Source organism: Geodermatophilus amargosae, assembly GCF_900116515.1.
Classification (GTDB): domain Bacteria; phylum Actinomycetota; class Actinomycetes; order Mycobacteriales; family Geodermatophilaceae; genus Geodermatophilus; species Geodermatophilus amargosae.
Genome location: NZ_FPBA01000004.1, coordinates 284183 through 333351, shown reverse-complemented (window position 1 = coordinate 333351; position 49169 = coordinate 284183). Strand labels below are relative to the sequence as shown.

Sequence of the window (49169 nt, the reverse complement as noted above, 5' to 3'; positions counted from 1 at the left end):
AAGGCCCCCGCCCAGACCAGCGGGTTGATAGGCCGGAAGTGGAAGCACCGCAAGGTGTGGAGCTGACCGGTACTAACAGGCCGAGGGCTTGACCACACACCTCCAGCCTGCAGGTTGGTGTCTCGCGTCCACTGTGCGGTTCTGAACGCACCAACCCCCCCGCCATTGCGGGGCCCGGGGTTGTTCCGTTCACAGTGTTACGGCGGCCATGGCGAGAGGGAAACGCCCGGACCCATTCCGAACCCGGAAGCTAAGCCTCTCAGCGCCGATGGTACTGCCCTGGAGACGGGGTGGGAGAGTAGGACGCCGCCGGACAACCATCCAGGAACGGGGGTCGGAGCCATTGGCTCCGACCCCCGTTTCTGTGTGTCCGGCACCATTCCGGCGCTCACTCGAGCGCCCACTCCCGACCGAGGTACTGGCGACGACATGACTTCTCCCCGACGTGGCTCCACCGGGCGTGGCCGCCCCGACGGTCAGGACTCCCGCGGTGGAGCACGACCGCGGCGCGACGACCGGTCCGGCGGCTACGCCGGTCGCGGCGGGAGCGCCGACCGGCGGTCCGGTGCGAGTCGTGACCCCGGATCAGGCGCCGGTGCGGGGGCCGATCGTCAGCGCGGCGAGCGGAGTGGCCGTCCCGTCGCCGGGGACCGCCGCGGCGGTGAGCGGCAGGACCGTCGTCCCGGCGCCGAGCCCTCCGGGGGCTCCTGGCAGGACCGCCGTCCGGTGGCCGGTGGTCGGTCCGAGGGCAGCTGGCGCGACCGCCGTCCGGGTGCCGACCGCGGACAGAGCACGTGGCGGGACCGGCGGCCGGGTGCCGAGCGCCCTGAGGGCCCGTCGCGGGACCGGAGCACGGGCACCGAGCGTCCAGGGGGCGCCGGGCGCGACCGCCGTCCCGCGTCCGGGGACCGGGCAGGCAATGAGCGCCGCCCCGCCTCCGGGGATCGGGCGGGCAGCGACCGGCGTCCTGCTGCCGGGGACCGGGCGGGCAGCGACCGCCGGCCGGCCGGGAACGACCGGGCCGGCGGCTGGCTCGAGCGCCGTCCCGGGGGAGACCGGACGGACGGCGCCTGGCGCGACCGCCGGCCGGCGGAGGGCGACCGTCCCGAGGGCTCGTGGCGCGAGCGTCGATCCACGGGGGACCGTCCGGGCGGTGACCACGCCGGCAGCGGGCGGGGTGCGGGTCCGCAGAGCAGCAACCGGTCCTGGCAGGAGCGCCGTCCCGGTGCCCCTGCAGGGGACCGCGACCAGCCGGGCGGTCGTCCCGGTCGTCCTCCCGCACAGCGGCCGGGCGACCGCGGCCGCAGCACGGGCCGCCCGGCAGCCGCCGGCCGTCCCGACCGTGCAGGAGCCGGCAACTGGCGCGACCGTCGCCCGGGCGACGACCGCAGGGGCCGGCCCGCGGGCCCGCCCCGCGTCGACCGCACGCCCCCTGTTCCGCCGGGTCCCGAGCTCCCGGAGTGGGCCGACGCCCGCGAGCTGGACCCGGCCGTCCGTGCCTCCCTGCGCGGGCTCGACTCCCGGAACGCCGAGACCGTGGCCCGCCACCTGGTCGTCGCCGGCAACCTGGTCGACGAGGAGCCGGAGCTGGCCCTGGCGCACGCTCGGGCGGCACGCGACCGTGCGTCCCGGATCGCCGTGGTCCGCGAGGCGGTGGGTGTTGCCGCGTACCACGCCGGGGACTACGCCGAGGCCTCCCGTGAGTTGAGGGCCTACCGCCGCATGAGCGGTGACGAGAGCTACCGCGCCGTGCTGGCCGACTGCGAGCGCGCGCAGGGCCGCCCCGAGGTGGCGCTGCGGCTCGTCCGCGAGGCACTGGCGGAGCACCCCGACCGGGCCGAGACCGTGGAGCTGCAGCTGGTCGAGGCCGGCGTGCGGCAGGACCTGGGCGAGGGGCCGGCAGCCCGCCTGGTGCTCGAGGGCGCGCTCGGCGGACGGCCCTCGCCGACCGGGGTCGACCTGACCGACGAGAGCACCCGCCGGCTGGCGTCCGCTTACGCCGACCTGCTCATCGCGACCGACGACCCGTCCGCGGCGGCCTGGCTGGACGCCGTGGCCGCCGCCTCGCCGGAGGAGGACGACATCGCGTTCGGCGAGGAGGAGCTGCCGGTCCCGGACGAGGACACGTCCCCGGACACCGCCTCGGACGAGCTCCCCACCGGGCGCGCGGCCGCGGCGGACGTCGGCGAGGTCGACCACGAGGACGCGGGCGCCGACGGGACCGACACGGACGACGCCGAGGACGACGCCGAGGACGACGCCGAGGACGACGCCGACGCCGACGCGGAGTACGAGACCGGGTTCGACCTGGCCTTCGACGAGGACGTCGAGCGGGAGGTCGCCGAGCTGCTCGGTGAGGTCGAGCCGCCCACGGAGGACGAGCCCGAGCAGTGACCCCCGACGACTGCGCGGCCGCCGTCCACACCAGGGGCGGCGGTCCACAGCAGCGCTCGCCCGGCTCCCGGGGCGCCGTCGCTCGGTGAGGCTGCCGTCATGAGCGTGGCAGTGATCGACCGGAACGACGTGGTGCTCCGGGGCCGGGTCTCGGCCCCCGCGGAGCTGAGGTCCCTCCCGAGCGGGGACACCCTGGTGACCTTCCGCCTGGTGGTGCGCCGGCCCGAGCCCAGGGCGCGGGGCCGGTCGGTGGACGTGCTGACCTGCATCACCTACGACCGTGCCCTCCAGCGACGGATCGCGGCCTGGGAGCCCGGGGACGTCGTCGAGGTCGAGGGGGCGCTGCAGCGGCGGTTCTGGCGGACCCCCGGCGGGACGGCGTCGGTGTGCGAGATCAACTGCCGGCGTGGCCGCAAGGTGCCGCGCACCGGCGCCGGGGGGACGGTGAAGACGGCGTGACCGGCGGCGGACCGGGCGTGCGGGGCGGCTCAGCCCGCGTGCGGGCGGAGGACCAGCCCGGTCCGCGGTTTGGGGACGAACAGCGTCGACTTGCGGGGCATCCGGGCACCGGCCCGTGCGACCGCGGCGACGTCGGTGGGGGAGGGCGCCCGCAGCAGCAGGGTCACCCCGTTGCGCCGGGCGGCCAGGCCCAGGGCCTCGGGGACGTCGTGGGCGACGAGGACCGACGCCGGGTCGTCCGGCCGGCGCCACAGGTGCCCGATCAGGCCGGTGGTGGCCAGGACGACGTCCAGGCCGCGCCAGGCGGAGGGGGCCTCGGCCGGCACGGTCGCCCGGACCTCGGCCGACGGCTCCGACAGGCGCACGAGCCGGTGGCCGTCGCTGAGCAGGAAGAGTGCCTCCCGGCCGGCCTGCACGGAGCGGACGGCATCGGCGAGCGCGTCCGGGTCGGGACCGGCGGGGACCTCGGTGACGGTGAACCCACGGGCGGCGGACGCCGTGGCCGCCTCGAGGGAGAGGTCGGGCACCACCCGGTGGATCGCCTCGACCCGCAGCCCGCCGGAGCCCATGGGCGTGAGCAGCGCCAGCACCCGGCAGTCACCGTCGGGGTGGGTGCGGTGCAGTGCCCGCGCCGCGGCGAAGCGGTGGTGGCCGTCGGCGATGACCGCTCCGGTGCGGGCCAGGGCCTCGGGCAGGCGGCCGAGGACGTCCTCGTCGGCGATCCGCCAGAGGCGGTGGCGGACACCGTCGGTGTCGGTGAGCTCCATGGTGGCCGGGCCGGCCGATGCGGCGCGGGTCAAGGCGGCGACCTCCGGCTCCGGGTCGTGGGCGAGGACGATCGGCTCGAGGTCGGTGGCCGTGGCCTGCAGCAGCGCCCGCCGGCCCTCAACGGCCGCCGGGAAGGTGTCCTCGTGCGGCAGCACCGCCCGCCCGCCCGCGGCCGCCACGGCGACGGCGCCGAGCCACCCGACGGTGGCGGCTCCCTCGGCGGGCTGCATCTCGTACAGCCACAGGGCCGGGGCGCCGTCGCGGACGAGCACGCCGGCGTCCTCCCACCCGCGCAGCGTGCGCGCCGCACGGGCCGCGGTGTCCTCGCCGGCACCGACGGGGAGCCCAGCGGAGCCGGCGGTGCCCGGTCCGGACGTGCCGCCCGGCAGGATGAGGCGGACGATGTTGTGCGGATCGGCGGCGGCCAAGCGCTCACGGCCGTCCGGCGTCACCAGGTCGTAGGCTGGCGAGCTCACACGAGCCAGGTGACCGGGGTCGTGCCGCTGGTAGGTCAGCGCCCGGAAGGGCCGGACGTCCAGTCCCGTCGCGGTGAGGGGCGGGGTGTCCGCCGACGACGAGTGCACGACGGGATCGTAGGAGCCGCCGGCCGGGGGCTGCCGCGGCGGCCGGGTCCCGGGTGCCCGCCCGAGGGCGAGCACGGGATCCACACGAGCGGGAGGACGGCGGTGTCGACAGCAGGCTCACCCGAGGACGACCTGCCCGGGGAGGGGATCCCGGAGGGCGGGGTCTACGAGTGGTACCGGCGCGGACTGGACCTGCTGGCCAGCGGGGACCCCGCGGCCGCGGCGACCCTGCTGGCCCGGGCGGCGGAGGCCGAGCCGGGATCGCGCAGCGTCCTCGAGGCCCTCGCGCGCGCCCAGTACGACGCCGGGCGGTACCACGACGCCGTCGACAGCTTCGCCCGGCTCGCCGCGGTGAACCCCACCGACGACTACGCGCAGTTCGGCCTGGGCCTGGCCGCCAGCCGGGCCGGCGACCTCGGCCTGGCCGCCGAGCACCTCGCCCTGGCGGTGGCGATGCGCCCGGACTTGGCCCACTACGCCCGCGCGCTGAGGGGCGTCCGGGCCCGGCGGGCGTCGGGCCGGGGGCCCGCGTGACCGGCCCGGCCACGGCCGGCGACGGCACAGGCGCGGCCGGCGACGGCACGGCACGGCGGCCGGGCCTCGCGGCAGGGAGCGCCCGGCCGCCGGCCGAGGTCCACGACGTCGCGCTGCTCGACCTCGACGGCGTGGTCTACGTCGGTCCGGACGCGGTGCCCGGCGTCCCGGAGTCGCTCGCCGCGGCCCGGGAGCGCGGCATGCGGCTGGGCTTCGTCACCAACAACGCCGCCCGCCCGCCGGAAGAGGTGGCCGGGCACCTGACCGAGCTCGGCGTCCCGGCCACCCCCGACGAGATCATCACCAGCTCGCAGGCGGCCGCCTCGGTCGTCGCCGCGGTGCTCGGGGCGGGCGCGCGGGTGCTTCCCGTGGGGGGGCCCGGCGTCGCGGCGGCGCTGTGGGCGGCCGGCCTGACCGTGGTCGGGACGGCCGAGGACGACCCCGCCGCGGTGGTGCAGGGCTACGGCCGGGAGGTCGGCTACGCGCAGCTGGCCGAGGCCGTCGTCGCCGTCCGCAACGGCGCCCGGCACGTGGCCACCAACACCGACGCGACGATCCCCTCGCCGCGCGGCCCGCTCCCGGGCAACGGGGCGATGGTCCGCGTCGTCCGCGAGGTCACCGGCCGCGAGCCGCTGGTCACCGGCAAGCCGGACCCGGCGATGCACGCCGAGTGCGTCCGCCGGACGGGAGCCGAGCGCCCCCTGGTGGTCGGCGACCGGCTGGACACCGACATCGAGGGCGCCCACCGGTCCGGTGCCGCGAGCCTGCTGGTGTTCAGCGGGGTCACCGACCCGGCCCTGCTGCTGGCCGCCGGCCCGTTGCACCGGCCCGACCTGATCTCCGCAGACGCCGGCGGGCTGCTGGTGCCGCACCCACCGGTCACGGGCGGAGACGGGGAGGCCTGGCGCTGCGGACGCTGGGTGGTCACCGCCCGGGACGGCGGGCCGCTCGAGCTGCGGACCACCGGGGACGACAGGGACACCGGCGACGGTCTCGACGGGCTGCGTGCCCTGTGCCTGGCCGCCTGGGAGCGCGCTCCCGAGGGCGCACCGGCGCAGCTGCAGGCCGCCGACAGCGAGGCGCGCCGGGCGCTTGCCGAGTGGAGTCTGGCGGCCCGGTGAGGGCACCGGGCACCGGCTGCCCAGGCGGCCGCCGGGGCCGTCCGCGGTCCCTCGGTTCGGCCCTCGCCGTCGTCACCGGCCGGTACCCTCGCGAGCCGAGGGAGCAGCAGCCCGCAGCCCCGTACCCGCCGTCCGGCGGCCGTGTCCCGCACCCGTCCGAGAGGCCAGCGCCATGACCGAGCCGAGCCGGCCGCACCCGGTCCCGGGCCCGCCGCGGCCCGGTCCCGGCGGCGTCGCGGCGGGCCCGGCGCGGCCGGCCGTCCCCGTCGGCGATCCGGCTCCCGGCCAGGTCGTGGAGCGGTTCGCCGACCTCGCCCAGCGCCCGGTCGGCGAGCACGTCGCCGTCTTCGAGGCCGAGCACGACCGCCTCACGCGCGAGCTCGGCACGATCGACCAGCTCTGATGCCGCGCCGCAGCCGACTCGACGCCGAGCTGGTCCGCCGGGGCCTGGCCCGTTCCCGCGAGCACGCCGTCGAACTGATCAGCGAGGGGCGGGTCGCCGTCGCGGGGCGCGCGGCCACCAAGCCGGCCACCGGCGTCGAGGCCGGCACGCCGGTCGTGGTGCGCACCGACCCCGACGAGCACCGCTGGGTCTCGCGCGGCGCGCACAAGCTGCTCGGTGCCCTGGACGCCTTCTCCGTCCCCGTCGAGGGACGTCGCGCCCTGGACGCCGGTGCGTCGACCGGGGGCTTCACCGAGGTGCTCCTGACCCGCGGCGCGCGGGAGGTGGTCGCCGTCGACGTCGGCTACGGCGAGCTGGCGTGGTCGCTGCGCACCGACGAGCGCGTGCGGGTGCTGGAGCGCACCAACGTCCGCACCCTGACGCCGGAGCAGATCGGGGGCCCGGCTGACCTCGTGGTCGCCGACCTGTCGTTCATCTCGCTGCGGCTGGTGCTCCCGGCGCTGACCGCCTGCGCCACCGGGGGAGCCGACCTGCTCCCGATGGTGAAGCCGCAGTTCGAGGTCGGCCGCGACCGGCTGGGCTCCGGCGGCGTCGTCCGCGACCCCGCGGCCCGCGCGGGCGCCGTCCTCGAGGTCGCCACGGCCGCGGCCGACCTCGGCTGGGGCACCGCCGGTGTCGTCGCCAGCCCGCTGCCCGGTCCGGCCGGCAACGTCGAGTTCTTCCTGTGGCTGCGCCGCGACGCCGGCCCTCCGGACGAGGCGGACGTGCGTCGCGCCGTCGAGGAGGGGCCGCAGTGAACGGGCAGGCCCGGGGGACCGGCCGGGCACGGACGCCCGCGCCGGGGGACGCTGGGGACGAGGGGCGCCGGGGACGAGGGCCGGGAGATCACGACCAGGACCACCAGGGGCAGGACCAGCGCACCGCAGAGCGAGGAGGACCGATGAGCGAGGCCGGCCAGGGCGGTTGGCGTCCCGGAGGCGGTCGGCACGTGCTGCTCGCCGTGCACACCGGGCGGCAGGACATCACCGAGCTGGCCCGCAGCTCGGCCGCGCGGCTGGCGCGCGCCGGCATCACCGTGCGCGTGCTCGACGACGAGGCCGAGGCGCTCGGGATCGAGGGCGCCGAGGTGGTCCCCGCCGACGCCGAGGCCGCGCGCGGCGCCGAGATCGTCATGGTCTTCGGCGGTGACGGCACCTTCCTGCGCGCCGCCGAGCTGGCCCGCTACAGCCACGCCGCGCTCATGGGCGTCAACCTGGGCCGCGTCGGCTTCCTCGCCGAGACCGAGCCCGAGGCGGTCGAGGAGACGCTGACGGCCATCGAGCAGTGCGCCTACTCGGTAGAGAAGCGGTTGGCCATCGAGGTCGACGTGCTCGACGCCGCGGGCAACGTCGTCGGCGGGACGTGGGCGCTCAACGAGGTGTCGGTGGAGAAGGCGCAGCGCTCGCGGGTGCTCGACGTCGTCATCTCCATCGACAGCCGGCCGCTGACCAGCTTCGGCTGCGACGGCGTCCTGTTCGCCACGCCGACCGGGTCGACCGCCTACGCCTTCTCCGCCGGCGGCCCGGTGGTGTGGCCCGACGTGGAGGCGCTGCTGCTGGTCCCCACCAACGCGCACGCCCTGTTCGCCCGGCCCCTGGTCACCTCGCCGGACGCGGTGCTGTCGGTGGCCATCCCGCCCGACGGCAACCGCGCCCGCGTCTCGGCCGACGGCCGGCGCGCCCTCGACGTCCCCGACGGCGGCCGGGTCGACGTCCGGCGCGCCGCCCGCCCGGTGCGCATCGCCCGGGTGCACCCGGCCACCTTCGGCGACCGGCTCGTCGCCAAGTTCGGACTGCCGGTGCGCGGCTTCCGCGACGCCCGCCGGCACGACCCCGGCCACGAGTTGCCGCCCTCGCGCAACGTGCTCGCCCGCGACGTGGTGTCGCTGTCCAGCGGCACCGACAGCGGCAGCGACGGCGCGGCCCGGGAGGAGGTGCGCGGTGGCACCGCGGACCCCGACGCGTGAGCGCGCCGGCCGGGCCCGCGCCACGCCGGCCGCCGCACCGGCCGACGCGACGCCCGAGGTAGCCGAGGGCACCCGCGAGCCGGACCGGGCCGCAGCCCGCAACGGCCGGGGCCGGCTGACCGAGCTGCGCATCCGCGGTCTGGGCGCCATCGACGATGTGACCCTCGAGCTCGGCCGCGGCCTCACCGTGGTCACCGGCGAGACCGGCGCCGGCAAGACGATGGTCGTGACCGGCCTGACGCTGCTCTTCGGCGGCCGCGCCGACCCCGGCCGGGTGCGCGCCACCGGCCGCGCCGGCGTCGAGGGCCGCCTCGAGCTGCCGCCGGACTCCCCGGTGTGGACGCGTGCCGCCGACGCCGGCGCCGAGCCCGACGACGACGGCAGCCTCATCCTGGCGCGCACCGTCAGCGCCGAGGGCCGCTCGCGGGCGCACCTGGGCGGGCGCAGTGTGCCGGTGGGCGTCGTCGCCGAGCTGTCCGAGGGGCTGCTGGCCGTGCACGGGCAGAGCGACCAGCTGCGGCTGTCCCGCCCGGCCGAGCAGCGCTCCGCTCTCGACCGCTACGCCGGCGCCGCGCACCTGCAGCTGCTGGAGACCTACCGCGCCGCGTACGCCCGCTGGCGTGAGCTGGCCGCCGACCTCGACCGCCGCCGCGGCCAGGCCCGCGAGCTGGCCCAGGCCGCCGAGGTGCTGCGGCGCGGCCTGGAGGAGATCGAGGCGCTGGCGCCCGAGCCCGGCGAGGACGAGGCGCTCGACGCGCAGGCCAAGCGGCTCGGCGACGCCGACGCGCTGCGCGCCGCCGTCGACGAGGCCCGGATGGCGCTGGTCGGCGACGTCACCGGCGACCTCGGCGCCGAGGGGCTGCCGCAGGACGCCACCGCCGCGCTGGCCACCGCCGAGCGCGCGCTGGCCGGCACCGACGACCCCGCGCTGGTGCTGCTGGCCCGCGAACTCGCCGACGCCGTCGCCGTGGTGTCCGACGTCAGCGTGCAGCTGGCCGGCTACGTCGCCGACCTCGACGCCGACCCGGCCCGCCTCGCCGAGGTGCTCGACCGGCGCGCGGCGATCACCGCGCTGGTCCGCAAGTACGCCGACCCGGGGGAGGGGCTGGCCGGCGTCCTGGCGTGGGCCGAGGACGCGCGCGGCAAGCTGTCCGCGCTCGACGTCTCCGACGAGGCGCTCGAGGCGCTGGCGGCCGCCCGCGACACCGCCCGCGCCGAGGTCGACGACCTCGCCGCCCGGATCTCGGCCGCCCGCCGCGCGGCCGCCGACGGCTTCGCCGCCGAGGTGGGCGCGGAGCTCGCCGGCCTGGCGATGAAGAGCGCGCGGGTGTCCTTCTCGATCGACAGCCACCCCGACCAGCCGGGGCCGGACGGGATCGACGAGGTCGCACTGCTCATGGCCGCCCATCCCGGCGCGCCGCCGCGGCCGGTGCACCGCGGCGCCTCCGGCGGTGAGCTGTCCCGGGTGATGCTGGCGATCGAGGTGGTCTTCGCCGGCGCGGACCCGGTGCCGGTGATGGTCTTCGACGAGGTCGACGCCGGTGTCGGCGGGCAGGCCGCAGGGGAGATCGGGCGGCGGCTGGCCCGGCTCGCCCGCGACCACCAGGTCGTCGTCGTCACCCACCTCGCACAGGTGGCCGCGTTCGCCGACACCCATCTCGTGGTGGACAAGTCACCGGACACCGCGGCCGGCGTCACCGCCACCGACATCCGCGCCGTCGACGGCGAGGACCGGGTGCGGGAGCTCGCCCGCATGCTGTCGGGCCTCATGGACAGCGACACCGGGCAGGCGCACGCGCGCGAACTGCTCGCTGTGGCGGCCGCGGCGCGGGAGGGGTGAGCGAGCCGACCGATGGCACACGACCGGGTGGCGGTACACAGGAGTGTCGATCGCGTTACGGGGGTAGGTCGGTCCCGTGCGCGACGATGCCCCCGCCCCGACCGTCCCCGACCCGGCACCCGCCGTCCGGCTGTCCGGGGGAGCCCGGTGAGCTGCTTCAGCTCCGCCGACGAGTCGGCGCACTACGGGTTCTCCGTCTGCATGCTGCTGCAGCAGTACCGCGAGCAGCTGGGCTGGCAGGACGCCCCTGTGGTCGAGCTGGGGACCGGTGACGCCTCGGCGATCGCCGACGTGGTGGCCGGCCTGCCCGGGCTGCGCGTCCGCAGCTACGACATCAGCGCCGACTCGGTGGAGTCGGCGCAGGCCAACATCGCCGCCCGCGGGGTCGCCGACCGCTACACCGTCGAGCTCGGCGACTTCTTCGACCAGGCCGACGCCGCGGGCGGGGAGCCGGTGACCACGGCGATCTCCAACCCGCCCTACATCCCCGCGCCCGACCGGCACATCCTCATGCCCGAACTCTGGGGCGGCGAGCGCGGCAACGACCTCACGCTGCAGCTGCTCAAGGCCGGCTACGAGCACGTGATCACCGCGGTCGCCAGCTACGCCGACCCGGTCACCACCGTCAGCACCGCCGCCGACCTCGGCTACCGGGTGGTCAACTTCCTCGCCATGGGCCTGGACTACGGGCCCTACAGCAGCGAGCCGAAGGTCCGGGAGCAGATCCGGCAGATCGTCGCCGAGGGCCGCGGCTGGGCCGGCGACGACGAGTACATGGTCGCCGTCGCGCTGTTCACCCGGGACCCCGACATCTCCGGCGACCGCGCCGACCAGCTGCTCCGGGCCCTGCAGCTCCCCGCCTGAGCGACCGGGAACGGCCCTGCTGCAGGGTCCCGCGCCGGGCGGAGCGAGGTGTGGGGGGCAGCGGGGCTCTCCGTCAGCGACGCTTGGCGTACCCCGCCAGCCCGAACTGCAGCAGCGACAGGCCGCGCCGGCCGGCGGCCCGCAGCTCGTCGGCGAGGGCGGGCCCGGTGACGCCGGCCAGCACCCGGTCGCGGGCGAGCTCCAGCAGCCGGCCGTAGAGCGCGGTGACCGCCGCGGCGGTCAGGTCGGGCTCCACCGCACCGTCCCCGGCGCCGGTCTCCTCGCGGATCTGCGCCGCCAGCGCGGCGGTGATCTCGCCGAGGATCTCCCGCTCCCGGGCCTGCAGCGTGCGCGAGCCGCGCACCACCCGGGCCATCTCGGCCACCCCCTCGGCGGCCTCGGGCGACCCCAGCATCGTCATCGCGCGGACGAGGAAGGTGCCGGCCGCCGCGGCCACCGACTCCCCGGCGGGCCGGGTGGCGACGGCGTGCAGCAGCGCCGACCGCATCGGCGGATCGGCGGAGAGGACCAGCCCCTCCTTGACAGGGAAGTGGTTGAACACCGTCTTCTCCACCACGCCCGCCCGCTGCGCGATCTCCACGACGCTGACCGCGTCGAAGCCCCGCTCGGCGAACAGCTCGGCGGCGGCGTCGACGATGCGGTCACGCGTCTCCAGCCGCCGGCGCTCGCGGACGCCCGAGCCGCGCCGCTCCCGGCGACGGCCCTGCCGGTTCCCCTCGGCCGGCCGGCCGGGGTCGGCCGCGGCAGCCGACGGCGCTGCGGCCGGCGCCCCGGGCACCGCACGGATCACCGGAGCAGGCAGCGGTCCGGGCATCGGCGTGGGCGTGGGCGTGGGCGTGGGCATCGCCTCGGGCATCACCTCGGGGCCTTCGTCCGCGGCCCCGGGACGGGTCGCCGGGACGATGGCAGCAGGAGCCCCACGAGTCACATCGACGAACGCTAGACAGCGGAGCTGGGGACTGCGGCGGTGCTGGTGGGGCGCACGCGCCGGGCGTGTCGCGTTTCCCGTGGTGTCGGACACCCTGCGTGACCAGGTCGTCGCCGGAGCGCGTCGGTGGGCGGGCCCGGAGGGCCTGCGTGGGATTATGGCCGAATGCGCATCGGCACCCTGCGACGGAGCCGGGCCCAGGAGGCGGCACCGGGGGTGAGCGGCACCGTCCGGCTGGACCGTCGCACGAAGAACCTCACCAAGCGCCTGCGGCCCGGCGACGTCGCCGTCATCGACCACGTCGACATCGACCGCGTGAGCGCCGACTCGCTGGTCGCCGCGAAGGTCGGCGCCGTGGTGAACGCCGCGCCCAGCATCTCCGGCCGCTATCCCAACCTCGGCCCCGAGATCCTCACCGCCGCCGGCATCCCGCTGGTCGACGGCGTGGGCAAGGACGTGTTCGCGTCGCTCAAGGAGGGCGCGCAGGTCCGCGTCGAGGGCAACACGCTGTTCGGTCCCGACGGCTCCGCCGTCGCGCAGGGCACCGAGCAGACCCCCGACACCGTCGCCGCCGCGATGGCCGAGGCCAAGGCCGGGCTGTCCACGCAGTTGGAGGCCTTCGCCACCAACACGATGGAGTACATGAAGCGCGAGCGCGCGCTGCTGCTCGACGGCGTCGGCGTGCCGGACGTGAAGACGGCGATCGAGGGCCGCCACGTGCTCGTCGTCGTCCGCGGGTACGACTACAAGGAGGACCTGCAGGCGCTGCGGTCCTACATCCGCGACTACCGGCCGGTCCTCATCGGCGTCGACGGCGGCGCGGACGCGCTCATCGAGGCCGGCTACCAGCCGGACATGATCATCGGCGACATGGACTCGGTCAGCGACCACGTCCTGCGGAGCGGCGCCGAGGTCGTCGTGCACGCCTACGTCGACGGCCGCGCCCCCGGTCTCCAGCGGGTGCAGGACCTCGGCGTGGAGGCGATCACCTTCCCGGCGGCGGCCACCAGCGAGGACATCGCGATGCTGCTGGCCGACGAGAAGGGCGCCAAGCTCATCGTCGCCGTCGGCACGCACGCCACGCTCGTGGAGTTCCTCGACAAGGGCCGCGGCGGCATGGCCTCGACCTTCCTCACCCGCCTGCGGCTGGGCGGCAAGCTGGTCGACGCCAAGGGCGTGAGCCGGCTCTACCGCAGCCGCATCTCGACCGCCGCGCTCGTCGTGCTGGTGCTCGCGGCGCTGGTCGCCATCGTCGCCGCCGTGGCCGTCACCACCGCCGGGCGGATCTACCTCGACCTGCTGGTCGACCAGTGGGACAGCTTCGTGTTCTGGTTGGAGAACCTCGTCTCGTGATCGACTTCCGCTACCACCTGGTCTCCCTGATCGCGGTCTTCCTCGCGATCGCCCTGGGGCTGGTGATCGGCGCGACCCAGCTGTCGGGACCGCTGCTGGACAACCTGCAGGGGCAGGTCACAGCGCTCCAGGACGACAAGCGCGAGCTCGAGGACACCACCCAGACCCTGCAGGCGCAGGTCGACACCGACCAGGCCTTCGAGTCCGCCGTCGCCCCCGCCCTGGTGCAGGGTGCCCTGGCCGGCCGCAGCCTGCTGCTGGTGCTGGCCTCCGAGGACGTCACCACCGACATCGTCGAGGAGGTGACGGCGCTGGTCACCGAGGCCGGCGGCACGGTCAACGGGCAGATCTCCCTGGCGCCGGAGTACAGCGATCCGGCCAGCGAGCCCGGCCTGCAGAGCTACGTCACCGGCCCCGGCCGCCCCGCCGGCGTCGAGCTGCCCGAGACCGACGACACCGGCCAGCTGGTCGGTGCCCTGCTCGCCCAGGTGCTCATGGTGCCGGCGGGGGAGGGCGCACCGGCCCCCGACACCGCGGCCGTCTCCACCGTCCTGGCCGGGCTCCAGGCCCTCGACGTGCTGACCCAGGACTCCGCGGCGGTGACGCCGGCCGACTTCGCCGTCGTGCTCACCTCCGGCGCGCTGTCGGGCGACGACGCCGCCGACCGCAACGGCGCGCTGCTGGACCTGGCCACCGCCCTGGACGCCGCGGGATCGGGCGTCGTGGTGGCCGGCGACCCCGACTCCGCCGGTGAGAACGGCCTGGTCGGCGCGGTCCGTGCCGACCCGGAGGTCGCCACCGCCGTCTCCACCGTCGACAACGTGACCAGCCCGTCGGGTCAGATCAGCACCGTGCTGGCGCTGGGCAGCGAGCGCGAGGGCACCTCCGGCGCGTACGGCACCGGAGAGGACACCCAGCCGGTCCCGCCGGTGCCGGCCACCACCCCGTGACCGCGGACCACGTGACCGCGCGGCCGCTGCTCGTCCTCGCCGGGGCCACCGCCGCCCGCGCCGGCCTCGCCGCCGCGTCGGCGCTGGACGCCCGCCCGGCCGGGGCGCCGTGGCGGCGCACCAACTACGCCGGCCGTCCGGTGACGCTCCTCGGCGGCCCGGCGCTGGCCGCGGCCGCCACCGCCGGCGCCGTCCTCGGCGCGCCGGCCGGCACGCGGGGTGCGGCGGCGGTGTCCGGGGTGGTGTCCGGGCTGGTGGGCGGCTACGACGACCTCGCCGGCGCCCGCCCCGAGCAGGCGCGGGACAAGGGCCTGGCCGGGCACCTCGCCGCGCTGCGGGCCGGGCGGGTGTCGGCCGGTGCGGTGAAGGTCGCCGGCATCGGCGCGGCCGCCGCGGTCGCCGCCCTGCTGACGCGCCGGGACCGCGGGGTCGCCGACGCCGTCCTCACCACCGGCCTGGTGGCCGGCACCGCGAACCTGGTCAACCTGCTCGACCTGCGCCCCGGCCGCGCGGCGAAGGCCGCGGCCATCGCCGCCGCGGCGACCCTGCGCGGTCCCGCCGGCGACCTGCTGGCCGGGCCGCTCGGCGCGGTGCTGGCGGTGCTGCCCGCCGACCTCGGCGAGCGGGTCATGCTCGGCGACGCCGGGGCCAACTCCGTCGGCGCGCTGCTCGGCCTGCGGCTGGCCGCCGTCCCCTCGCGCCCGGCGCGCGCGGGCCTGCTGGCCGCGGTGACCGCGCTCACCCTGGCCAGTGAACGGGTCAGCTTCACCCGGGTCATCGAGGCCACGCCGGGCCTGCGGGAGCTCGACCGGCTCGGCCGCCGCCCGGCGTGACCTCCGCGGGGCCGACCGTGTCGGGGCGGCGGGTGGCGCAGGGCGTCGCCGGCGCCGCCGCGCTCATCGCCGTCCTCACCGTGCTGGCCCGGCTGGCCGGCTTCGGGCGCACGCTGGTCTTCACCAACGCCGTCGGCGCCGACAGCACCGGCGACACCTACACCGCGGCCAACACCGTCCCGAACATCGTCTTCGAGGTGGTCGCCGGCGGTGCGCTGGCCTCCCTCGTCGTCCCGATGCTGGCGGGAGGCATCGCCGCCGGCGACCGCGAGCAGGTGCGCCGGACCGCCTCGGCGCTGCTGGGCTGGACGCTGCTGGTCCTCGTGCCGCTCGCCGCGCTCCTGGCCGTCCTCGCGCACCCGATCGCCGCGCTGCTGCTCGGCGGCGGCACCGCCGCCGAGGTCGACCTCGCCGCCCGCTTCCTGCTCGTGTTCGCCCCGCAGGTGGTGCTCTACGGCCTCGCCGTCGTCGGGACCGGCGTGCTGCAGGCGCACCGCCGCTTCGCCGGCCCGGCGATCGCGCCGCTGCTGTCCAGCCTCGTCGTCGCGGCGGCCTACGCCGCCTTCGCCCGGCTGGGCGGCTCCCGGCAGGTCGGGGACCTGACGACGCCGGCCGAGCTGGTCCTCGGCGTCGGGACGACGCTCGGGGTGGTCGCGCTCGCGCTGGCCGTCCTCGTGCCGGTGCGGCGGCTGCGGCTGGGGCTGCGGCCGTCGCTGCGGTTCCCCGTGGGCGCCGCGCCGCAGGTGCGCCGGCTCGCCGTCGCCGGCGTGCTCACCCTCGCCGGGCAGCAGCTGGTGGCCGCGGTCGCCATCCGGCTGGCCGGCGCCGGTCCCGACGGCACCCAGGTCGCCTACACCGCCGGGCTCACCCTGTTCCTCGTGCCGTGGGCCGCGGTCGCGGTGCCGCTGGCCACGTCGGCCTACCCGCTGATGGCCGAGCGCGCCGCCGCCGGGGACCTGCCCGGCTACCGCCGCGCGCTGGCCCCGGTGACCACGCTCGTGCTGGTGGCCAGCGCGGTCGCCGCGGCGGTGCTGGCCGCCGTCTCCGGGCCCATGGCGCGGGTCTTCCTCGTCGGCGGAGACGCCGACCGCGTGGCCGCGGTGCGCGACACCGTCGTCGCCTTCGCGCCCGGCCTGGTCGGCTACGGCCTGGTCGCGGTGCTCACCCGCGCCCTCTACGCCCGGGGGCTGTGGCGCGCGCCCACCGCCTGCGTGCTCGGCGGCTGGCTGCTGGCCGTGGCCGCCGACGTGGTCCTGGCCGCCGCCCTGCCCGACACCGACCGGGCGCTGGCGCTGGCCGCCGGGCACAGCGCCGGCGTGACCGCCGCGGGCCTGGGGCTGCTCGTCGTCACCGCGCGGACGGCGGGGCCCGGCGGGCTCGCCGGGGTGGCCCGCTGCGGGCTGCCCGCACTGCTCGCCGGCGGCGCGGGCGCCGCGACCGGCCTCGCGCTGGCGCGGGCGCTGGGCGCCGACCCGGTGCCCGGCAGCTCGCTGGCCGGCGCGGTCGGTGCCGGGCTGCTCGTGGCGGCGGCGGTGACCGTGGTGGCGGCGGCGGTCATGATGGGGACGGCGCGCCGGCCCCTGCTCTCGGCGGTGCGCGCGCTGCGGACGCCGGGGGGGACGGAGGTGCACGGTGGCTGACCCGCGACCGCTCGGCGGCCGCCGGGTCGCCGAGGTGCTGGCGACCAGCACCGGCGGCGTCGGCACCCACCTGCGCTCGGTGCTGCCCGCGCTGGCCGAGGCGGGTGCGGAGGTCACCGTCTGCGGTCCCGCGGCCACCGACGCGCTGTTCGGCTTCTCGGCCGCCGCCACCTTCCGCCCGGTGGAGATCTCCGCCGGCCTGGACCCGGTCGCCGACGCCCGAGCGGTCCTCGCCCTGCGGCGGGCCGCCGCCGGGGCCGACCTCGTGCACGCCCACGGCCTGCGGGCCGGGCTGGTCGCGGCCGCCGCCGTGCGCAGCGGCGGCCGCCGGCCCCTGGTGGTCACCCTGCACAACGCGCTGCCCGAGCGCAGCGGCCCGCTGCGCCTGGTGCTGGCCTCCGCCGAGCGGGCCACCGTCCGCGCCGCCGACGTCGTGCTGGCCGCCTCCGGCGACCTCGCCGCCAACGCCCGCCGCCTCGGCGCCCGCGACGTCCGGGTAGCCCCGGTGTCGGCGCCCGCGCTGCCGCCGGCGCGGCGGTCGCGCGAGGAGGTCCGCGCCGGCCTCGGGCTCGCCGACGGCCGGCCGCTGGTGCTCGCCGTCGGCCGGCTGCACCCGCAGAAGGGCTACGACGTCCTGCTCGACGCCGCCGCCACGTGGGCCGCGGACCGGTGGGCGGGGGACGGCCGGCCGCCGCTGGTCGCCGTCGCCGGGGACGGGCCGCTCGAGGCGGAGCTGACCGCACGGATCGGCGCCCAGCGGCTGCCGGTCACGCTGCTCGGCCGCCGCGACGACGTCGCCGACCTGCTCGCCGCCGCCGACCTCGTCGTGCTGCCCTCGCGCTGGGAGGCGCGCTCGCTCACCGCCCAGGAGGCGCTGCGGGCCGGCACGCCGCTGGTGGCCACCCGCGCCGGCGGGCTGCCCGAGCTGCTCGGCGACGCCGCGCTGCTGGTGCCCCCGGGCGACGCCGCCGCACTGGCCGCCGCGGTCCGGGACCTGCTCGGCGACCCCGCCCGCGCCGCCTCCCTCGCGCAGGCCGGCCGGGAGCAGGCCGCGGGCTGGCCCGACGAGGCCGCCACCGCCCGCACGCTGGCCGCCGTCTACCGCGAGCTGCTGGGGCCACCGCGGTGAGGCGCGCCGCCGTCCTGCTCCTCGCCCTCCTGTCGCTGCTGGTCGCCGGGGCGCCCGCGGCGGCAGGAGCGGCGGAGGACGGCTGGCGCGCCGACCGGGTGCTCGTCGTCGGCGTCCCCGGCCTGGTCTGGGACGACGTCGACCCCGACCGCACCCCGGCGCTGTGGGAGCTGGCCGACACCTCCCCGGTCGGCACGGTGTCGGTGCGGGCGGCCCGCTCCACCACCTGCCTGCTCGACGGGTGGGCCACCCTCGGCGCGGGCAACCGGGCCCGCTTCCCGGCGCCGGACGAGCTGCTGCCCATGGTGCCGCTGCCCACCGTGCCGTTGCCCGGGGAGACGCCGGGCGCCGAGGGGGAGCCGGGGGCGGTCCCCCCGGAGGGGCCGACGCCGGCCGGGCCACCGGCCAGCCCGGAGCTGTCGCACTGCGGCCTGCAGGAGCGCCTGGCGCAGGTCGGGCTCGCCGACCCCCTCAGCGCGGTGCGCGCCGTGGCCGAGGACGGCGCCACCGCCCGGTTCGGTGCCGAGCCCGGCGCGCTGGGGGCCGCCGTGGGCTGCGCGACGGTGGTCGGCCGCGCAGCGGCGCTGGCGGTGGCCGCGCCCGGCGTGGGGCTCACCCGCGAGGACGGGCTCCCGGCCGACGGCGCCGCGCTCGCCGCGCTGCTCGAGCCCTGCCCGCTCACCCTCGTCTCCCTCGACGGCCTGGTCGACGCCGGCGTCCCGGCGCCCGAGGGCAGCGAGACCGGCACCGACCCGGGGAGCCGGGAGGCGGCGCTGACCGCCATCGACGCGCAGGTCGCGCAGCTGCGCGCCGCCGTCGCCGCGCTCCCGGGGGAGACGCTGCTGCTGGTGCAGGGGATCTCGGAGGTCAACGACGGGCGCCCGCAGCTGCACGTCGGCATCGCGTCCGGCCCCGGGTTCACCGACGCCGGCTGGCTGTCGTCGGCCAGCACGGGCCGGGCGCCGTTCACCCAGCTCATCGACGTCGCCCCGACCGTGCTGCGCGCCCTCGGGCTGGAGCAGCCGGCCTCGGTCAACGGCCAGCCGCTCACCGTCTCCGAGGGCCGCCCGGGCACCGCCGGGGCGGTCGCGGAGCTGGACCGGGCGAACACCGCCGCGGTCACCCACCACCGCAGCACCGGCACGTTCTTCCTGGGCCTGGTCGTGGTGCAGGCCGCCGTCGTCGTCCTGGGGATCCTCGTGCTCGGCCTGACCGGCGGCGCGCGGGTGCGGCCCTCGCGGGCGCGCTGGCGGCCGGTGCTGCGGCTCGCGGCGCTGGCGGCCGCGGCGCTGCCGGTGGCCACCTACCTCGCCGGCCTGGTGCCCTGGGAGCGCGCCGGGTCGCCGCGGTGGGCGCTGGCCGGGTCGCTGCTCCTGGCCGTCGCGGTGGTGGTGGCGGTCGCCGTCCTGGGGCCGTGGTCACGATGGGCGGGGCGGCGTCGTCGCCTCGGGCCGCCCCTGGCCGTCCTCGCCGTCACCGTGGCCACCCTGGTCGGCGACGTGCTCACCGGCTCCCCGCTCGAGCTCGACGGACTGCTCGGCTACGACGCCATCGTCGCGGGGCGGTTCACCGGCTACGGCAACCTCAGCTCCGGCCTGCTCTCGTCGGCCGCGCTGGTGGGCACCGCCGTGGTCGCCACCCTGGCCGGCCGGCGGGCGGCGCGCGGCCGGGACGACGGCGGGCGGCGGGCGCGGCGGGTCACCGGCGCCGTCGTGCTGGGCGCCGGGCTGGTCACCGTGGCCGTCGTCGGCGCGCCGGGCCTGGGCCGGGACTTCGGCGGCGTCCTCGCCGTGCTGCCCGGCTTCCTGCTGCTGGCGATGCTGCTCACCGGCGTGCGCGTGACGGTCGTGCGGCTGGCCGCGGTGCTGGCCGCCGGGGTGGTCGCCGTCGGGGCGCTGGCGTTCCTCGACTGGCTGCGGCCGGCCGCCGAGCGCAGCCACCTGGGCCGGTTCGTCGAGCAGCTGCTCACCGGCGAGGCGTGGACGGTGGTCAGCCGCAAGGCCTCGGCCAACCTCGGCATCCTGTTCGGCTCCGCGCTGGCCTGGATGCTCCCCGTCGCGCTGGTCGCCGCCGTCTGGCTCGTGCGGCGGCACCGTCCGCGCGGGCCCGGCCTGCTGCGCGGCGGCGGCTCGGGACTGCGCCCGGCCGACGCCGCGGTGCTGCGCGCCGGCCTGGTCGCCGCGGCCCTGAGCCTGGCCCTGGGCGCCGCGGTCAACGACTCCGGTGTGGCGCTCCCGGCGACCGCCGCGGCGCTGCTGGTGCCCCTGCTGGTGGACCTGGCCACCACCGCCCGGCGGGGGCGCGCGGAGCCTCCCGGCGGCGCCCAGGGGGAGGGGGACGACCGTGTTACGGTGGGTTCCCGTGGGTCGACCTGGAACTCCTGACCAGTCCGCATCGCGTCGCCTCCTCCACAACTCCCAGCCGACGAAGTTCGTCTTCGTCACCGGCGGGGTCGTGTCTTCTCTCGGCAAGGGCCTGACGGCCAGCTCGCTCGGCGCGCTGCTGTCCTCCCGTGGGCTGCGGGTCACCATGCAGAAGCTGGACCCGTACCTGAACGTCGACCCGGGGACGATGAACCCGTTCCAGCACGGCGAGGTGTTCGTGACCGAGGACGGCGCGGAGACCGACCTCGACGTCGGGCACTACGAGCGCTTCCTCGACACCGACCTGGGCGCCCGGTCGAACGTCACCACCGGGCAGGTCTACTCCGACGTGATCGCCAAGGAGCGGCGCGGGGAGTACCTGGGTGACACCGTCCAGGTCATCCCGCACATCACCAACGAGATCAAGGCGCGGATCATGGCCGCGGCCGAGTCGCCGGCCGGGTCGCCGGCCGACGGCGAGGACGGCCTGGACGACGGTGTGGACGTCGTCATCACCGAGATCGGCGGCACCGTCGGCGACATCGAGTCGCTGCCCTTCCTCGAGGCCGCCCGGCAGGTGCGCCACGAGATCGGCCGCGACAACTGCTTCTTCCTGCACATCTCGCTGGTGCCCTACATCGCGCCGTCGGGGGAGCTGAAGACCAAGCCGACGCAGCACTCGGTGGCCGCGCTGCGCAACATCGGCATCCAGCCCGACGCGCTGGTCTGCCGCGCCGACCGCGACATCGCCACGAGCCTCAAGCGCAAGATCAGCCTGATGTGCGACGTCGACGCCGAGGGCGTCATCGCCTGCCCCGACGCGCCGTCGATCTACGACATCCCCAAGGTGCTGCACCGCGAGGGCCTCGACGCCTACGTCGTCCGCCGGCTGGGCCTGCCCTTCCGCGACGTCGACTGGACCGTGTGGGGCGACCTGCTCGAGCGGGTGCACCGGCCCAAGCAGACGGTGACGATCGCGCTGGTCGGCAAGTACGTCGACCTGCCCGACGCCTACCTCTCGGTCACCGAGGCGCTGCGCGCCGGTGGCTTCGCCCACCGCAGCCGCGTGCAGATCCGCTGGGTGCCCTCCGACGACTGCCAGACCCCCGAGGGGGCGGCCGCCGCGCTCGGCGACGTCGACGGCGTGTGCATCCCCGGCGGGTTCGGCGTGCGCGGCATCGAGGGCAAGCTCGGCGCCATCCGCTACAGCCGCACCAACGGCATCCCGACCCTCGGGCTGTGCCTGGGCCTGCAGTGCATGGTCATCGAGTACGCCCGCGACGTCGCCGGGATCGAGCAGGCCAACTCCGCCGAGTTCGACCCCGACACCCCCGACCCGGTGATCGCCACCATGGCCAGCCAGGTCGACGTCCTCGCCGGCGAGCGCGGCCTCGGCGGCACCATGCGGCTGGGCAGCTACCCGGCGCACCTCCAGAAGGGCTCGCAGGCCGCCGCGGCGTACGGCTCGACCGAGGTCACCGAGCGGCACCGGCACCGCTACGAGGTGGCCAACGCCTACCGCGACCGGCTCGGCGAGGCCGGCCTGGTGTTCAGCGGCACCTCGCCCGACGGCCTGCTGGTCGAGTTCGCCGAGCTGCCGCGCGAGGTGCACCCGTTCTTCGTCGGCACCCAGGCCCACCCGGAGCTCAAGAGCCGGCCCACCCGCCCGCACCCGCTGTTCGCCGCCTTCGTCTGCGCCGCCATCGACCGCGCCGAGTCCGCGCGCCTGCCGGTGCCGATGGACGACGCGGAGAAGGTGGGGATCTGAGGTGACCGAGCCGGCCGCCGAGGGCGACTACCGGGTTCTCGGCACCGAGACGGTCTACGACGGCCGGGTCATCACGCTGGTCAAGGACACCGTGGCGATGCCCGGCGGCGGCGACAGCGTGCGCGAGGTGGTCCGCCACCCGGGCGCCGTCGCGGTCGTGGCGCTGACCGACGACGGCGAGGTCGTGCTGCTGCGGCAGTACCGGCACCCGGTCGGCGGCTACCTGTGGGAGCTGCCCGCCGGCCTGCGCGACTCCGACGGCGAGCCGCCGCTGGAGACCGCGAAGCGGGAGCTGGCCGAGGAGGTCCGCATGGCCGCCGAGCGGTGGTCGCTGCTCACCACCACGTTCAGCACGCCGGGCTTCTGCGACGAGCTGGTGCTGGTCTACCTCGCCGAGGGGCTGTCCGACGTCGACCGGCCCGAGGGCTTCACCGTGGAGCACGAGGAGCTCGACATGACCGTCGAGCTGGTGCCGCTGGCCGAGGCGGTGCAGCGGGTGTTCGACGGGGGGATCCGCAACTCCGCCGCCGTCATCGGCCTGCTCGCCGCCGCGCAGCACCGCGCCGCCGGGACCACCCTGCGCCCCGTCGACGCCACGTAGGCACCGCGTCCCACGGCGAGATCGCCGATCCCGGCGGGGACCGCGTCACCCGATGACGACGGCGGGGGACCAGCCGACCTGCTCGTACACGGTCACCTGGCTGTCGGCGTCGAGGACGAGCTCCTCCAGCCAGAACACGTAGGCCACGCCGCTGGTGAGCCCGCCGATGCTCGCGGTCACCTCGCCGCAGTCGTCGCGCCGGCCGACGGTCACCTGCGGCGGCGCCGGCTGCTCGCCGGACACCAGCTGCTGGCTGACCGCGGTCACCCGGTAGCCCTGGACGACCTCGCGGCCGTCGGCCTGCCAGCGCACCGTCGCCGACCCCGCGCCGGGCACGACACCGGGCGGGACCTGGCGGAGGCTGCCGTACCCGCCGCACTGCCCGGGCGGCGGCGTGGTCTCCAGCGGCACGCCGTACGGGACCATCGGCGTCGGGAGGTCGACCTCCAGTCGCCGCGGGACGGGCAGCGCGAGCACCGGGGTGTCGACGATCCGGTCCGGGACGGCGGTGACCGGCTGCGGGGCGTCGACTCCCCGGGCCGGTTCCGGGCCGTCGGCGGTGCCGGCGTTGCGGAACGGCGCCCAGGAGGCGGTCACCTGCGCGGCGAGGTCGGTGGCCGGCGCCGACAGCGCCACCAGCCCGACCGCCGCCACGGCGGCCACGCGCGTGGTGACCCCGCCGGCCGACGGACGCGGGCGACCCCGCCGCCGCGGCCGCGTGCGTCCCGTCCGTCCCACGCCCACCTCCCGGATCAGTCGGGGGCATCGGCACCGGCGGGGGCGGACTCAACCCGAGCGCGGCGGCGCGCACGCCCCTGACGCCGCGGCGTCGGGCGCGGGCAGCCGCATCCCCAGCCGGCCGGCCTCCAGCGCGGCCAGCGCCCGCACAGCCGCCGGGTCGCCGGCCCGCCACGCCGCGCCGGTCCCCGGCGGCAGCGCGGCGAGGCGGGGGAGCGGGGCGGTGGCGACGGCGCGCGCGGCCAGCAGGTCCAGGTCGGGCTCGGCGCGCCCGGCCAGCCGGGACACCGCGCTCGCCTCGCGCACCCACCCCACCCGCCAGGGCAGCCAGCGCACGAGCAGCCAGCCCACGGGCAGCACCACGAGGACGACGGCGAGGACCGTGGCCAGCGTGCCGACGGCGTCCTGCGCGGCCTGCCCCGCCCCGCTCACCGACCCCGCGGCGTCGCTCAGCGCACCGAACGGCGCGGACAGCTCGTCGCCGACCACCGGCACGTCCTCCGCGGCCGACGCCGCCGAGCCCATGCTGTCGGCCACCGACGAGCCCAGGTCCTCCACCGCCTGCCCCGGCTCGGCCAGCACGAGCACCGCGTCGTGCACGACCCGCGCGACGACGACCCACAGCACCGCCCACGCCAGCAGGCCGACGTCGGCGAGCACCTGACCCAGACGGCGGTCGGGTCGGGTGGCGTACAGGCGCATCAGCGGGTCCTCCCGGAGAGCTCGGCGACCCCGCCATCGTCGGCGCTGCGCGCGGCGGCGGCAGCCCGGGCGCCGTGGCACCTGTCCTAGGGTCGCCGGGTGAGCTCCCTCACCCGGGAGCCGCAGGACAGGTGCGGGCCGACGACCTCGGCCCGGCCGGGACGGGAGTCGCCATGCACGTCGGGGTGCCGCGCGAGGTCAAGAACAGGGAGTACCGGGTGGCGTTGACCCCGGCCGGGGTCACGGAGCTGACCCGGGCGGGGCACACGGTGCTCGTCGAGCGGGGCGCGGGGGAGGGCAGCTCGATCCCCGACACCGACTTCACCGCCGCGGGCGCCCGGATCGTCGGCAGCGCCGACGACGTCTGGGCCGACGCCGACCTGCTGCTCAAGGTCAAGGAGCCGGTCGAGGAGGAGTACGGCCGGCTGCGCGCCGGGCAGACGCTGTTCACCTACCTGCACCTGGCCGCCTCGCGGGCCTGCACCGAGGCGCTGGTCTCCTCCGGCACCACCGCGATCGCCTACGAGACCGTGCAGACGGCGAACGGCGCCCTGCCGCTGCTCGCGCCGATGAGCGAGGTCGCCGGGCGGATGGCGCCGCAGGTCGGGGCGCACAGCCTCGAGCGCGCGCACGGCGGCCGCGGCGTGCTCCTCGGCGGGGTGTCGGGCGTCTACGCGGCCAAGGTCGTCGTCATCGGGGCCGGGGTGTCGGGCATGAACGCCGCCACCATCGCCCTCGGCATGCAGGCCGAGGTCGTCGTCCTCGACCGCGACGTCGACAAGCTGCGCGCCGCCGACAGGGTCTACCGCGGGCACCTGCAGACGGTGGCCTCCAACGCCTACGAGGTCGAGCGGGCCGTCCTCGACGCCGACCTGGTCATCGGCGCGGTGCTCGTGCCCGGCGCCAAGGCGCCCACGCTGGTGAGCAACGAACTGGTGTCGCGGATGAAGCCGGGCTCGGTGCTCGTCGACATCGCCGTCGACCAGGGCGGCTGCTTCGAGGACAGCCGGCCCACGACACACGACGAGCCGACCTTCCGCGTGCACGGGTCGGTGTTCTACTGCGTGGCGAACATGCCCGGTGCGGTCCCGAACACCTCCACGCACGCGCTGACCAACGTGACGCTGCCCTACGTCATGGCGCTGGCCGAGCGGGGGACGCGGGCCGCGGTCGCCGCCGACCCGGCGCTGGCGCACGGCGTCAACGTCGTCGCCGGGCAGGTGGTGCTGCCGGAGGTGGCCGAGGCGCACGGCATGGGCGCCGTCGGCCTGGAGAAGGTGGAGGGAGACCTGCCCTGACCGTGACCCTGACCGGGACCGTGCCCGGGACGCTCCCGGGCACCTCCGCCCCCGGTCCCGACGTCGAGCGGGTGGTGGGCGGCTACCTCGACCACCTCGCCGTCGAGCGGGGCCTGGCCGCCAACACCATCACCTCCTACCGGCGCGACCTGCGCCGCTACACGCGGTTCCTCGCCGACGCCGGGGTCCGCGGGCTGGGCGAGGTCGCCGAGAGCGACGTCACCGGCTTCCTCGCCGCGCTCCGGCAGGGCGACGACGAGCACCCGCCGCTGTCGGCGACGTCGGCGGCGCGCGCCGTGGTCGCCGTCCGCGGGCTGCACCGCTTCGCGCTGCTCGACGGCCTGGTCCCCGGCGACGTGGCCGCCGAGGTCCGCCCGCCTGCGCCGGCCCGGCGGCTGCCCAAGGCGATCCCGGTGGAGGCCGTCGTCGCGCTGATCGAGGCCGCGGGCTCGCTCGAGGGCCCGCGCGGGCTGCGCGACCGGGCGCTGCTCGAGGTCCTCTACGGCACCGGCGCGCGGATCTCCGAGGCCGTCGGCCTCGCCGTCGACGACCTCGACCGCGGGCAGGCCGTGGTGCGGCTGGCTGGCAAGGGCGGCAAGGAGCGGATCGTCCCGGTGGGCAGCTACGCCCTGCGCGCCGTCGAGGACTACCTGGTGCGCGCCCGCCCGGCACTGGCCATGGCGGGGACGAGGGCGGGGAGGGGCGGCGTCCGCGGCGGGCGGCTGTTCCTCAACGCCCGCGGCGGCCCGCTGTCGCGGCAGAGTGCCTGGACGATCCTGCAGACGGCGGGCGAGCGCGCGGGCGGGGCCGCCGGGCTGTCGGTCGACCACGTCTCCCCGCACACGCTGCGGCACTCCTTCGCCACCCACCTGCTCGACGGCGGCGCGGACGTCCGCGTGGTGCAGGAACTGCTCGGCCACGCGTCGGTGACGACCACGCAGGTCTACACGCTGGTGACGGTGGACAAGCTGCGCGAGGTGTACGCCAGCAGCCACCCACGGGCACTGTCCTGACGACCGGACGGCCATTCGTCTGGCATCTCTTGCCCACGGTTACCGGCGACGAGCGACATCCCGACGGCAACATCCGCCAGCAACGGCGTGTCCCGTGGATCGCCGCCAGGGATCTCCCTACCGTTCCGGAGGACCCGAGCGGACCGGGCCGGCCGACCGCGGCCGGCACCGCCGGGGAGCACGGAGGAGTGGCGACTCATGGCGAACCGAGGGGACGTGGCCGGTCAGGCTCTCGCACTCCCGGCCGACGGCGGGGAGATGGGGGCGGCCGCCTCACGGCTGGACCCGGCCCGCGCGCGGCAGCGCAAGCTGCCGGAGCCGCCGCCGCTCACGGAGCACGGCCCGGCGCGCGTCATCGCGATGTGCAACCAGAAGGGCGGCGTCGGCAAGACGACGTCGACGATCAACCTGGGCGCCGCCCTGGTCGAGTACGGCCGCCGCGTGCTGCTGGTCGACCTCGACCCGCAGGGCGCGCTGTCGGTCGGCCTGGGCGTGCCCGCCCAGCAGCTCGACCGCACCGTCTACAACGCCCTCATGGAGCGGCGGACGACGCTGGCCGACGTCCGTGTCGCCACCGACGTCCCGGGCCTGGACCTGGTGCCGAGCAACATCGACCTGTCGGCGGCCGAGGTGCAGCTGGTCAGCGAGGTCGCCCGCGAGCAGACCCTGCTGCGCGCGCTGGACTCCGTGCGCGACGAGTACGACTACGTCCTCATCGACTGCCAGCCCTCGCTGGGTCTGCTCACGGTCAACGCCCTGACCGCGGCGCACGGCGTGGTCATCCCGCTGGAGTGCGAGTTCTTCTCGCTGCGCGGCGTGGCGCTGCTGGTCGACACGATCGACAAGGTCAAGGAGCGGCTCAACCCCGAGCTGGAGATCTCCGGGATCCTCGCGACGATGTACGACACCCGGACCGTGCACTGCCGGGAGGTGTTCAGCCGGGTGGTCGAGGCGTTCGGCGATACCGTGTTCCGGACGGTCATCCAGCGCACCGTGCGCTTCCCGGAGACCACCGTCGCCGGCCAGCCCATCACCACCTGGGCGCCAACCTCCTCGGGTGCGGCCGCCTACCGCGACCTGGCCAAGGAGGTGATCGCCCTGTGACCCGGCGTCCCGTGCTCCCGGGTGCCGCCGAGCTGTTCCGGCGCACCGACAACCCGCAGGCGGAGGTGACCGAGCTGCCGAGCCTGGCCTCGGCGGTGAGCTCCCCGGCGCTGCGCGGCCGCCGTGCCGCCGAGCCCGCCCCGGCGGACGACGCGCCCGCACCGCTCACGCTCGTGCCGGGCGGCGCCCCGGCCGACCCGCTGGCCGCCTACCGCGGGCCGGCCCCGGCCCCCGCTGCGGTCCCCGCCGCGCCCGGTGCCCGCACCCGCGGCAAGGCCGCCCGCGCGGCCGGCGACAACCGCACCCGGCACGACGAGAAGATCACCGTCTACATCTCCGCCGACGACCTGCTGGCGCTGGAGAGCGCCCGGCTGTCGCTGCGGGCCCAGCACGGCGTGGCCGCCGACCGCGGCCGCATCGTCCGCGAGGCGATCTCGGTGCTGCTGGCCGACCTGGCCGAGCAGGGCGAGGACTCGGTCCTCGTCCGGCGTCTCCGGGGCTGAACGTCAGAGGCACCGCCTACCCTTGCGTTCCGTGAGTGGAAGTACGCAGGCGGTGGCGGAGCGCGGGGCTGAGCCCGCGCGCTTCACCGTCCGGCTCACCAACTTCGAGGGTCCGTTCGACCTGCTGCTGCAGCTGATCAGCCGGCACCAGCTCGACGTCACCGAGATCGCCCTGTCGGTGGTCACCGACGAGTTCATCGCCCACCTGCGGGCGCTCGGCGACGAGCTCGACCTCGACCAGGCCAGCGAGTTCCTCGTCGTCGCCTCCACGCTGCTCGACCTCAAGGCCGCCCGGCTGCTGCCCGCCGCCGACATCGAGGACGAGGACGACCTCGAGCTGCTCGAGGCCCGTGACCTGCTCTTCGCCCGGCTCCTGCAGTACCGCGCCTACAAGCAGGCCGCGGCCTTCCTGCGCGAGCGCGAGACGGTCGCTGCCGGGCGCCACGCCCGCGAGGCGCCGCTGGAGCCGCGCTTCGCCGAGCTGCTGCCCGAGGTGCTCCTCGGCATCACGCCCGAGCGGTTCGCCGCGCTGGCCGCGCAGGCGCTCACGCCGAAGGAGCCGCCGACCGTCGGCGTCGCGCACCTGCACGCACCGCCGGTGAGCGTCGCCGAGCAGCTGCTCGCCGTCCGCACCGCCCTGGTCGGCGCCGGGACGCTCACCTTCCGGTCCCTGACCGGCGACTGCACGACGACGATGGAGGTCGTCGCGCGCTTCCTCGCGCTGCTCGAGCTCTACCGCCAGCAGCGGGTCACCTTCACCCAGCCCACCCCGCTGGGGGAGCTGCACGTCCGCTGGACCGGCCCCGCCACCGCGGAGCCCGCCGACGAGCCGGACGACGAGCCCGACGACGGTGTCCCCGACGACGGTGTCCCCGACGACGGTGTCTCCGACGACGTGGCCACGGCGGACCTGCCGTGACGGAGCCGGAGGAGCCCCGTCCCGCCGGGCGGAGCCCCATCTCGTGGGAGGCGCTGGCCGCCGAGCTGGAGGCGACCCGCGAGGAGGAGGCCGGCCGCCCGGACGCCGCCGACCCGGCGGTGTGGGACGCCGTCGCCGCCGAGCTGGCCGCCCGGGTGGCCGAGCGCCCGGTGGCGGCCGCCGCCGACGTCCCCCCGGTCCCCGCCGAGTCCGGGCCGCTGCCGCTGCCGATCCCCGGCCTCGAGCTGCCCGAGCCGGAGCCCGAGCCCGAGCCGGAGGCCGACCTCGACCCGGTGGAGCTGCGCGGCGGGCTGGAGGCGCTGCTGTTCGTCGCCGACGGGCCGGTCGACGAGGCCCCGCTGGCCGCCGCGCTGCGCTGCCCGGTGGCCCGGGTGCGGACCGCGCTGGCCGACCTCGCCGCCGAGCACGACGCCCGCCGGTCGGGCATCACGCTGCGCCGGGTGGGGGAGGGCTGGCGGTTCTACACCCGCGAGGAGTTCGCCCCGGTCGTCGAGCGGCACCTGGCCGAGGGCCAGCGCACCCGGCTCACCCAGGCGGCCCTGGAGACCCTCGCCGTCATCGCCTACCGGCAGCCGGTGACCCGCGCGCGGGTGTCGGCGATCCGCGGGGTCGGCGTCGACGGCGTCATGCGCACGCTGCTGACCCGCGGGCTGGTCGTCGAGGTCGGCACCGACCCCGACAGCGGCGGCGGCCTCTACGGGACGACGCCGCTGTTCCTGGAGCGGCTCGGGCTCACGGACCTCGACGAGCTGCCGCCGCTGGCACCGCTGCTGCCGGACCCGGTCGCGCTCGCCCGCGAGGAGGCCGCCGACCGCCCGGACGGGTGAGCGCCGGTGTCCGGGACCGCGGCGCCGTTACGTTGCCCGGCATGACCCCGCGCGCCCTCGCCACCCCGCTCGTCGTCGCCGCGCTGCTGCTGGCCGGCTGCTCGTCGGAGGACGACCAGCGCGAGGAGGCCTTCTGCGAGGAGGTGCCCGACCTGCTGTCGGACATCACCGACGACGTCAACGCCGTCTACTCCGACCCGCAGTCGGCGCCGCAGGTGCTCGACGAGGCGGTCGGCCGGCTCGAGGCCGTGGACCCGCCGGAGGGGGTGGCGGACCAGTGGGGCGACCTGGTGACGTCCTGGCGGGCGCTGGCCGACCTGATCGACCAGGCCGACCTGACCGACCCCGCGGCCAACGCCGACCTCGCGCCGCAGCTGCAGGAGCTGCAGGGCGACCTGGTCTCCTCGGGCGAGGCCGTGGACGAGTACGGCAAGGCCAACTGCTGACCGCCCTCCCGCGCCGGCCGGTCCCCGCCGTGGGATGGGAGGGCCGCGGGGGTGGGAGACTGGAGGGGATGGACACCGCACCGCATCCCGACGAGCTCCCCGCCACCGACGAGCCGGGCGGCCGCCCCGGCGGGGAGGGCTGGTCGGAGGACATGGAGCTCGCGCCGGTCCACCCCGGCGACCGCGAGCCGGCTCCCGCGTCCGCCGACCGCCAGGGGGAGCGGCTGCAGAAGGTGCTCGCCCGCGCCGGTGTCGGCTCCCGCCGCGTCTGCGAGGAGATGATCGACCGCGGCCGGATCAGCGTGAACGGCGCGGTCGTGACCGTGCAGGGCATGCGCGTCGACCCCGCCACCGACAAGATCGCCGTCGACGGCAGCCGGCTCGAGCTGCGCGACGACCGGGTCACCTACGCGCTGAACAAGCCGTCGGGCGTCATCACCGCGATGAGCGACGACCGCGCCCGCCCGACCGTCGGTGACATGGTCGGCGACCTCGCGCCCGGGCTGGTGCACGTCGGCCGGCTCGACCAGGACACCGAGGGCCTGCTGCTCGTCACCAACGACGGTGAGCTGGCGCACCGCCTCGCCCACCCGTCCTACGGGGTGAAGAAGACCTACCTCGCGCAGGTGTCCGGCTCGGTCTCGCGCGACCTGCACCGCCGGCTGCGCGCCGGGGTCGAGCTCGACGACGGCCCGGTGAAGGTGGACTCCTTCCGCCTCGTCGACACCCACGCCGGCCAGTCGGTGGTGGAGGTCGTCCTGCACGAGGGACGCAAGCGCGTCGTCCGGCGGCTGCTGGCCGAGGTGGGGCTGCCGGTGTCGCGGCTGACCCGCACCGCGGTCGGCCCGGTCTCGCTGCAGCGGATGCGCAGCGGCGCGATCCGGCGGCTCACCCGCCAGGAGGTCGGTGCCCTGGAGGAGCTCGTCGGCCTCTGAGCCACCCGCGTCCCTCCCGGGCGGCTCGACGGCCGGCTCCGGCGAGTAGCCGCCTCAGTGCGCTCCCAGCCACCGGGCGGGGTCGTCGACGACGTCGGCGAGCGCGCGCAGCGCCGCCCCCGTCGCACCGGCCGCCGGCGCGCCGGGCGCGGCCTCGACCCGGGGCCGGCGCCAGCGGGCCGACAGCACGCGCCGGCCCAGGTGCTCCTCCAGCGCCGGGCGCAGCAGGCCGGCGAGCTCCCCGAGGTGGCCGCCGAGGACCACGACCGGCACGTCGAGCACGTTGAGCACGCCGGCCAGCGCCACGCCCAGCGCCCGCGCCGCGCCGGCCACCGCGGCCCGTGCGGCCGGGTCGCCGCCGGCCGCGCGCCGGGCGAGCTCGGCGGGGGCGGTGCCTCGGGGCAGGCCGGCGGCGGCGAGCAGGGCGTCGCGCCCGGCGTACTGCTCCAGGCAGCCGGTGGAACCGCAGCGGCAGGGCGGCCCGTCGGGGTCGACGCACACGTGGCCCATCTCGCCGGCCCACCCCGAGCTGCCGCACATGACCCGGCCGTCCAGCACCGTGGCGCCGCCGATCCCGATCTGGCCCGACAGGTAGACGAAGTCGCGGTGCGGGCCGGGGCGGCCGGGCGCGGTCTCGGCCACGGTGCGCGCGGCGAGGTCCGCCTCGTTGCCGGGCACCGGGTCCAGCCCGCCGGGCAGCCGGGGCGTGAGCAGGTCGGCCGGGCAGACGTCGGACCAGCCGAGGTTCGGCGCGCGCAGCAGCACGCCGGTGCCGCCGTCGACGATGCCCGGCAGGGCCAGGCCGGCCCCGGCCACCCGGGTGCCCTCCGGCAGCCCGCCCAGGAGGTCCGCGGCCAGGGTGCCCAGCCGGGCCAGGGTGGCCGCGGGGTCGCTGCCGCGCAGGTCGCCGGGCTCTACCCGTTCGCCCACCACCCGTCCGCGCAGGTCGAGCACCCGGCCGGCGAGCAGTCCGGCGTCGGCCTGCAGGCCCAGGGCGACGACCCGGGAGCCGGGCGCCAGCGGGGTGGCCGGCCGGCCGCGGCGGCCCGAGGGGGTCGCCTCGACCTCGTCCAGCAGGCCTCCGGCGACGAGGTCGTCGGCCAGCCGGGCGGCCGTGGCGCGGGTCATCCCGGTGGCGGCCGCGACGTCGGCCCGCGACGGGAGGACGTCGGCGGTACACACCGTCCGCAGCACCAGCGCGAGGTTGGCCGGGCGCGGGGTAGAGGACCGTGCGCGCCCCACCTCCAGGCTGGACACCGGCACGGTCACGGGTTGAGGTTAGCTGTGACGTGCATTATGTTTTAGTCCGAAACAAAATCCGCGCCGATCGTCCCCCACACCGTTCCCAGGAGGAACCCGATGACCCAGCCCACCCGCGAGGACCGCTTCTCCTTCGGCCTGTGGACCGTCGGCTGGAACGCCCGCGACCCGTTCGGCGAGGCGACCCGCCCGCCGATCGACCCGGTCGAGAGCGTGCACCGGCTGGCCGAGCTCGGCGCCTACGGCGTCACCTTCCACGACGACGACCTCATCCCGTTCGGCACCGAGAGCGGCGAGCGCGACAAGATCATCGAGCGCTTCAAGGGTGCCCTCGAGGAGACCGGCCTCGTGGTGCCGATGGCCACCACCAACCTGTTCACCCACCCGGTGTTCAAGGAGGGTGCGCTCACCGCCAACGACCGCGGCGTCCGCCGGTTCGCCATGCGCAAGGTCATGCGCAACATGGACCTCGCCGCCGAGCTCGGCGCGAAGACCTACGTGCTGTGGGGCGGCCGCGAGGGCGCGGAGGTCGACGGCGCGAAGGACCTCACCGCGGCGCTCGACCGCTTCCGCGAGAGCATCGACACCCTCGCCCAGTACTCCGAGGACCGCGGCTACGGCCTGCGCTTCGCCCTCGAGCCCAAGCCCAACGAGCCCCGCGGCGACATCTTCCTGCCCACCATCGGGCACGCGATCGCCTTCATCAGCACCCTCGAGCACGCCGACCTGGTGGGCGTGAACCCCGAGGTCGGGCACGAGCAGATGGCCGGGCTCAACTACACGCACGGCATCGCCCAGGCGCTGTGGCAGGGCAAGCTCTTCCACATCGACCTCAACGGCCAGCACGGCATCAAGTACGACCAGGACCTGGTCTTCGGCCACGGCGACGTGCTGAGCGCCTTCGCCACCGTCGACCTGCTCGAGCACGGCGGCCCGAACGGCGGCCCGGCCTACGACGGCCCGCGCCACTTCGACTACAAGCCGCTGCGCACCGAGGACATCACGGGCGTCTGGGAGTCGGCCGCGGCCAACATGCGCACCTACCTGCTGCTCAAGGAGCGGGCCGCCGCGTTCCGCGCCGACCCGGAGGTGCAGGAGGCCCTCGCCGACGCCGCCGTCCCGGAGCTGGCCCAGCCGACCCTCGGCGACGGCTCGTACGAGGAGCTGCTGGCCGACCGCTCGGCGTTCGAGGACTTCGACGCCGACGCCGCCGGCGCCCGCCGCGGCGGCCAGGTCCGGCTCTCGCAGCTGGCCGTCGAGCACCTGCTCGGCGCCCGCGGCTGACCGCTGCTGCGACGATCCGACCGATGACGCTGGTCGCGGGGGTCGACACCTCCACCCAGGCGTGCAAGGTCGTCGTCCGGGACGCGGCGTCCGGGACCCTCGTGCGCGAGGGCCGGGCGCCGCACCCCGACGGCACCGAGGTGGCCCCCGCGGCCTGGGCCGCCGCCCTCGAGCAGGCGGTGGCCCAGGCCGGTGGCCTCGACGACGTCGCGGCGGTCGCCGTCGGCGGCCAGCAGCACGGCATGGTCTGCCTCGACGAGGACGGGGAGGTCGTCCGCGACGCGCTGCTGTGGAACGACACCCGCTCGGCCGGCGCCGCCGCCGACCTCACCCGCGAGCTCGGCGACGGGCAGGCGGGGCGTCAGGCGTGGGCCGACGCCGTCGGGCTGGTCCCGGTGGCCTCGTTCACCGTCACCAAGCTGCGCTGGCTGGCGCAGGCCGAGCCGGAGAACGCCGCCCGCACCGCTGCCGTCTGCCTGCCGCACGACTGGCTGACCTGGGTGCTGGCGGGGCGTCCGGGCCTCGACGCGCTGGTCACCGACCGCGGCGACGCGAGCGGCACCGGCTACTGGTCGGCCGCCACGGGGGAGTACCGACCCGACCTGCTGGAGCGCGCCCTCGGCGCCACGCCGCACCTGCCCCGGGTCCTCGGCCCCGCCGAGGCGGCCGGGACCGTGGCGTGGGCGGGGTCCACGGGCGCGGTGCTGGGCCCGGGCACCGGCGACAACGCCGCGGCCGCGCTGGGCCTCGCCGCCGAGCCCGGTGACGTCGTCCTGTCGGTCGGCACCTCCGGCGTCGTCTCGATCGTGTCGGAGACCCCGGCCGCCGACCCCACCGGCGCGGTGGCCGGGTTCGCCGACGCCACCGGGCGGTTCCTCCCGCTCGTGGCCACCCTGAACGCCGCCCGCGTCCTGGACGCCACCGCGCGGCTGCTCGGCGCCGACCACGAGGAGCTGTCCCGGCTGGCGCTGTCGGCTCCCGCCGGCGCCGGCGGGCTGGTCCTCGTCCCCTACCTGGAAGGCGAGCGGACGCCGGACCGGCCGACGTCGACCGGTGCCGTCCACGGGCTGACGCTGGCCACCTCCACCCCGGCGCACCTGGCGCGCGCCGCCGTCGAGGGGCTGCTGTGTGGCCTGGCCGACGGTCTCGACGCCGTCCGCGCCACGGGCGCCGAGGTCCGCCGGGTGCTCCTGGTCGGCGGCGGTGCCCGCTCCGAGGCGGTCCGCCGGATCGCGCCGGCCGTCCTCGGCGTGCCGGTGCTCGTACCGCCCCCGGGGGAGTACGTCGCCGACGGCGCCGCCCGTCAGGCAGCCTGGGTGCTGTCCGGCGCGGCTGCCCCGCCCGAGTGGCCGCGGCCGGGCACCGAGGTCCACGAGGCCGACCCGACCCCCGTCGTCCGCGAGCGCTACGCCGAGGTCCGCGACCTCACCGCCGACCGCACCTGAACCAGCTCAGCACCTGCACCACCCGCACCTGGACCACCCGGCACCGTCGCCGAACCCGCGAGGAGCACCCCATGGCCACCGTCACCTACGAGTCCGCCACCCGCGTCTACCCCGGGGCGGACCGCCCGGCCGTCGACGCCCTGGACCTGGAGGTCGCCGACGGCGAGTTCCTCGTCCTGGTCGGCCCGTCCGGCTGCGGCAAGTCCACGTCGCTGCGGATGCTGGCCGGCCTGGAGGACGTCGATGACGGACGGATCCTCATCGGGGAGCGCGACGTGACCGACCTGCCGGCCAAGTCCCGCGACATCGCGATGGTGTTCCAGAACTACGCGCTGTACCCGCACATGACCGTGGCCGACAACATGGGCTTCGCGCTCAAGATGGCCAAGGTCGGCAAGGCCGAGATCGGCGAGCGGGTGGCCGAGGCCGCGCGGCTGCTCGACCTCGAGCAGTACCTCGACCGCAAGCCGCGGGCGCTGTCGGGCGGTCAGCGGCAGCGGGTCGCGATGGGCCGGGCGATCGTGCGCAAGCCGCAGGTCTTCCTCATGGACGAGCCGCTGTCCAACCTCGACGCCAAGCTGCGCGTGCAGACCCGCACCCAGATCGCCCAGCTGCAGCGGCGGCTGGGGATCACCACGGTCTACGTCACCCACGACCAGACCGAGGCCATGACCATGGGCGACCGGGTCGCGGTGCTCAAGGACGGCCTGCTCATGCAGGCCGGCCGTCCCCGGGAGCTCTACGACCGGCCGCGCAACGTCTTCGTCGCGGGCTTCATCGGCTCGCCGGCGATGAACCTCGTCGAGCTGCCGGTGACCGACGGCGGGGTCCGGTTCGGCGACGCCGTGCACCCGGTGGAGCGCGAGGTGCTCGGCCGTGCGGGCTCCGACCGGGTGGTGCTCGGCGTCCGCCCGGAGGACCTGGAGGTCGCCGGGCAGGGGCTGCCCGTGGAGGTCGACGTCGTCGAGGAGCTCGGCGCCGACGCCTACGTGTACGGCCATGCCCAGATGGACGGAGCCGACCTCGACGGGCAGCGGCACACCGTGACCGTGCGGGTCGACGGCCGCCGTCCGCCGCTCAAGGGCGACCTGCTGCACGTGACCCCGCGCACCGGCCAGGTGCACCTGTTCTCCACCGTCGACGGCGAGCGGCTCGGGTGAGCCTCCCGCCCACCGGCGAGCAGCACGTCCTCCGCGCGGGGGACGCCGAGGCCGTCGTGGTCGAGGTCGGCGGCGGACTGCGCACCTACCGCGCCGGCGGGCGGGACGTCGTCGACGGGTTCGACGCCGGCGAGATGGCCGCGGACGTGCGCGGCAACGTGCTCGCGCCCTGGCCCAACCGGCTGCGCGACGGCGAGTGGTCCTGGGACGGCACGGCCCTGCGCACGCCGGTGACCGAGCCGGAGCGGGGGACGGCGATCCACGGCCTGGTGCGGCACGTGGCCTGGCGGCTGCTCGCTCGGTCCGACGACTCCGTGGTGCTCCAGCACCTGCTGCACCCGCAGCCGGGCTATCCCTTCTCGCTGCGCCTGCAGGTGGGCTACGAGCTGTCCGCGGACGGGCTGCGGGTGACGACCACGGCCACCAACGAGGGCGACGCCGACCTGCCCTACGGCGAGGGCCACCACCCCTACCTCGCCGCCGGGCCGGGCCTGCGGGTCGACGACTGCACGCTCACCCTCCCCGCGGCCACGCGGGTGCTGACCGACGACCGGCTGCTGCCGGTGGGGAGCGAGCCGGTGGAGGGGACGCCGTTCGACCTGCGCGGCGGGCGGCCGGTCGGCGACCTCGTCGTCGACGACTGCTTCACCGACCTCGTCCGGGACGCCGACGGCACCGCCGAGGTGCGCCTCGTCCGCCCCGACGGCAGCGGCGCGGCCGTCTGGATGGACGCCTCCTACGGCTACCTGCAGGTGTTCACCGGCGACGTCGTCGAGCCGCCGTCGCGCCGCCGCCAGGGGCTGGCCGTCGAGCCGATGACCTGCCCGCCGGACGCGTTCCGCTCCGGCGAGGCGGTCGTGCGGCTGGCGCCGGGGGAGTCCACGACCGGCACCTGGGGCATCCGCCCCCTCTGACCCGACCGCCCGGGGGCGAGTCCGCCGACCCGACGGTCGGAACCGTTACCCCCAACTCAGCCGTGGTCCCGACCGCATGCAGCACGCGGCAGGCGGTTGGGGGAGGAGCCGTGGCGCGGGGTACCTAGACTCGACCGGGCACCCCGTTTCCGGGAGCCGGGACCGATCGAGGAGGGTGCACGTGGCCGTACGGGCCATCCGCGGCGCGACACAGGTGGACGCCGACGACCGCGACGAGGTCCTCGAGGCCACCCGCGAGCTGGTGAGCACCGTGGTCGAGCGCAACGGCCTCGACCACGACGACATCATCAGTATCCTGTTCACCGCGACCCCCGACCTGGTCTCGGAGTTCCCGGCGCTGGCCGCCCGCGAGCTCGGGATGGGCGACGTGCCGCTGATGTGCGCCACCGAGATCGGCGTCCCGCACGCGCTGCCTCGGGTGCTGCGGCTGATGGCGCACGTGGAGACCGACCGGCCGCGGACGGAGATCCAGCACGTGTACCTGCGGGGTGCCGTGGCGCTGCGACGGGACATCGCGCAGTGAGCGGGCACCGGCGAGCGGAGACCACTGCGCGTGGTGACAGCGCAGTGAGCGAGCAGAGGTTCCGGGGGCAGGTGACCCTCGACGGGCCGTCGGGGACGGGCAAGTCCAGCGTGGCGCGGGCGGTCGCCGCCCGGCTCGGGGCGGCCTACCTCGACACCGGCGCCATGTACCGCGCGGCCACCGTGGCCGTCATCGACGCGGGCGTGGACCCCGACGACGCCGACGCGGTGGCCCGCGTGGTCGCCGGTGCCCGCATCGAGGTCGGGACGGCGGCCGGCGTCGAGCAGGTGGAGGTCGACGGGGCCGACGTCGCCGAGCGGATCCGCGGCGCCGAGGTGACGCGCAACGTGTCGGCGGTGTCGGCGGTGCCCGCGGTGCGCCGGCAGCTGGTCGACCAGCAGCGGGCGCTCGTGGCCTCGGCCGACGCCGTCGTCGTGGAGGGGCGCGACATCGGCACCGTCGTGCTGCCCGACGCGACGCTGAAGGTCTACCTGACCGCCGCCCCGGAGGTCCGGGCGCAGCGGCGGGCGGGGCAGCTCGGGATCGGCGACCCGGCGGAGGTCGCCGCGCTCGCGGCCGACCTGCGCCGCCGGGACGAGTACGACAGCAGCCGCGCGGACAGCCCGCTGCGGCCGGCCGCCGACGCGGTGGTCGTGGACAGCACCGACCTGGACCGGGAGGCCGTCGTCGACCGCGTCGTCGACCTGGCGCTCTCGTCGGTCGGAGCAGGGGAGAGGACATGAGCGAGGAGGGCACGGGCGGTCCGCTGCCGGTGGTGGCGATCGTCGGCCGGCCCAACGTGGGCAAGTCGACGCTGGTGAACCGGATCCTGGGACGGCGCGCCGCGGTGGTGCAGGACATCCCGGGGGTGACCCGCGACCGCATCTCCTACGAGGGACTGTGGAACGGGCGGCGGTTCACCGTCACCGACACCGGCGGCTGGGACCCCAAGGCCGAGGGGCTGGGGGCCTCGATCAGCCGGCAGGCGGAGTTCGCGATGCGCACCGCCGACGTGATCGTCCTCGTCGTCGACAGCACCGTCGGCGCCACCGACACCGACCTGGCCGCCGCACGCATCCTGCGCCGCAGTGACCGGCCGGTCATCGTCGTCGCCAACAAGGTCGACGACGAGCGCAGCGAGTCCAACGCCGCCGAGCTGTGGTCGCTGGGCCTGGGGGAGCCGCAGCCGGTGAGCGCGCTGCACGGCCGCGGGTCCGGCGACCTGCTCGACCTGGTGCTGGACGCGCTGCCGGAGGCGCCGCGCGGGGAGCCCGGGGAGGGCGGCCCGCGCCGGGTGGCGCTGGTGGGCCGGCCCAACGTGGGCAAGTCGAGCCTGCTCAACCGGCTGGCGAAGGAGGAGCGCTCGGTCGTCGACTCCGTCGCCGGCACGACCGTGGACCCGGTCGACTCGATCATCAACCTCGGCGGCGAGGAGTGGCGGTTCGTGGACACCGCGGGGCTGCGCCGCAAGGTGAACACCGCCAGCGGCACCGAGTACTACGCCAGCCTGCGCACCGAGGCGGCGATCCAGGCCGCCGAGGTCGCCGTCGTACTGCTGGCCGCCGACGAGGTGATCAGCGAGCAGGACCAGCGGGTGATCACCCAGGTCATCGAGGCCGGCCGCGCGTTGGTCATCGCGTTCAACAAGTGGGACGCCGTCGACGAGGACCGGCACGCCCAGCTGGAACGGGAGATCGACCGCGACCTCGCCCGGATCAAGTGGGCGTCGCGGGTCAACATCTCGGCGACCAGCGGCCGCGGTGTCGGCAGGCTCCCCGACCACCTGCGCGCGGCGATCGCCTCCTGGGAGACCCGGGTGCCGACGGCGGAGCTCAACGCCTACGTCCGCCAGCTGGTCCAGGAGACGCCGCCGCCGGCCCGCGGCGGGCGCGCGCCGAAGATCAAGTACGTGACGCAGGCCGACGTCCGGCCGCCGCGGTTCGTCGTCTTCTCCACCGGCTTCCTCGAGGCCGGCTACCGCCGGTTCCTCGAGCGCAAGCTGCGCGAGCGTTGGGGCTTCACCGGCACGCCGCTGGACATCTCGGTGAAGGTCCGCGAGGGCCGGGGTAACGACGGGTCCCGCGGATGAGCGCCGCCGACCTTCGGTAGCGCGGTGATTGCCCCGTGGGGCGACCGGCCGGGTTCCGGATCCCGGGTGTGACCTGGCACACAGGGAGCCTCCCGTTGATCTCCGCCCGGGGATGGGATGCCGTCCGTCCAGCAGGACCCATCCACGGACGGGGGCGGCCATGACCCGGAGACTGGCAGTGGTGACGACGGCGGGGGTGCTGGTGGCGATCGCCACCGGCACCGCCGCGGCGGACGGCGGGGGACACGGGGACCCGCAGCCCGGGGCGCCCGGCATCGGCGACCCCTACTACCCGCTCGACGGCAACGGCGGGTACGACGTCCAGCACTACGGGCTGGACCTCCGCTACGACCCGGCCACCGACGTCCTCGCCGGCACCGCGCGCATCAGCGCGCGGGCCACCCAGTCGCTGTCGAGCTTCGACCTCGACCTGGTGGGACTGGAGGTCCGCTCGGTCACCGTGGGCGGCCGTCCGGCGACCTGGACCCGGGAGGGCCAGGAACTCGTCGTCACCCCCGCGCAACCGCTGCGCGAGCACCGGGAGTTCACCGTCGAAGTCGTCTACGACGGTGTCCCCGAGACCCTCCAGGACGAGCTCGGGGGCTCGGGCTTCTTCCACACCGACGACGGCGCCGTCGTCGCCGGTCAGCCGCACGGCGCGGCGACCTGGTTCCCGGCCAACGACCACCCGCGGGACGCCGCGTCGGTCGACGTCTCGGTGACCGTGCCCGAGCGCCTGGAGGGCGTCTCCAACGGGGTCCTGTGCGGCTCGTGGACCGCGGACGGGTGGACGACGTGGTCGTGGTCGGCCGAGGAGCCCATGGCCACCTACCTCGTCACGCTGGCGGTCGGCGAGTTCGACCTCCGCCACTACGAGGCCGACGGCATCGAGTACTGGGACGCCGTCGACCCGGCCGTGGCGACCTTCGACGCGGACCCGGAGACCGAGGGGCCCCTGGCCGGCGAGGTCGTTGACGCCACGCTCGCCCGCCAGCCTGAGATCGTCGAGGCCCAGGAGGGCTGGTTCGGGCCCTATCCGTTCAGCGCAGCGGGGGCCATCGTCGACAACACCCCCGAGCTCGGGTTCGCGCTGGAGACCCAGACGCGTCCGGTGTACTCGCCGGCGTTCTTCGGCGACCCGCTGCTCGCCGAGACGGTCGTCGTCCACGAGCTGGCGCACCAGTGGTACGGCGACTCGGTGCGCCTGGACACGTGGCAGCACATGTGGCTGAACGAGGGCTTCGCCACCTACGCCGAGTGGCTGTGGCTGGAGCACGAGGGGCTGGACACCCCGCAGGGGATCTTCGACACGCTCGCGTCGCTGACTGACGAGGAGCTGGGCGCGGACTTCTGGCAGGTCGTGATCGGCGACCCGGGGCCGGCCACGGACCAGCTGTTCCACCCGGCGGTCTACACCCGCGGCGCGATGACGCTGCAGGCCCTCCGCGACCAGGTCGGCGACGACGCGTTCTTCACGATCCTGCGTGAGTGGGCCTCGTCGATGGCGGGGCAGACGGCGACCACCGGACAGTTCATCGCACTCGCCGAGGACGTGTCCGGGCAGCAGCTCGACGAGCTGTTCACCGCATGGCTGTTCACGCCGGGACGGCCGGCCGGGCTGCCCGAGCCGGTGCCGGCGGAAGCCGCCTGATGCCGGTGCCTGCCGCGGTTCCCACCGGGAGCCGCGGTAGGCACGGCGGGTCCCGCCGCGGCCGCGGCTCCACGCCGTTCGTCGACGACGCCCTGGAGCCGCACTGACCGGATGACCGCAGCGGCGCGGTCGACCACCGGGCAGGGCGGGGGAGTCGGTGCGGTAACCTGCTCCTGCAGCGATCGGGCGGTGCGAGCCGCCCGGCGCTCGGGCTGTAGCGCAGCTTGGTAGCGCACTTGACTGGGGGTCAAGGGGTCGCAGGTTCAAATCCTGTCAGCCCGACAGCGAAACCGCAGGTCGGAGGCGGGTCACCCGACGAGGGTGGCCCGCCTCTCGCGTGAGTACAGCAACGCGGCCGAGGGACAGCGGCGGTGACCTGCGGAGCGCCTGAGCGAGCCGGTCGGCGGCCTCCCGCTGTTGGGCCGGCCCGACGTGGCTGTAGATGTCCGCGGTGATGGCGTAGGACGAGTGACCGAGGTGCTCCTGGACGACCTTCGTGTGCGTGCCGGCCGCCAGCAGAAAGCTCGCGGCGGAGTGCCGGAGGGTGTGCAGGGTGATGCCGCGGAGGCCGGCTCGCGTTTCTCCTACTGAAGCATGTGTGCGAGCTGATCCCGATTCGGGCAGAATGGACGATCCTCGTCGTCCCAGAGCAGAGGCACGAAGAAGGCCTGCCGCTCACCATCAGGACTGAACCGTCCGTGCGAGACCAGCAGGTTGGGCGTCACCATTGAGGGATGCCCGGCACTCGAGATGCCCGGCAGCATGCCACTTCTCAGCACGGCATGACCTTGCACTGCTAGATCTGTTAAACTGCCATCCGCCTCTTCGCGGATCGCACCAACAGCATACGATTCATCCTTGTAGCTGCCGTAACTATTCAGGTAATAGGGGTTGCCGGCCGGAGATACCAGTCCACCGATGGGCGCCTCGATGCAGTGCCAGTCGACCGTTTCGCCGCCGGCCCAATCCCGCTTGCCAACCTGCCAGGGCATCGAGCGGTCGCGCTCATACATCTGGACGTCCAGGCTGGGCTTGACGAGGATGCGCGGAGCCGACACGGGCCGAGCGAGGTCAGGACTCAGCTTCACCTCGACGATCCCCACGCCGACGCGTGTTTCGTTCCAAAACTCCACGACGTATGCGAGGAAGTGTGCTGAGCGACCCGATTGCTGTTCGTGTCTCTGGTAGACGTCCGCATCGATGGCGAAGTCCGTCTCCAGCTCAAGGGGCATCTCGCCCTGGTCGATGAACGGCCCTTCCGGCCTGTCGGCCACCGCCCGGCGCAGCCGCTGCCCGATGTCTGCATTCGACTGGTGGGGTGTGCTCCGTGAGTAGAACATGTTGTATCGCCTGGCCGATGCGTCGTACACGACGCAAGGAGCCCAATGCTCGCTCATCGGTGCATCCGCTTGTAGTGCCTTTCCAAGGTACTGGAACTGCCGCAGGTCGTGGCTACCATAGACGGCGATCCGGTCACCCTCGCGGGAAACGTCCGTATGGTAGAGGTAGTACGAGTAACTGCTGGCAGACGACCGAGGGACGGTCAGCAGATACGGGTCACCCTGGTCTGTGACGTCGGGCGCCGGATGAGGAATGATCGGCCTATAGAAGTCGTCGATCTGGAGACCCGCGAAGTCGTGATCCCTGCCTGCCCGCATGGGCATCAACTCTAGCAGATGACAGCTCTCAGTTGATCGATTCGCTGCTTCGCCAGCATGTTGTCGGTCGTATTCGCGCAATGGTCGGCGATGACACGCATATGCCCTCTCGTCGGGCCTCTGCAGTAGCGCTATTGATGCCTCAGCGCTTCCGCGGCACCACCATCGCCGCCGCTGAGACAGTCGAGGAGATGCACACGGCAGACAGCTGCCCGAGGCGGCGATCTGCCTCACGACCCTCGCGGTCGCCGCGGGACGGCCCGCTGAACCGTTCCCAGTAGCCGGAGATCGGCAGGTCAGGGACACGCCGGGGGCGAGATGATCGGAAAGAGCGCAGGCCCTCGAGAGGAGGGACGTCTTCTCACAGATCGTGTTCCCACCCGAGGTCCTGGTGTCCGATCCTGTCCCGGCACCGCCGTGCTCCCGGTCACCGAGGAGCCCGTGCACTTCGCGTCGGGGCTACTGGCCGCCGAACGCCGGCGACGAGTCACCCGCGGCCGGCGCCGGGCAGGTTGCCGCGGCTCTCGCGCAGGAGCGCCGCGGCCCCGGCGACTCAGCGGGCCCACTCCGACCCCTCGGCCGGGCGCAGGGCGTCGATCGGCCAGGTGTCGGTGGCGTCCAGCTCGCGTGCGACGGTCCGCAGCAGCCCGCCGGGGCGACGCCGGACTGCGACGTCGGTGCCCAGGTCCAGGGCGACCGGCAGCGTGAATCCGTCTTTGTAGTCGGTGTGCTCGCCGATCAGGTCCACCCGACCCGGCGAGCGCACCACCAGCTCTGGTGGCGCGTCGAAGGCCCGCTCAACCGGGGTGCGCAGCTCCTCGGTGCTGAGGTCCTCGCGGCCCATCGGTCTCAGTCCTCCGGCAGCTCGCGCAGCCGCTGCGCGGCGGTCTCCGGGGTGATGTCGCGTTGGGGCTGGCCGAGCAGCTCGTAGCCGACCATGAACTTGCGGACCGTCGCCGAGCGCAGCAACGGTGGGTAGAAGTGCGCGTGCAGATGCCACTCGCGGTGCGGGTCGCCGTCGGTGGGCTGCTGGTGCAGGCCCATCGAGTACGGGAACGTGACACCGAAGAGCCGGTCGTAGCGGCGGGTCAGGCGCCGCAGGATGTCGGCCAGCCCGTCGCGCTGGTCGGGGCCGAGGTCGGGCAGGGCGCCGGCGTGGGCACGGGGTAGAACGAGGGTCTCGAACGGCCAGACCGCCCAGAACGGCACGAGCGCGGTGAAGTGCTCGTTGCCGGTCACGATGCGCTCGCCGTCGTTCAGTTCGACGTCGAGGTAGTCACAGAGCAAGCATCCGCCGCTGTCGGCGCGGGCACGCTGCTGGGCGAGTTCCTTCGCCGGCTCATTGGGCAGCCGCTCGTTGGCCCAGATCTGACCGTGCGGATGGGGGTTGGACGCCCCCATCATCGCGCCGCGGTTCTCGAAGATCTGCACGTGGCGGACCCAGTCGAGGCTGCCGAGCTCGAGGTACTGGTCGGCCCAGGTGTCGACCACCGTGCGGATCGCCTCGGCCGGCATCTGCCCCAGCGTCAGGTCGTGCCGCGGCGAGAAGCACACCACGCGGCAGATCCCGCGCTCGCTCTGCGCGATCAGCAGGCCTTTGCGGTCGTCCTCCTCCGGGGCCACATCCGGTGTCAGCGCGGCGAAGTCGTTGTCGAACACGTAGGTGGAGTCGTACTCGGGAGTACGCGCCCCGCCGGCCCGCCCGTTGCCCGGGCAGAGATAGCAGGCCGGGTCGTAGGTCGGCCGTTGGTCGGCCGCCACCTCCTCCACCTGCCCCTGCCACGGCCGGGCGGTGCGGTGCGGGGACACCAGGACCCACTCACCGGTGAGCCGGTTGAGCCGGCGGTGCGATGCGGTGAACACTACCTACCTCCCACGGACTGGCGCGGTGTGCGGCGCCTCTGTCGCCGACGCGGTGGGCCTCATCGGCCTGGTCGAGGGTGAACCGGTGGGTGACGATGCGCTCGGGGTGCAGGCTCCACCGCACCAGGTGCTCGAGCAACTCCTCCGTGTGCCGCAGGGAGGTCGCCCAGGAGCCGTGCAGCGTGACCTGCTCGTGGATCAGCAGCTCGGACACCGGCAACGAGATCGGGCCGCCCTCACCGACGAAGGCGCACCGCCCCAGGTTCGGGTGTTCCCCAGGGGTGCTGGACGACAACCGGCGGGCGATCGACGAGGCGGCCACGCTCCAGGCCGAGTGCCTCGTGATGGTCGTCGGCGGTCTGCCGACGAGTTCCCGCGACCTGCGCGGGGCCCCGGATCGGGTCCGGGATGCGCTCGGCGAACTCGCCCCCTACGCTGTCGACCAAAGTCCGGCTCGCCCTGGAGGCGCTGCATCCTATGGACTGCGCCGACCGGAGTGTGCTCTCGCCCCCGGGTCAGGCATCGGACCTGGCGGAGGAGTTCCCGCAGGAGCAGGTCGGGGTGGTCGTCGACACCGTCCGCGTCTGGTGGGATCCGGACGTCTGGCGTTTGATTGAGCGGGCCGGGTCGCGCATCGCGTCCTTCCCGGTGCGCGACTGGACTCTGCCGCTCCGAGCCGACGTCCTCCTGGCCCGCGGCTGCATCGGCGACGGCAGCATCGACTTCCCGCCATTCGCCACGTTGTCGACGCGGCCGGATACCGGGGCAACATACAGGTCGAGATGTTCAACGCCGACGTTCGGGCCTCCTCGGGGCAGACGTCATCGCCTCGGTCGGGCGGCGCTTCCTCGACGTGGTCGTTCCCGACAACGCTCCAGCATGAGCACTCTCCGCGTCGCTCCGAAGCGATCTGCGTTCCGCCTGGGACGCCACGGCTGCACCAGCTAGGACCAACCCGGCCTCGTTCGGCCGCTGAGGGAGGACACGTCATGGCTGCCATCACCTACGACCACGCGACCGTGCAGTACGCCGGAGCCGAACGGCCCTCGGTGAACGCGCTGGACCTCGACATCGCCGACGGCGAGTTCCTCGTCCTGGTCGGCCCGTCCGGCTGCGGCAAGTCCACGTCACTGCGGGCCCTGGCTGGCCTGGAGAGCGTCAGCGAGGGAACCATCCGCATCGGGGAGCGCGACGTCACGCACCTCGCGCCCAAGGACCGGGACATCGCGATGGTGTTCCAGAACTACGCGCTCTACCCGCACATGAGCGTCGCGGACAACATGGGCTTCTCGCTGAAGATCGCCCGGATGAACCGGGATGAGATCCGGAAGCGGGTGGAGGAGGCCGCGAAGATCCTCGACCTGGAGCCGTACCTGGACCGCAAGCCCAAGGCCCTGTCCGGTGGTCAGCGGCAGCGGGTGGCGATGGGCCGGGCGATCGTCCGCAACCCGCAGGCGTTCCTGATGGACGAGCCGCTGTCCAACCTCGACGCGAAGCTCCGGGTGCAGACCCGCACCGAGATCGCGGCCTTGCAGCGCCGGCTCGGCGTCACCACGGTCTACGTCACCCACGACCAGGTCGAGGCCATGACCATGGGCGACCGGGTGTGCGTGCTCAAGGACGGCTACCTGCAGCAGGTGGACACGCCCCGCAACCTCTACGACAAGCCGGACAACGTCTTCGTCGCGGGTTTCATCGGCTCGCCGGCGATGAACCTGGTGGAGGTCGACCTCGACCGGGACGGCGCCGTGCTGGGCAACTACACCTTCGCGCTGCCACGGCAGACCATGGCCGCCCTGGCGGCGGACAACAGCACGACCGCGACGCTGGGCTTCCGGCCGGAGTCGGTGCGGCTGGTCGGCGAGGGCGAGGGTTATCCGTTCGAGGTCGTCGTCGTGGAGGAGCTCGGCTCGGACGCCTACGCCTACGGGACGATGCACACCTCCCGCTCCCAGGAGGGCGACAAGCTGCTGACGCTGCGGGTCGACGCGCGCCGGCCGCCCATGAAGGGCGAGACCGTCCACATCGAGATCAATCCGGACGAGGCCTACGTCTTCTCGTCCGAGTCCGGTCGCCGGGTCTCCGGCGACGTTGCCAGCGTCGCCCAAGCCTGACGCCCGCGCCTGTTCAGCCTCACAGTGACGGCTCCTGTGATGGCCGTACGGGTGTGGCGCGATCCCTGGACGCCGTGAGAGCGGCGTGCCCCCATGCTGTCGGGCTGGATCAAGAGCCGCCTTTCTCGAGGCATCGAGCCGTGCGGCGATCTTGCTTCCCGGATTCGGAGGGAATGGCGGGGGCAGGACTCAGCTGCGAGGTGACCGTGGCTCCACGACGGGACCTCTGGTCAGGCCCCGATCCGCATCGGGGGCCCCAGTAGCCGGCGCGGCGGGCGCCGTCGACCTCGGTGACGGCCTCCTCCACGATGACCCGGCGGCGCAGCACCAAGCCCTACGCGCACGGCCGCCAGCTCCGCGATGGCGTTCCGCGGGGCCGCCTCGAGAAGGACGTCTTTGGTGCTACTTGATGCCGGTGTTGGCAACCCCTTGGGCGATCTGGCGCTGAAGGACCAGGAAGACGGCGAGCAGCGGCAGGATGCCGAGGACGGCGGAGGCCATGGTCTCGGCGTACTGGATCGCTGAACCGCCGACCAGGCTGCTGAGCCCGACCGGGATGGTCTGCGACTTGGTCTGGGTGAGGACCAGCAGCGGCCAGAGGAAGGCGTTCCAGGACGTGATGAACGTCAGGATCGCCACCGCGGAGATCGCCGGCCGGGACAGCGGCATGGCGATCTGGGAATAGATCCGCCACCAGCTGGCACCGTCGAGCCGGGCGGCCTCGATGAGGGCCACCGGGATGGCCTTGATGAACGAGTGGAAGACGAACAGGGCCACGGGGAGGGCGACCGAGGGCAGGATGACCGCCCAGTAGGTCCCCAGCAGGCCGATGGCGCGGAACTCCAGGAACTGCGGCAGGACGAGCGCCTCGACGGGCACCATCAGGCCGGCCAGGATCAGCCCGAACAGGACGTACTTCCCGCGGAAGTTGAGGTTGACCAGGGCGAAGGCGGCCATCGAGCAGACCACCACGGTGAAGACGACCGTGAGGGAGGAGATGATGAAGCTGTTGACGTACCACCAGCCCAGCGGGCTCGAGTTCCACGCGTAGCTGTACGCGTCGAGGTTCCAGTTGCTCCCCCACGGGTTCGTGGGGTTCGCGGCGATCTCCTCGTTGGGCCGCAGCGACGTGATCAGCGCCCACAGGAACGGGACCAGCCAGATGAGCGCGAAGAGCGTCATACACGTGGCGGCGAGCCGGTTGAAGAGCCTCCCGCTCCGGTCCTGCTCGCCACCCCGGCGCGAGCGCCGGGTGCCGGAACGATCGGTGTCGGCCGCAGGCGCGGCCACGGCTGTCGCCATCGTCCGAGCTCCCTCAGGTGTTCGCGGAGTTGTTGCGCCGCCGGACCAGGAACCAGCCGACGCTGACGAGGACCAGGACCACGAAGTAGACCATCGTCGCGGCGGCCGCATAGCCGCCCCGATAGGCCGAGAACCCGGTGTCGAAGATGTACTGGATGACCGGACGCGTCGTGTAGTTCGGGCCGCCGGTCAGCAGGATGTAGATCTGGTCGAACACCTTCAGGGACGAGAGGACCTGCAGGATCAGCACCAGGCCGATGGTCGGGCGCAGGATGGGGACGGTGATCATCCGGATCTGCTGCCACGGCCCGGCGCCGTCGAGCGCCGCCGCCTCGTAGACCTCCTCCGAGATCTCCTGGATGGCCGCGGTGTAGAGGATGAAGTTGAAGCCGAACGTCCACCACACGGTGAGCAGGACCACGGCGAACCAGGCACCCGAGGTGCTGCCGAAGAAGTCGGGGGCGGTCAGCCCGAACCAGCCGAAGGCGTTGGTGATGAGCCCGGTCTCGGGCGTGTACATGAACGCGAAGATCAGGCACACCGCGGCCGAGGGCACGACGTACGGGGCGAAGAAGGCGAGCCGGTAGAACCACTGGCCGCGGGCCAGGCGCGAGACGAGGACGGCGAACAGCAGCGGCAGCAGCACCAGGATCGGTGTGGTCAGCAGCGTGAACAGCGCCGAGTGCCACATCGAGGCCCAGAAGTCGGCGTTGGTCAGGACGTCGGCGTAGTTCGAGAAGCCGACCCAGCTGCCGATGCCGGATCTCACGGTCGTGGTGTTGAAGAGGCTGATCAGCAGGCCGATGACGACCGGGCCGATG

46 protein-coding genes, 1 tRNA gene and 2 rRNA genes (1 of these 49 cut by a window edge) are annotated in these 49169 nt (G+C 75.3%); 37 read left to right on the top strand and 12 right to left on the bottom strand.

What is annotated here, in order from left to right; genetic code table 11:
* From BM414_RS08765 to BM414_RS08745, 4 genes are all read left to right on the top strand, one after another.
* Positions 1-96, top strand: a 23S ribosomal RNA gene (locus BM414_RS08765); the annotation flags it as partial.
* A 102-nt stretch (positions 97-198) separates the two neighbouring features.
* A 5S ribosomal RNA gene (gene rrf, locus BM414_RS08760) occupies positions 199-315 on the top strand.
* A 1221-nt stretch (positions 316-1536) separates the two neighbouring features.
* Positions 1537-2394 (top strand): tetratricopeptide repeat protein, encoded by an 858-nt coding sequence (locus tag BM414_RS08750; protein WP_093579027.1) that lies wholly within the window; start codon positions 1537-1539, stop codon positions 2392-2394.
* 99 nt (positions 2395-2493) lie between these two features.
* Positions 2494-2853, top strand: coding sequence for a single-stranded DNA-binding protein (locus tag BM414_RS08745; protein WP_093579026.1), 360 nt, complete (start codon positions 2494-2496; stop codon positions 2851-2853).
* A 29-nt stretch (positions 2854-2882) separates the two neighbouring features.
* On the opposite strand, the gene BM414_RS08740 is transcribed toward BM414_RS08745, so the two are convergent.
* Positions 2883-4205, bottom strand: a complete 1323-nt coding sequence (locus tag BM414_RS08740) for a DUF1015 domain-containing protein (protein WP_093579080.1) — start codon at positions 4203-4205, stop codon at positions 2883-2885.
* 102 nt (positions 4206-4307) lie between these two features.
* On the opposite strand from BM414_RS08740, the gene BM414_RS08735 reads away from it, so the two are divergent.
* The 7 genes from BM414_RS08735 to BM414_RS08705 all read left to right on the top strand — a co-directional run bounded on the left by BM414_RS08735 (position 4308) and on the right by BM414_RS08705 (position 10972).
* Entirely contained in the window at positions 4308-4739 is a 432-nt protein-coding gene (locus BM414_RS08735) for a tetratricopeptide repeat protein (protein WP_245784585.1), read from the top strand.
* Positions 4736-5860 (top strand): HAD-IIA family hydrolase, encoded by a 1125-nt coding sequence (locus BM414_RS08730; RefSeq protein WP_093579025.1) that lies wholly within the window; start codon positions 4736-4738, stop codon positions 5858-5860. The genes BM414_RS08735 and BM414_RS08730 overlap by 4 nt, the downstream gene beginning before the upstream one ends.
* A gap of 172 nt (positions 5861-6032) precedes the next feature.
* Complete coding sequence (locus tag BM414_RS08725) at positions 6033-6263, top strand: hypothetical protein (protein ID WP_093579024.1); 231 nt, start codon at positions 6033-6035, stop codon at positions 6261-6263.
* On the top strand, positions 6263-7060 hold the full coding sequence (locus BM414_RS08720) for a TlyA family RNA methyltransferase (RefSeq protein WP_093579023.1): 798 nt from the start codon (positions 6263-6265) through the stop codon (positions 7058-7060). The genes BM414_RS08725 and BM414_RS08720 overlap by 1 nt, the downstream gene beginning before the upstream one ends.
* A 143-nt stretch (positions 7061-7203) precedes the next feature.
* On the top strand, positions 7204-8268 hold the full coding sequence (locus BM414_RS08715) for an NAD kinase (RefSeq protein ID WP_093579022.1): 1065 nt from the start codon (positions 7204-7206) through the stop codon (positions 8266-8268).
* Positions 8243-10108, top strand: a complete 1866-nt coding sequence (recN, locus tag BM414_RS08710) for a DNA repair protein RecN (protein ID WP_245784584.1) — start codon at positions 8243-8245, stop codon at positions 10106-10108. The genes BM414_RS08715 and recN overlap by 26 nt, the downstream gene beginning before the upstream one ends.
* Before the next feature lie 147 nt (positions 10109-10255).
* A complete protein-coding gene (locus tag BM414_RS08705; protein ID WP_093579021.1) occupies positions 10256-10972 on the top strand; it encodes a class I SAM-dependent methyltransferase in 717 nt (238 codons plus the stop codon).
* A 73-nt stretch (positions 10973-11045) separates the two neighbouring features.
* Here the strand turns inward: BM414_RS08705 and BM414_RS08700 are convergent, their stop codons facing one another.
* The gene (locus BM414_RS08700; protein WP_245784583.1) at positions 11046-11837 is read right to left on the bottom strand and encodes a TetR/AcrR family transcriptional regulator; all 792 of its coding nucleotides are present in this window, start codon (positions 11835-11837) and stop codon (positions 11046-11048) included.
* Positions 11838-12137: 300 nt separating this feature from the next.
* Between BM414_RS08700 and steA the strand changes: the two genes are divergently transcribed.
* From steA to BM414_RS08660, 8 genes are read left to right on the top strand one after another with little or no spacing between them, the layout of a single operon-like run.
* Positions 12138-13274, top strand: a complete 1137-nt coding sequence (gene steA, locus BM414_RS08695) for a putative cytokinetic ring protein SteA (RefSeq protein ID WP_245784582.1) — start codon at positions 12138-12140, stop codon at positions 13272-13274.
* Positions 13271-14224 carry a copper transporter gene (locus BM414_RS08690; RefSeq protein WP_093579019.1) on the top strand — a complete coding sequence of 318 codons (954 nt, stop codon included), beginning with the start codon at positions 13271-13273 and terminating at the stop codon, positions 14222-14224. The genes steA and BM414_RS08690 overlap by 4 nt, the downstream gene beginning before the upstream one ends.
* An 11-nt stretch (positions 14225-14235) precedes the next feature.
* Positions 14236-15057 (top strand): hypothetical protein, encoded by an 822-nt coding sequence (locus tag BM414_RS08685; RefSeq protein WP_093579076.1) that lies wholly within the window; start codon positions 14236-14238, stop codon positions 15055-15057.
* Positions 15054-16697 (top strand): murein biosynthesis integral membrane protein MurJ, encoded by a 1644-nt coding sequence (gene murJ / locus BM414_RS08680; protein WP_245784581.1) that lies wholly within the window; start codon positions 15054-15056, stop codon positions 16695-16697. The genes BM414_RS08685 and murJ overlap by 4 nt, the downstream gene beginning before the upstream one ends.
* The gene (locus tag BM414_RS08675; protein ID WP_093579018.1) at positions 16690-17826 is read left to right on the top strand and encodes a glycosyltransferase family 4 protein; all 1137 of its coding nucleotides are present in this window, start codon (positions 16690-16692) and stop codon (positions 17824-17826) included. The genes murJ and BM414_RS08675 overlap by 8 nt, the downstream gene beginning before the upstream one ends.
* The gene (locus BM414_RS08670) at positions 17823-20210 is read left to right on the top strand and encodes a hypothetical protein (RefSeq protein WP_093579017.1); all 2388 of its coding nucleotides are present in this window, start codon (positions 17823-17825) and stop codon (positions 20208-20210) included. The genes BM414_RS08675 and BM414_RS08670 overlap by 4 nt, the downstream gene beginning before the upstream one ends.
* Positions 20170-21957 (top strand): CTP synthase, encoded by a 1788-nt coding sequence (locus tag BM414_RS08665; protein ID WP_425432351.1) that lies wholly within the window; start codon positions 20170-20172, stop codon positions 21955-21957. The genes BM414_RS08670 and BM414_RS08665 overlap by 41 nt, the downstream gene beginning before the upstream one ends.
* Position 21958: 1 nt before the next feature.
* On the top strand, positions 21959-22558 hold the full coding sequence (locus BM414_RS08660) for an NUDIX domain-containing protein (protein WP_217644617.1): 600 nt from the start codon (positions 21959-21961) through the stop codon (positions 22556-22558).
* A gap of 45 nt (positions 22559-22603) precedes the next feature.
* Here the strand turns inward: BM414_RS08660 and BM414_RS08655 are convergent, their stop codons facing one another.
* Both BM414_RS08655 and BM414_RS08650 read right to left on the bottom strand, forming a co-directional pair.
* On the bottom strand, positions 22604-23221 hold the full coding sequence (locus BM414_RS08655) for a hypothetical protein (protein ID WP_093579015.1): 618 nt from the start codon (positions 23219-23221) through the stop codon (positions 22604-22606).
* 123 nt (positions 23222-23344) lie between these two features.
* On the bottom strand, positions 23345-23998 hold the full coding sequence (locus BM414_RS08650) for a hypothetical protein (protein ID WP_093579014.1): 654 nt from the start codon (positions 23996-23998) through the stop codon (positions 23345-23347).
* 131 nt (positions 23999-24129) lie between these two features.
* Here BM414_RS08650 and ald point away from each other — a divergent pair, with 131 nt between their 5' ends.
* From ald to BM414_RS08610, 8 genes are all read left to right on the top strand, one after another.
* Positions 24130-25296 (top strand): alanine dehydrogenase, encoded by a 1167-nt coding sequence (gene ald, locus BM414_RS08645; protein WP_245784579.1) that lies wholly within the window; start codon positions 24130-24132, stop codon positions 25294-25296.
* A 2-nt stretch (positions 25297-25298) separates the two neighbouring features.
* Positions 25299-26309: a site-specific tyrosine recombinase XerD gene (locus BM414_RS08640; protein WP_281246720.1), complete on the top strand. Its 1011-nt coding sequence runs from the start codon at positions 25299-25301 to the stop codon at positions 26307-26309.
* Positions 26310-26507: 198 nt separating this feature from the next.
* A complete protein-coding gene (locus BM414_RS08635; protein ID WP_093579013.1) occupies positions 26508-27413 on the top strand; it encodes a ParA family protein in 906 nt (301 codons plus the stop codon).
* A complete protein-coding gene (locus tag BM414_RS08630) occupies positions 27410-27916 on the top strand; it encodes a hypothetical protein (RefSeq protein WP_093579012.1) in 507 nt (168 codons plus the stop codon). The genes BM414_RS08635 and BM414_RS08630 overlap by 4 nt, the downstream gene beginning before the upstream one ends.
* 31 nt (positions 27917-27947) lie before the next feature.
* Positions 27948-28835, top strand: a complete 888-nt coding sequence (locus BM414_RS08625) for a segregation and condensation protein A (protein WP_245784578.1) — start codon at positions 27948-27950, stop codon at positions 28833-28835.
* The gene (gene scpB / locus BM414_RS08620; RefSeq protein WP_093579010.1) at positions 28832-29683 is read left to right on the top strand and encodes an SMC-Scp complex subunit ScpB; all 852 of its coding nucleotides are present in this window, start codon (positions 28832-28834) and stop codon (positions 29681-29683) included. Before BM414_RS08625 ends, scpB begins: the two co-directional genes overlap by 4 nt.
* A 41-nt stretch (positions 29684-29724) precedes the next feature.
* Positions 29725-30129 carry a hypothetical protein gene (locus BM414_RS08615; protein ID WP_139245751.1) on the top strand — a complete coding sequence of 135 codons (405 nt, stop codon included), beginning with the start codon at positions 29725-29727 and terminating at the stop codon, positions 30127-30129.
* Between the two features lie 68 nt (positions 30130-30197).
* Positions 30198-31064, top strand: a complete 867-nt coding sequence (locus BM414_RS08610; RefSeq protein ID WP_093579008.1) for a pseudouridine synthase — start codon at positions 30198-30200, stop codon at positions 31062-31064.
* 54 nt (positions 31065-31118) lie between these two features.
* On the opposite strand, the gene BM414_RS08605 is transcribed toward BM414_RS08610, so the two are convergent.
* Positions 31119-32333: an ROK family protein gene (locus tag BM414_RS08605; protein WP_245784577.1), complete on the bottom strand. Its 1215-nt coding sequence runs from the start codon at positions 32331-32333 to the stop codon at positions 31119-31121.
* A 90-nt stretch (positions 32334-32423) separates the two neighbouring features.
* Between BM414_RS08605 and xylA the strand changes: the two genes are divergently transcribed.
* The 9 genes from xylA to BM414_RS08560 all read left to right on the top strand — a co-directional run bounded on the left by xylA (position 32424) and on the right by BM414_RS08560 (position 41693).
* The gene (gene xylA / locus BM414_RS08600) at positions 32424-33608 is read left to right on the top strand and encodes a xylose isomerase (RefSeq protein WP_093579007.1); all 1185 of its coding nucleotides are present in this window, start codon (positions 32424-32426) and stop codon (positions 33606-33608) included.
* Positions 33609-33631: 23 nt separating this feature from the next.
* A complete protein-coding gene (xylB, locus tag BM414_RS08595; RefSeq protein ID WP_093579006.1) occupies positions 33632-35053 on the top strand; it encodes a xylulokinase in 1422 nt (473 codons plus the stop codon).
* 71 nt (positions 35054-35124) lie between these two features.
* Entirely contained in the window at positions 35125-36213 is a 1089-nt protein-coding gene (locus BM414_RS08590; protein ID WP_093579005.1) for an ABC transporter ATP-binding protein, read from the top strand.
* Entirely contained in the window at positions 36210-37127 is a 918-nt protein-coding gene (locus BM414_RS08585; RefSeq protein ID WP_093579004.1) for an aldose 1-epimerase family protein, read from the top strand. Before BM414_RS08590 ends, BM414_RS08585 begins: the two co-directional genes overlap by 4 nt.
* Positions 37128-37308: 181 nt before the next feature.
* Entirely contained in the window at positions 37309-37671 is a 363-nt protein-coding gene (aroH, locus tag BM414_RS08580; protein WP_093579003.1) for a chorismate mutase, read from the top strand.
* 44 nt (positions 37672-37715) lie between these two features.
* Positions 37716-38414, top strand: coding sequence for a (d)CMP kinase (cmk, locus tag BM414_RS08575; RefSeq protein WP_093579002.1), 699 nt, complete (start codon positions 37716-37718; stop codon positions 38412-38414).
* On the top strand, positions 38411-39760 hold the full coding sequence (der, locus tag BM414_RS08570) for a ribosome biogenesis GTPase Der (protein WP_093579001.1): 1350 nt from the start codon (positions 38411-38413) through the stop codon (positions 39758-39760). Before cmk ends, der begins: the two co-directional genes overlap by 4 nt.
* A gap of 181 nt (positions 39761-39941) precedes the next feature.
* Positions 39942-41411 (top strand): M1 family metallopeptidase, encoded by a 1470-nt coding sequence (locus BM414_RS08565; RefSeq protein ID WP_245784576.1) that lies wholly within the window; start codon positions 39942-39944, stop codon positions 41409-41411.
* A 208-nt stretch (positions 41412-41619) separates the two neighbouring features.
* A tRNA-Pro gene (locus tag BM414_RS08560) sits at positions 41620-41693 on the top strand.
* Here BM414_RS08560 and BM414_RS31770 read toward each other — a convergent pair.
* From BM414_RS31770 to BM414_RS29230, 5 genes are all read right to left on the bottom strand, one after another.
* Complete coding sequence (locus BM414_RS31770) at positions 41685-42035, bottom strand: tyrosine-type recombinase/integrase (protein ID WP_425432352.1); 351 nt, start codon at positions 42033-42035, stop codon at positions 41685-41687. The genes BM414_RS08560 and BM414_RS31770 overlap by 9 nt on opposite strands.
* Positions 41996-43069, bottom strand: coding sequence for a family 43 glycosylhydrolase (locus tag BM414_RS08550; protein WP_175551503.1), 1074 nt, complete (start codon positions 43067-43069; stop codon positions 41996-41998). The genes BM414_RS31770 and BM414_RS08550 overlap by 40 nt, the downstream gene beginning before the upstream one ends.
* 553 nt (positions 43070-43622) lie before the next feature.
* Positions 43623-43913: a galactokinase family protein gene (locus BM414_RS08545; RefSeq protein WP_093578998.1), complete on the bottom strand. Its 291-nt coding sequence runs from the start codon at positions 43911-43913 to the stop codon at positions 43623-43625.
* 5 nt (positions 43914-43918) lie between these two features.
* Positions 43919-44932, bottom strand: coding sequence for a UDP-glucose--hexose-1-phosphate uridylyltransferase (locus tag BM414_RS08540; RefSeq protein ID WP_093578997.1), 1014 nt, complete (start codon positions 44930-44932; stop codon positions 43919-43921).
* Positions 44889-45254 carry an MDR/zinc-dependent alcohol dehydrogenase-like family protein gene (locus tag BM414_RS29230; RefSeq protein WP_175551502.1) on the bottom strand — a complete coding sequence of 122 codons (366 nt, stop codon included), beginning with the start codon at positions 45252-45254 and terminating at the stop codon, positions 44889-44891. Before BM414_RS29230 ends, BM414_RS08540 begins: the two co-directional genes overlap by 44 nt.
* Before the next feature lie 667 nt (positions 45255-45921).
* On the opposite strand from BM414_RS29230, the gene BM414_RS08530 reads away from it, so the two are divergent.
* Positions 45922-47046: an ABC transporter ATP-binding protein gene (locus tag BM414_RS08530; RefSeq protein ID WP_093579069.1), complete on the top strand. Its 1125-nt coding sequence runs from the start codon at positions 45922-45924 to the stop codon at positions 47044-47046.
* A gap of 402 nt (positions 47047-47448) precedes the next feature.
* Here the strand turns inward: BM414_RS08530 and BM414_RS08525 are convergent, their stop codons facing one another.
* Both BM414_RS08525 and BM414_RS08520 read right to left on the bottom strand, forming a co-directional pair.
* Positions 47449-48348, bottom strand: a complete 900-nt coding sequence (locus tag BM414_RS08525; protein WP_093578996.1) for a carbohydrate ABC transporter permease — start codon at positions 48346-48348, stop codon at positions 47449-47451.
* A gap of 13 nt (positions 48349-48361) precedes the next feature.
* Positions 48362-49169 carry the 3' portion of a carbohydrate ABC transporter permease gene (locus BM414_RS08520; RefSeq protein ID WP_093578995.1) on the bottom strand. The gene runs 143 nt beyond the window's last position, so 808 of the gene's 951 nt are visible here — the last part of the coding sequence; its start codon lies beyond the right edge, outside the window; its stop codon occupies positions 48362-48364.

Coding starts and splice junctions, on each gene's coding strand:
- BM414_RS08725 (WP_093579024.1), top strand. CDS start 6,033: ATGACCGAGCCGAGCCGGCCGCACCCGGTCCCGGGCCCGCCGCGGCCC.
- BM414_RS08550 (WP_175551503.1), bottom strand. CDS start 43,069: ATGCGGGCAGGCAGGGATCACGACTTCGCGGGTCTCCAGATCGACGAC.
- BM414_RS08745 (WP_093579026.1), top strand. CDS start 2,494: ATGAGCGTGGCAGTGATCGACCGGAACGACGTGGTGCTCCGGGGCCGG.
- BM414_RS08615 (WP_139245751.1), top strand. CDS start 29,725: ATGACCCCGCGCGCCCTCGCCACCCCGCTCGTCGTCGCCGCGCTGCTG.
- BM414_RS08650 (WP_093579014.1), bottom strand. CDS start 23,998: ATGCGCCTGTACGCCACCCGACCCGACCGCCGTCTGGGTCAGGTGCTC.
- der (WP_093579001.1), top strand. CDS start 38,411: ATGAGCGAGGAGGGCACGGGCGGTCCGCTGCCGGTGGTGGCGATCGTC.
- BM414_RS08525 (WP_093578996.1), bottom strand. CDS start 48,348: ATGGCGACAGCCGTGGCCGCGCCTGCGGCCGACACCGATCGTTCCGGC.
- BM414_RS08610 (WP_093579008.1), top strand. CDS start 30,198: ATGGACACCGCACCGCATCCCGACGAGCTCCCCGCCACCGACGAGCCG.
- BM414_RS08700 (WP_245784583.1), bottom strand. CDS start 11,837: ATGCCCACGCCCACGCCCACGCCCACGCCGATGCCCGGACCGCTGCCT.
- BM414_RS08545 (WP_093578998.1), bottom strand. CDS start 43,913: ATGGGCCGCGAGGACCTCAGCACCGAGGAGCTGCGCACCCCGGTTGAG.
- BM414_RS08635 (WP_093579013.1), top strand. CDS start 26,508: ATGGCGAACCGAGGGGACGTGGCCGGTCAGGCTCTCGCACTCCCGGCC.
- BM414_RS08720 (WP_093579023.1), top strand. CDS start 6,263: ATGCCGCGCCGCAGCCGACTCGACGCCGAGCTGGTCCGCCGGGGCCTG.
- xylB (WP_093579006.1), top strand. CDS start 33,632: ATGACGCTGGTCGCGGGGGTCGACACCTCCACCCAGGCGTGCAAGGTC.
- BM414_RS08590 (WP_093579005.1), top strand. CDS start 35,125: ATGGCCACCGTCACCTACGAGTCCGCCACCCGCGTCTACCCCGGGGCG.
- BM414_RS08530 (WP_093579069.1), top strand. CDS start 45,922: ATGGCTGCCATCACCTACGACCACGCGACCGTGCAGTACGCCGGAGCC.
- xylA (WP_093579007.1), top strand. CDS start 32,424: ATGACCCAGCCCACCCGCGAGGACCGCTTCTCCTTCGGCCTGTGGACC.
- BM414_RS08715 (WP_093579022.1), top strand. CDS start 7,204: ATGAGCGAGGCCGGCCAGGGCGGTTGGCGTCCCGGAGGCGGTCGGCAC.